This is a genomic window from Dellaglioa algida DSM 15638, from assembly GCF_001434695.1.
In the GTDB taxonomy this organism is placed as follows: Bacteria; Bacillota; Bacilli; order Lactobacillales; family Lactobacillaceae; genus Dellaglioa; species Dellaglioa algida.
On the sequence record NZ_AZDI01000003.1, the window covers coordinates 1 to 57,671 of the forward strand.

52 protein-coding genes and 1 pseudogene (1 of these 53 running past the window's edge) are annotated in these 57,671 nt (G+C 36.1%); 11 read left to right on the forward strand and 42 right to left on the reverse strand.

Translation table 11 applies throughout. The annotated features are described in order from the left end of the window. The 10 genes from FC66_RS03235 to FC66_RS03275 all read right to left on the reverse strand — a co-directional run. Nucleotides 1–2,131 (reverse strand): MucBP domain-containing protein (locus FC66_RS03235; protein ID WP_191978433.1); only part of this gene is annotated, 2,131 nt, incomplete at its 3' end. A 78-nt stretch (nt 2,132–2,209) separates the two neighbouring features. After that, nucleotides 2,210–2,335 (reverse strand): hypothetical protein, encoded by a 126-nt coding sequence (locus tag FC66_RS08155; protein ID WP_268904475.1) that lies wholly within the window; start codon nt 2,333–2,335, stop codon nt 2,210–2,212. A 184-nt stretch (nt 2,336–2,519) separates the two neighbouring features. Then, nucleotides 2,520–3,176 carry an amino acid ABC transporter permease gene (locus tag FC66_RS03240; RefSeq protein WP_057973952.1) on the reverse strand — a complete coding sequence of 219 codons (657 nt, stop codon included), beginning with the start codon at nt 3,174–3,176 and terminating at the stop codon, nt 2,520–2,522. Between the two features lie 17 nt (nt 3,177–3,193). Continuing rightward, nucleotides 3,194–3,832 carry an amino acid ABC transporter permease gene (locus FC66_RS03245; RefSeq protein WP_057973953.1) on the reverse strand — a complete coding sequence of 213 codons (639 nt, stop codon included), beginning with the start codon at nt 3,830–3,832 and terminating at the stop codon, nt 3,194–3,196. After that, a complete protein-coding gene (locus tag FC66_RS03250; RefSeq protein ID WP_057973954.1) occupies nt 3,829–4,656 on the reverse strand; it encodes a transporter substrate-binding domain-containing protein in 828 nt (275 codons plus the stop codon). The genes FC66_RS03245 and FC66_RS03250 overlap by 4 nt, the downstream gene beginning before the upstream one ends. A gap of 34 nt (nt 4,657–4,690) precedes the next feature. After that, nucleotides 4,691–5,428 carry an amino acid ABC transporter ATP-binding protein gene (locus FC66_RS03255; protein WP_057973955.1) on the reverse strand — a complete coding sequence of 246 codons (738 nt, stop codon included), beginning with the start codon at nt 5,426–5,428 and terminating at the stop codon, nt 4,691–4,693. A gap of 163 nt (nt 5,429–5,591) precedes the next feature. After that, a complete protein-coding gene (locus tag FC66_RS03260) occupies nt 5,592–6,404 on the reverse strand; it encodes a DUF6681 family protein (protein ID WP_083478949.1) in 813 nt (270 codons plus the stop codon). Between the two features lie 17 nt (nt 6,405–6,421). Beyond that, nucleotides 6,422–6,877, reverse strand: a complete 456-nt coding sequence (locus FC66_RS03265) for a hypothetical protein (protein ID WP_057973956.1) — start codon at nt 6,875–6,877, stop codon at nt 6,422–6,424. 69 nt (nt 6,878–6,946) lie between these two features. Further along, the gene (locus FC66_RS03270) at nt 6,947–7,387 is read right to left on the reverse strand and encodes a Fur family transcriptional regulator (RefSeq protein WP_404825492.1); all 441 of its coding nucleotides are present in this window, start codon (nt 7,385–7,387) and stop codon (nt 6,947–6,949) included. A 72-nt stretch (nt 7,388–7,459) separates the two neighbouring features. Continuing rightward, on the reverse strand, nt 7,460–8,020 hold the full coding sequence (locus FC66_RS03275) for a guanylate kinase (protein ID WP_057973957.1): 561 nt from the start codon (nt 8,018–8,020) through the stop codon (nt 7,460–7,462). A 144-nt stretch (nt 8,021–8,164) separates the two neighbouring features. Here FC66_RS03275 and FC66_RS03280 point away from each other — a divergent pair, with 144 nt between their 5' ends. Beyond that, nucleotides 8,165–8,344: a hypothetical protein gene (locus FC66_RS03280; protein ID WP_057973958.1), complete on the forward strand. Its 180-nt coding sequence runs from the start codon at nt 8,165–8,167 to the stop codon at nt 8,342–8,344. Between the two features lie 49 nt (nt 8,345–8,393). On the opposite strand, the gene FC66_RS03285 is transcribed toward FC66_RS03280, so the two are convergent. The 8 genes from FC66_RS03285 to FC66_RS03320 all read right to left on the reverse strand — a co-directional run bounded on the left by FC66_RS03285 (nt 8,394) and on the right by FC66_RS03320 (nt 16,822). Continuing rightward, the gene (locus FC66_RS03285) at nt 8,394–8,936 is read right to left on the reverse strand and encodes an ECF transporter S component (RefSeq protein WP_057973959.1); all 543 of its coding nucleotides are present in this window, start codon (nt 8,934–8,936) and stop codon (nt 8,394–8,396) included. Nucleotide 8,937: 1 nt separating this feature from the next. Further along, nucleotides 8,938–9,780 (reverse strand): bifunctional hydroxymethylpyrimidine kinase/phosphomethylpyrimidine kinase, encoded by an 843-nt coding sequence (locus tag FC66_RS03290; RefSeq protein ID WP_057973960.1) that lies wholly within the window; start codon nt 9,778–9,780, stop codon nt 8,938–8,940. Nucleotides 9,781–9,913: 133 nt separating this feature from the next. Then, nucleotides 9,914–11,080, reverse strand: coding sequence for a cation:proton antiporter (locus tag FC66_RS03295; RefSeq protein ID WP_057973961.1), 1,167 nt, complete (start codon nt 11,078–11,080; stop codon nt 9,914–9,916). A 109-nt stretch (nt 11,081–11,189) separates the two neighbouring features. Further along, a complete protein-coding gene (locus FC66_RS03300) occupies nt 11,190–11,861 on the reverse strand; it encodes an MIP/aquaporin family protein (protein WP_057973962.1) in 672 nt (223 codons plus the stop codon). Between the two features lie 60 nt (nt 11,862–11,921). Beyond that, complete coding sequence (locus FC66_RS03305) at nt 11,922–12,674, reverse strand: YibE/F family protein (protein WP_057973963.1); 753 nt, start codon at nt 12,672–12,674, stop codon at nt 11,922–11,924. Beyond that, nucleotides 12,671–13,774 (reverse strand): YibE/F family protein, encoded by a 1,104-nt coding sequence (locus FC66_RS03310; protein ID WP_057973964.1) that lies wholly within the window; start codon nt 13,772–13,774, stop codon nt 12,671–12,673. Before FC66_RS03310 ends, FC66_RS03305 begins: the two co-directional genes overlap by 4 nt. Before the next feature lie 236 nt (nt 13,775–14,010). Then, a complete protein-coding gene (locus tag FC66_RS03315; protein WP_057973965.1) occupies nt 14,011–14,967 on the reverse strand; it encodes a hypothetical protein in 957 nt (318 codons plus the stop codon). A gap of 253 nt (nt 14,968–15,220) precedes the next feature. Next, complete coding sequence (locus tag FC66_RS03320; RefSeq protein WP_235804040.1) at nt 15,221–16,822, reverse strand: peptide ABC transporter substrate-binding protein; 1,602 nt, start codon at nt 16,820–16,822, stop codon at nt 15,221–15,223. Between the two features lie 155 nt (nt 16,823–16,977). Between FC66_RS03320 and FC66_RS03325 the strand changes: the two genes are divergently transcribed. Both FC66_RS03325 and FC66_RS03330 read left to right on the forward strand, forming a co-directional pair. Then, a complete protein-coding gene (locus FC66_RS03325; RefSeq protein WP_057973966.1) occupies nt 16,978–19,395 on the forward strand; it encodes a Xaa-Pro dipeptidyl-peptidase in 2,418 nt (805 codons plus the stop codon). A gap of 54 nt (nt 19,396–19,449) precedes the next feature. Beyond that, nucleotides 19,450–20,898 carry an MFS transporter gene (locus tag FC66_RS03330; protein ID WP_057973967.1) on the forward strand — a complete coding sequence of 483 codons (1,449 nt, stop codon included), beginning with the start codon at nt 19,450–19,452 and terminating at the stop codon, nt 20,896–20,898. 135 nt (nt 20,899–21,033) lie between these two features. Here the strand turns inward: FC66_RS03330 and FC66_RS03335 are convergent, their stop codons facing one another. Further along, complete coding sequence (locus tag FC66_RS03335; protein ID WP_057973968.1) at nt 21,034–21,573, reverse strand: biotin transporter BioY; 540 nt, start codon at nt 21,571–21,573, stop codon at nt 21,034–21,036. Further along, complete coding sequence (locus tag FC66_RS03340; protein WP_057973969.1) at nt 21,560–22,552, reverse strand: biotin--[acetyl-CoA-carboxylase] ligase; 993 nt, start codon at nt 22,550–22,552, stop codon at nt 21,560–21,562. Before FC66_RS03340 ends, FC66_RS03335 begins: the two co-directional genes overlap by 14 nt. A gap of 154 nt (nt 22,553–22,706) precedes the next feature. Between FC66_RS03340 and FC66_RS03345 the strand changes: the two genes are divergently transcribed. Further along, nucleotides 22,707–23,612 (forward strand): proline-specific peptidase family protein, encoded by a 906-nt coding sequence (locus tag FC66_RS03345; RefSeq protein WP_057973970.1) that lies wholly within the window; start codon nt 22,707–22,709, stop codon nt 23,610–23,612. 84 nt (nt 23,613–23,696) lie between these two features. Here FC66_RS03345 and FC66_RS03350 read toward each other — a convergent pair whose 3' ends face one another. The 4 genes and pseudogenes from FC66_RS03350 to FC66_RS03365 all read right to left on the reverse strand — a co-directional run bounded on the left by FC66_RS03350 (nt 23,697) and on the right by FC66_RS03365 (nt 34,516). Next, nucleotides 23,697–29,705, reverse strand: a complete 6,009-nt coding sequence (locus FC66_RS03350) for an isopeptide-forming domain-containing fimbrial protein (protein WP_057973971.1) — start codon at nt 29,703–29,705, stop codon at nt 23,697–23,699. A 9-nt stretch (nt 29,706–29,714) separates the two neighbouring features. Then, the gene (locus tag FC66_RS03355; protein WP_057973972.1) at nt 29,715–29,912 is read right to left on the reverse strand and encodes a hypothetical protein; all 198 of its coding nucleotides are present in this window, start codon (nt 29,910–29,912) and stop codon (nt 29,715–29,717) included. A 406-nt stretch (nt 29,913–30,318) separates the two neighbouring features. Next, complete coding sequence (locus FC66_RS03360) at nt 30,319–32,388, reverse strand: copper-translocating P-type ATPase (RefSeq protein WP_420911471.1); 2,070 nt, start codon at nt 32,386–32,388, stop codon at nt 30,319–30,321. 134 nt (nt 32,389–32,522) lie between these two features. Further along, nucleotides 32,523–34,516: pseudogene (locus FC66_RS03365) on the reverse strand (PTS sugar transporter subunit IIABC). 220 nt (nt 34,517–34,736) lie between these two features. Between FC66_RS03365 and treR the strand changes: the two are divergent. Then, the gene (treR, locus tag FC66_RS03375) at nt 34,737–35,456 is read left to right on the forward strand and encodes a trehalose operon repressor (protein ID WP_057973975.1); all 720 of its coding nucleotides are present in this window, start codon (nt 34,737–34,739) and stop codon (nt 35,454–35,456) included. Nucleotides 35,457–35,477: 21 nt separating this feature from the next. Beyond that, complete coding sequence (gene treC, locus FC66_RS03380) at nt 35,478–37,124, forward strand: alpha,alpha-phosphotrehalase (RefSeq protein ID WP_057973976.1); 1,647 nt, start codon at nt 35,478–35,480, stop codon at nt 37,122–37,124. 76 nt (nt 37,125–37,200) lie between these two features. Here the strand turns inward: treC and FC66_RS03385 are convergent, their stop codons facing one another. Beyond that, a complete protein-coding gene (locus FC66_RS03385) occupies nt 37,201–38,508 on the reverse strand; it encodes a sialate O-acetylesterase (protein WP_057973977.1) in 1,308 nt (435 codons plus the stop codon). A 308-nt stretch (nt 38,509–38,816) separates the two neighbouring features. Between FC66_RS03385 and FC66_RS03390 the strand changes: the two genes are divergently transcribed. Beyond that, nucleotides 38,817–40,139: an MATE family efflux transporter gene (locus FC66_RS03390; protein ID WP_057973978.1), complete on the forward strand. Its 1,323-nt coding sequence runs from the start codon at nt 38,817–38,819 to the stop codon at nt 40,137–40,139. Nucleotides 40,140–40,159: 20 nt separating this feature from the next. After that, the gene (locus FC66_RS03395) at nt 40,160–40,507 is read left to right on the forward strand and encodes a VOC family protein (RefSeq protein ID WP_057973979.1); all 348 of its coding nucleotides are present in this window, start codon (nt 40,160–40,162) and stop codon (nt 40,505–40,507) included. Nucleotides 40,508–40,634: 127 nt separating this feature from the next. Here FC66_RS03395 and FC66_RS03400 read toward each other — a convergent pair whose 3' ends face one another. Further along, nucleotides 40,635–42,212, reverse strand: a complete 1,578-nt coding sequence (locus tag FC66_RS03400) for a DUF805 domain-containing protein (RefSeq protein WP_057973980.1) — start codon at nt 42,210–42,212, stop codon at nt 40,635–40,637. A gap of 289 nt (nt 42,213–42,501) precedes the next feature. On the opposite strand from FC66_RS03400, the gene FC66_RS03405 reads away from it, so the two are divergent. Both FC66_RS03405 and FC66_RS03410 read left to right on the forward strand, forming a co-directional pair. After that, a complete protein-coding gene (locus FC66_RS03405) occupies nt 42,502–43,158 on the forward strand; it encodes an ABC transporter ATP-binding protein (protein ID WP_057973981.1) in 657 nt (218 codons plus the stop codon). Beyond that, entirely contained in the window at nt 43,151–43,909 is a 759-nt protein-coding gene (locus FC66_RS03410; RefSeq protein WP_057973982.1) for an ABC transporter permease, read from the forward strand. Before FC66_RS03405 ends, FC66_RS03410 begins: the two co-directional genes overlap by 8 nt. Nucleotides 43,910–43,954: 45 nt before the next feature. On the opposite strand, the gene FC66_RS03415 is transcribed toward FC66_RS03410, so the two are convergent. The 6 genes from FC66_RS03415 to FC66_RS03440 all read right to left on the reverse strand — a co-directional run bounded on the left by FC66_RS03415 (nt 43,955) and on the right by FC66_RS03440 (nt 49,133). Further along, nucleotides 43,955–44,614 carry an ABC transporter ATP-binding protein gene (locus FC66_RS03415; protein WP_057973983.1) on the reverse strand — a complete coding sequence of 220 codons (660 nt, stop codon included), beginning with the start codon at nt 44,612–44,614 and terminating at the stop codon, nt 43,955–43,957. Nucleotides 44,615–44,635: 21 nt separating this feature from the next. Continuing rightward, the gene (locus FC66_RS03420) at nt 44,636–46,093 is read right to left on the reverse strand and encodes an ABC transporter permease (protein ID WP_057973984.1); all 1,458 of its coding nucleotides are present in this window, start codon (nt 46,091–46,093) and stop codon (nt 44,636–44,638) included. 152 nt (nt 46,094–46,245) lie between these two features. Further along, on the reverse strand, nt 46,246–47,115 hold the full coding sequence (locus FC66_RS03425; RefSeq protein ID WP_057973985.1) for a DegV family protein: 870 nt from the start codon (nt 47,113–47,115) through the stop codon (nt 46,246–46,248). Nucleotides 47,116–47,180: 65 nt separating this feature from the next. After that, nucleotides 47,181–47,543, reverse strand: a complete 363-nt coding sequence (locus tag FC66_RS03430; RefSeq protein ID WP_057973986.1) for a fluoride efflux transporter FluC — start codon at nt 47,541–47,543, stop codon at nt 47,181–47,183. Continuing rightward, the gene (gene crcB, locus FC66_RS03435) at nt 47,540–47,935 is read right to left on the reverse strand and encodes a fluoride efflux transporter CrcB (RefSeq protein WP_057973987.1); all 396 of its coding nucleotides are present in this window, start codon (nt 47,933–47,935) and stop codon (nt 47,540–47,542) included. The genes FC66_RS03430 and crcB overlap by 4 nt, the downstream gene beginning before the upstream one ends. Nucleotides 47,936–48,044: 109 nt before the next feature. Continuing rightward, complete coding sequence (locus FC66_RS03440) at nt 48,045–49,133, reverse strand: DUF871 domain-containing protein (RefSeq protein ID WP_057973988.1); 1,089 nt, start codon at nt 49,131–49,133, stop codon at nt 48,045–48,047. A gap of 338 nt (nt 49,134–49,471) precedes the next feature. Between FC66_RS03440 and FC66_RS03445 the strand changes: the two genes are divergently transcribed. Continuing rightward, nucleotides 49,472–50,212, forward strand: a complete 741-nt coding sequence (locus FC66_RS03445) for a hypothetical protein (protein ID WP_057973989.1) — start codon at nt 49,472–49,474, stop codon at nt 50,210–50,212. Between the two features lie 53 nt (nt 50,213–50,265). Here FC66_RS03445 and FC66_RS03450 read toward each other — a convergent pair whose 3' ends face one another. From FC66_RS03450 to larA, 10 genes are all read right to left on the reverse strand, one after another. Next, nucleotides 50,266–51,132, reverse strand: a complete 867-nt coding sequence (locus FC66_RS03450) for an NAD(P)-dependent oxidoreductase (RefSeq protein WP_057973990.1) — start codon at nt 51,130–51,132, stop codon at nt 50,266–50,268. Nucleotides 51,133–51,248: 116 nt separating this feature from the next. Continuing rightward, entirely contained in the window at nt 51,249–51,578 is a 330-nt protein-coding gene (gene trxA, locus FC66_RS03455) for a thioredoxin (RefSeq protein WP_057973991.1), read from the reverse strand. An 18-nt stretch (nt 51,579–51,596) separates the two neighbouring features. After that, nucleotides 51,597–52,334 carry a TerC family protein gene (locus tag FC66_RS03460; protein ID WP_057973992.1) on the reverse strand — a complete coding sequence of 246 codons (738 nt, stop codon included), beginning with the start codon at nt 52,332–52,334 and terminating at the stop codon, nt 51,597–51,599. 122 nt (nt 52,335–52,456) lie between these two features. Then, entirely contained in the window at nt 52,457–53,287 is an 831-nt protein-coding gene (larE, locus tag FC66_RS03465; protein ID WP_057973993.1) for an ATP-dependent sacrificial sulfur transferase LarE, read from the reverse strand. A 25-nt stretch (nt 53,288–53,312) separates the two neighbouring features. Continuing rightward, complete coding sequence (locus FC66_RS03470; RefSeq protein WP_057973994.1) at nt 53,313–53,648, reverse strand: hypothetical protein; 336 nt, start codon at nt 53,646–53,648, stop codon at nt 53,313–53,315. 17 nt (nt 53,649–53,665) lie between these two features. Continuing rightward, nucleotides 53,666–54,379: an MIP/aquaporin family protein gene (locus FC66_RS03475; protein WP_057973995.1), complete on the reverse strand. Its 714-nt coding sequence runs from the start codon at nt 54,377–54,379 to the stop codon at nt 53,666–53,668. A 2-nt stretch (nt 54,380–54,381) separates the two neighbouring features. After that, nucleotides 54,382–54,819, reverse strand: coding sequence for a nickel pincer cofactor biosynthesis protein LarC2 (gene larC2, locus FC66_RS08160; RefSeq protein WP_057973996.1), 438 nt, complete (start codon nt 54,817–54,819; stop codon nt 54,382–54,384). Between the two features lie 35 nt (nt 54,820–54,854). Next, the gene (gene larC, locus FC66_RS08165; RefSeq protein ID WP_057973997.1) at nt 54,855–55,631 is read right to left on the reverse strand and encodes a nickel pincer cofactor biosynthesis protein LarC; all 777 of its coding nucleotides are present in this window, start codon (nt 55,629–55,631) and stop codon (nt 54,855–54,857) included. A 14-nt stretch (nt 55,632–55,645) separates the two neighbouring features. Beyond that, complete coding sequence (larB, locus tag FC66_RS03490) at nt 55,646–56,392, reverse strand: nickel pincer cofactor biosynthesis protein LarB (protein WP_057973998.1); 747 nt, start codon at nt 56,390–56,392, stop codon at nt 55,646–55,648. Between the two features lie 12 nt (nt 56,393–56,404). Next, nucleotides 56,405–57,671, reverse strand: the 3' portion of a protein-coding gene (gene larA / locus FC66_RS03495; RefSeq protein ID WP_057974075.1) for a nickel-dependent lactate racemase. It continues 8 nt past the right edge of the window; the window shows 1,267 of its 1,275 coding nt (coding positions 9–1,275); the start codon falls outside the window, past its right edge; the stop codon is at nt 56,405–56,407.

The following is a 57,671-nucleotide window of genomic DNA, read 5'->3' on the forward strand; positions in this document are numbered from 1 at the left end:
GGTTGGTTTTATATGTTGTGCCTAAAGCACCCGTCATCGCAATATTAGGACTTATTTCTTTCTGATTTTCATCAACATATTTTACTGTTACGGAGCCTATTATAATTGGTTCCGTATTCTTACTATAAATATATGTTACAACTAAATTACCGTTAACATATTTCCCTGATTCTTTTGCACTATTCGCATGAATATTCTTAAAAGTATAACCAGAAATCATCTGTCTGCTTGTGGAATATTCTGTCCCTTCTTCGCCAATCAATATAATATCAGGGCTAATTGAATTACCAATTTCATCGTTATATTTCACCGTTACAGTGCCTTCTTTCAACGGTTCTACTTCTGGTTCTTTATCTTTCTTGTACACGTACGTAATTGTTTGTTCCTTTGTCCCATGAGTTCCATTCGCATTTTCTGGTGTTTCTTTTAGAACCCACCCAGCAATGTCTTTACCACTTGTTTCGTACTTATCCCCAACTTTGCCTGTTGGTAGGATATCTGAATCACTGATCTTGTTGCCTTTTTCGTCAACATAGTTGACTGTGATCTTTTCTGCTTCTGCTCTTTCATACACATAATTAACCGTTTGAGCCGTTTTGCTAAATTTGCCAGTTGCATTAGATGGAGTCGCTTTTAGCACCCATCCTTCAACATTTTTAGCAATTGTTGCATACTGATCATCAACTCTACCATTTAACGTATCAGATTCCGTGATTTTAGTCCCATTAATATCAACATAATTAACCGTAATAGGTGCTGCTTCTTCTTTTTGATACACATAAGATACTTCTTGTGATATTCCATTATAGGTTCCATTTGCTGTACCTTTTATTTCTTTAAACACCCATCCGGCAATGTCCTTTTGTTCAGTTGTATATGTTTCACCATACTTACCTTGTAAAATAATTTCTGGTTTCAACACATTTCCCTTTGTGTCAACATATTTTACCGTAACAGGCGCTGCTTTTTGACGTGCGTAATGAACAACAATTTCGCCCTGTTCTAAAGCATACGTCAAATCGCCATTATCCGTATATGCCGTATCAGCACTCTTAGTCACACTTGTTAGCGAGTATCCTTTATTCATTCCTAATATTTTTGCATTAGAAGCATCAATGTTATTTTTAATGTTTTCTGTCGTTCCAACTTGACCTTCAAAATTTTCTGCATCAATAATTTCATTTTCACCATCTGAGTCATCAACGTAACGTACCTTTGCGACACCTACCGCATCATATTTAAATTCTTTAAGTTTAAATTGTTGTAAGTTCGTAAAATTACCTGTTGACGCCGATAAAAAGAAAGCATAATTTTTATTTGTTTCCCAGTCCAAAATATTTCTTTCCCATATTTTCCCATCATATTTAACGGTCATAATGTGTGTCTGTCCATCATATTCCATTAAGAAATCTTTAAAAACATTCCCCGCTGGCTCCGTTATTTTTTGAGCGGCGGCATTACCGGTTCCATCATATGTTTCAACAATTCCGATTTCGTCAGCCCTCATAAAGGCACCAAAGGCATTACCTTGTCCACTTACGTTAATATTAGGAGATCCTTGAAACTGCCTCGGATCTGATAGGAATCTTTCCGCTTTTGCGTTAAAGAAAGTATCCGCCTTCCATCCAAACGATTTAGGCAATCCACCAAGTCCGATTGCCCCGCCATCGTCCCCAACTAGACCTGGATCACCGTCAAGAAACCCAACACCAATACCATCCGCTCCACCTTTTTTTTGAGTTTTATTCCCAATGTTAACTAATCCCGATAAAGAAAAACTTTGCTCAATGTTAATTTTTGACTTCAGCGTCATATTTCCAACTTCATGAGTTAAATCCTGGGTCAACGTCACGACGCCAGTTTGCTGATTGTAACTTGCATCACCTTGTAAATTAAAATAGTTCAAAAAATTTGCTGGTGTTACAATCGCACCACTTCTTACTGATTTTGATTCTAAAATTAAAGGACTAATTAAACTATTTTGAATTAATCCCTGATTAACATCGCTTCGTTCAACAAGCTGATCTAATCTGTTTGCCTTAACTGGGCTTACCATTGGACTCATAAGCATGCCACCACTTATCAAGCCTAAAATTAAGTATTTTTTATATTTTCCCGTATGAATTGTCATCCTGCTCTCCTCGTTTCTTTTATGAATGGGGGGATTAGTTAAACAGTTCTTTCTACATAATATTTTTTATATGAAACGTTATGTTGGGTCTCTTGCCGCTTTTACTTTTTCAACAATTGAAAGACTCAAATTTAAATGGTGATTAGAAATCCCTTCAATCCAATAAGAACTGTTCACGTTTAATTTTTTTATGTATAATTTCATAATTACACCAAGCCTTTCTTACATATTATTTAATTAATAAAAATATAGCTATTATTTTTTATCTATATTAATCATAACTAAATTATTATTAATTTGTCAAATAAAACGCTTTCTTTAGTTATACAAATAAAAAAATACAGCTAAAATATTAAATTTTAGCTGTATTTTCAATTCATTACTATTTTTATCTAGCTAATCGTCTTTCTAAGTATCTTGAAACCAATGATAGTGCATAACATACGACAAAATACATCACCGCTAGGGCGACGAACATAGGAATCACATAATTAGTATTTTGACCGTATACTAACTGAGCATGATACAACAACTCCGGTAAAACGATAATTGTTGCCAATGATGTATCTTTAATTAATGAAATAAATTGACTAACTAAAGGTGGAATCATTTTCTTCAAGGCCTGAGGTAAAACAATCACTCGTAACCCTTGCCAATAAGTTAACCCATTTGCACGAGCGCCCTCCATTTGACCGGGTTCAACTGCTTGAATTCCACTTCGAATAATTTCTGCCAACATTGCCGATTCAAACACTGTCATTGCCAGTGTTGCTGACCAAAATATTGATAGTCGAATACCGACATTAGCTAAACCAAAGTAGACGAAAAATAATATTAAAAGTAAAGGTAAATTACGAATTAAATCGATCACAAATCCAACGATTGCTGATAAACGTTTTACTTTAATATAACGTGTCAGGCCTAGAATAGCGCCAATAATAAAACTAAAAATAATTGAAATAACTGAAACTTCGATTGTAACTAACAACCCCTGTAGCAGGTAACGAATATTTTCCCAACTATATGCTGCAATAAAATCTGACATAATTTTCTAGACCCCCTTTAACTTAATTTCTTTTCTAAATGTCTCATGTAATAACTCAATGGCATTGTAATAATTAAATACAAAACCCCAATAATAATGTATGTATTAATAGTATCAAACGTCGTTGACGCAATAATATCACCCTGATACATCAAATCAAATCCAGCAACGAAAGCTAAAACTGATGAGTTTTTTACCAAGTTGATGAATTGATTTCCTAAAGGTGGAATAACGTATTTAAATGCTTGGGGTAAAATAATATGGAACATTGCCTGCATAAATGTTAATCCATTTGAGCGAGCGCCTTCCATTTGTCCTGGGTCTACGGCTTGAATTCCTGCCCGGACTGTCTCCGCAATAAAAGCAGACGTATAAATCGTTAATCCAATTGTCCCAGCTGTAAACCCATTTATATTTGTGACGTACATGGGTACGACAACGTAGAAGAACATCGCCACAACCAATAATGGAATATTTCTAAAGACTTCGATATAAATGCGCGCAATGATTTTTAAAATTCGGTAGGGCATTTCTTCTAAAATCGCGAAAAAAGAACCAATTATCAAACTAAAAAATAGCGCAAGGATACTTGAAAATAACGTATAACCGAGTCCTGTTAGTAGCGCTTGCCAGTTCTCCGTAAAAATTGTAATCATTGTTGACTCGCCTCCTTCACGCTAAAGCCTGGAATATCGCCAAACCATTTATTTAATAACTTTTCATAAGTACCATCGGCACGCATTTCAGCAAGTGCTTTATTGATTTGATTTTTGAATTTATCTTGACCCTTATCAATTGCGATTCCGTAAGGCTCATGCGTAAACGTACCACCAACAACGGAAAAATCAGGGTTTTCTTTAACCATCCCATATAAAATACCATTATCGGTTGTCAAAGCATCACCCTGTCCAGATTTCAGTGCTGTCAATGCTTGCGCATAGTCATCAAGTTCTAATACTTCTGCTTTTGGTGCATACTTCTTCATGTTAATCACTGAAGTCGACCCTTTAACACCTAACACAATCATACCGTCCTTATTTACATCTTTCACGGACTTAATCGAACTTTCTTTCTTAACTAAAATCGATTGTCCAGCAGCAAAATAAGGGTTTGAGAAATCAACTTGCTTCTCACGATCTTTAGAAATCGACATTGTTGCGATAATTGCATCAATATTACCATTTTTTAGGAGCGGTATTCTTGTTTTACTTGTTACTTGAACAAAATTAGCCGTTGCATCTTTACCAAGTATCTTCTTCGTAACGGCATCAGCGATGTCAATATCAAATCCTTGAGTTTTGCCCGTTTTAATATTCATTAAACCAAATAATTTTGTATCTGCCTTAACGCCCCAGTTAATTGTTTTTGTTTCTTTAGCCGTCGTTAAGATATCAGCTTTATTTTTTGAGCCACAGCCCGCAATAACTAATACCATAATTAAACTCATAAACAATAAACTGATCTTTTTAAATTGTTTCATTATTTAATCCCCACTCTCACAGTCTTGAGTTCCTCTAATGTTTAATAATTTTACTCAAGAATTTTTTTGCACGCTCTTCTTTTGGATTATCGAAAAATTCTGCCGTTGTATCATCTTCGAGAATTTGACCATCCGCCATGAAAACAACACGATCAGCGACTTCACGAGCAAATCCCATTTCATGAGTAACAACAATCATTGTGATTCCTTCATTTTTCGCGATATCTTTCATAACTTTTAAAACATCATCAATCGTTTCTGGATCCAATGCAGATGTTGGTTCATCAAATAATAGTGCCTTAGGTTTCATGGCTAAACTACGTGCAATGGCAATTCGTTGTGATTGTCCACCAGATAACATTCTAGGATATGATTGTGCTTTATCAGCAAGACCAACTGTTTCCAATAAGTCCAATGCAATTTTTTTATTTTCAGCTTCATCTCGTTTTAAAACTAAGCGTGGTGCAAGCATAATATTTTCAAGAACAGTCTTATTTTCGTATAAGTTGAAATGTTGGAAAACCATACCAACATTTTTTCTGATCTTATCGATATTTGTTTTTTTGTCTGCTAAATCAAAGTTTGTAACCAATAGCTGACCTTCGTTAACTTGTTCCAAGCCGTTAATCGTCCTGATTAACGTACTTTTCCCCGATCCAGATGGCCCAATAATAACAACTACTTCGCCCGCTTCAACTTTCAAGTTGATGTTCTTCAATGCGTGAAATTTGTCATAATATTTCTCCACATTTTTAAATTCGATCATTGCCATATGCTTAATCCCCTTCTCATAACTCTCTTATTCTTTTTTTGTGATACTTTAATTATACTACCAAATCAACTTTCAAATGAACTTTTAATTTCAGCATTTTTTAAATGTACCATATAACCGCAAAAAAAAGCGACAGCAAAGTATTTTTGCTACCGCTTTTCTACTAATTTTCTTTTTCTTTGTAGGCAATTTGAATTTTAACGTGGAATTTATGCATTTCTTCAATAACCGACGAACGTCCCGCAATTTTCCGATTACCACCGGATAAAGTTGCAGTCGCCAGATAAATATCATACTGGCCCTTAGCTGTCTCAATATCAGACAGGCCCACATGTGTCAGGTGCCCAATCACTTGTTGATCCATTTGGTTCATTCCGGCATAAACATTCATTTTTCCATTTTCTATTTTTAATTCAAAAAAAGGAAAGGCCACAGGTTGCGTTAATTCAGATATTGGCTTACCTGTACTTTGAATTTCTTTCATGATAGCATCATCCGATAACCCGTCATAATCGAAAGCAGAATAATCAACTTGCTTCATTTGGCTCGCAATTTGTTGAACAGCTAGTTTCTCATCCCTACTCGATTTTATCGTCGCTGGCATCATAATTTTTGAATCAAATAGCCCGTTCGTTTGGACGTAACCAGGTTGCATCCGACGACGTTCACCACCTTCAGTGGCTTGTTTAGGTGGCCCACCCAATAATTTTTCAATTTTTGGGGATGGATCAAATTTAGTGGTTTTGTTAGTAAAGTAGTAAAGCATATTTAATCCAACAAAATATAGTAATACCAGAAAAATCAGAATAAATAAACTGCCACGAAGGTAATACCCATTAATGAAATAACGTGATGCCACATACAATAGATACCAGTTACCAAGAAAACCTAAAATAGTATAGATTCTATTTTTTAATTTTAAATTAACGTTAAAAAAACCCAAGTAATGATTTGCTAAATCTAATAAACTAAACATCTCTTGACCTCCAATCTCTAATCAGTACCCGTCGCCGTTGTACTTGCTTGCGCAGGCGTTACATTTTTCTTATCCTTTACACTGCTGCTTGTTGCCGTGCTTGCCTTATCTGCGGTCACGGTATCGTCCGCGTTCGAAGAAGCGCTGCTCTCATTAGTCGTGTCATCTGCGCTTGTACTTTCCGCCTTTGACGACGATTCTTTGGCAACACTCGAGCTGCTTGATTCCGACTCCACGCTTTCCGCCGAAGATGAGGATACCTCCGAACTGGTTTCAGAAGAGGTTTCTACTTTTTTAGAGCTCGAATTGCCATCTACCTTCGGCATAGACGAAGATGATGACACTGTTGAAGAGACCGTTGCCCCTTCATTTGTATTCGTCGTTTTATTCACAACAACGTTCGTCGCACCTAATGCAAGTACTATAGAAACAATTGCAAAAGGCGTAATAAATGGTGGCGTTCTATAAGCCATTAACTCTCACTCCAATTTTATACTTCTTCCATTAAACCATATGCTGTTGAATTTTATTCGAAGATATTCTTAATTTTTCACTAATTTTTCTTGGCACTCATCGCAAATTCCATGCAATTCAAATTTATGTTCTTCAATTTTATAGCCGGGTAACTGATTTTCAAAATACCCCAGTGGACAACTATCTAGTTCAACAACTTTACTACAAGATGTACAAATAAAATGGTGATGATGTTTATGACTAAAATCACATTGATATTTTACGCAGGCACGTTCACCATTCATTCGTTGTTCAACTAGTCCCATTTCTTTAAATTCTTTAATGTTGCGATAGATAGTATTGTGACTCATCCCCGGGTATTGATTCCTCATATAGTCGTCTACAACGGTCACATCAACGTAAGATTCCTCATATTGACTTAGATACGTTAATAAACTCTTTCTTTGTTTCGTTATTTTATATTTATTTTCTTTTAAAATATGCAAAGCATCGTCAATTAATTCTGTCAAAAGTTTGATCTCCATTTCTAAACAATAATGATTACTCTTTAAAAAGAATACCATATCAGATAAAAAAAGCAATCAGCCCTTATCCAGTGATGCAATCAATCCATTAATCTGTTTCTTCGCATCATTTAAGTCATCATTAATAATAATGTGCGCGATTCCTTCGAGGTCTGTCGGTAACTCCATATCTCGTTTAGCTTCACCCGAATCCAGTCTTAAACTACGATTTTTAGCGGTGTCACCACGCTTAGTTAACCGATCTTTTAATATCTGTGTATCGGACACACATAAATATAAAATAACAGTCTCCTTTGGTAGTTCCGTTGAATACGTAATTGCGCCCGCCGTATCCAGCACAATTGTTGCATTTTCAGAGTCTGACCAAGCAACATCTATGGCTTCTCTTGAGGATCCATAGTAATGGCGATCATACTCGACATGTTCTAAATAGTGAAAATTAAAAAACGTTTCGTTTGATTCAAAATAATAATCACGACCATTTTTTTCATTATCTCTCGGTTGTCTCGTTGTATGTGTAATGACTTTTTTAGCACTGAAATGTTCCGTTAGATAGTCTCTAATTGTTGTTTTACCAGTCCCCGGAGCTCCCGTAATGACGAAGATTCTTTTTTGCATTAAATCATTCCTTTATTATTTTTAATTAATCTAAAACAAATGTCTTGCATTCATTTTCTATACGTACTATACTAACCTTCTACCAGAGAAAAAAGAATGCGCTTTCAAGGTAGTAGTATATAGAAACATGGAGGATACAAACTTATGAAATTTGGAACATTTAGTAAGAACTGGTACACGGTTTCTTTAGACACTGAGAAACAAATCTTTATCGCTAGTTCAAAAAATAATCCAGCCATTTCAGGTTCTGGGGTAACAATCGAAACAGCCGTTTCCAACTTATCATCAGAAATGAAATACGTTCAATCTGGACAACTTGTATAGAGGGTAAATGTGAGCTCACGCACATCAACCCTTTTTTATTTGGTCTTTTTTAGCGGTTAAATCGCGTCATTAACTTTTTAATGGGCACGTATAATAAACTAACAATAACGATTGTCGAAATTGAATTAATCACCGTAGCTGGCAAGCTCAAAAATGCTTGAACAATCGCAACGTTAAAACTCACTCCTTTAATCATTGCCTCGCCAATCGAAACCAGATATGAGGTCCCAATTTTACCAATTCCGGCAGTCGCAGCAATGATTACAATCCAATATTGACCATGATAATTTTTTAATAACTTCATCACACCTGTCATCAATAAGGCAATGACAATGACTTCCAGAATTGTAAAGTACGATGTATCTGCGTATCCGTTCAGGATATCAAATAAGCCCAGGCCAATTGCGCCCGCAATGGTCCCATAACTAAACCCTAAAAAAATGACGGCTAGTGCTGCCAATGAATTCCCAAAATGAATGAATGGTTTCCCAACCATGGCAGGAATCGGAATTCTAAACACTGAAATACCAATATAAATAATTGCCGCAAACAGACCTGCTAAAATAATTTTTCTTAATCGCTCATTTCTCATTTTAATTCCCCATCCTTTGATTAATATCAGGTAAAATACTCATAAAATTAACGCCTAATCTTCCATCAAGTACTTCTTTATCAGAAACACTCATTGCCTTCCATGTGACCTCAACCGCGAATCTCAAGGCCTCTTCTAATGCCTTACCCGTCATTAACTCACCCACCACACAACTGGCCAATAAATCTCCTGTACCAAAATAATGTTGCTCCCGCTTTTCTTTCAATACCCAACCAGATTCATTACCTGCTGTCCTAAATGCAACACCAATTTTATTTTGCTGATTAGTAACGCCCGTAATAACAACTGCTTTTAAATTTAATTTTTTTAATAATTGTTTTAATAACTGATCTACCTCTAGTTCACTAGGGTTTTCTTGATAATCTAGTTCAGCCAACAAGTAGGCCTCCGTTAGATTAGGTAAGATTAAATCTGCTTGTGCTAAACATAACATTCGTAATTCATTTACATAGTCGGTGGTCATTCCCGAATACAAATGGCCATGATCAGCCATGACTGGATCAATAGTCGTCATCTTTTCAACATCAGATAACTCGGCCAACAAACTTCCCATAGCTTTAATACTTTCTACCGTACCTAAATAACCAAGATAGGCACCAGTAAATTGGATAGGAATTGTTGCCCACTGCTCTTTAAAGGATTGGATCAAAGGTGAGGTATCTGACTTCACTGGTACACCAAAACCGCCCGTATGACTACTTAACAACATTGTTGGTAAGATTGTCGTTCGCTGATGGTAGCTGGCCAGTACAGGCACGGCAATGCCCAATGAGACACCACCAACGCTGGATAAATCCTGCGCAATTAATAATTGTTTCACCATTTTATCCTCCCCTTTCAAGTATCCATTCCATTATAAAATGAATAGACCAGAATAGCGATATTTATTGGTTATTTTAAAAATAAAAAACTATTGATGAATCGGCACATGGCCTGTTCATCAATAGTTTCATTTACTAATCACCCATTTGTTGTCGCCCAATAGCATGTTTCAACATAAATGGTGCTAAAATTGTCGAGATAATAATTACCATAATAACCGCAGAATAATATTCTGTCGATAACAGGTGAGCGGTGTACCCAATTTGCACAATAATCAACGCCATTTCACCACGAGAAATCATTCCCGCACCAATGACATAGGCACTATTAAAATCAAATCCGAGTAATCTCGCACCCAATCCTCCACCGAGTAATTTTGTAAGAACGGCTAAGATTGTTAAGATAACGATGAACCAAATATTTTCAATAAATCCGTCAAATGACATATTTAAACCAATACTTGTGAAAAACATGGGAATAAATACGGCATAGCCAATTGGTTCAATATTGGCATCAATTTCTTTTTTATATGGTGTTTGTGCGACTGCAATTCCGGCGAAGAAAGCACCAACAACTGCACTTAACCCAACTAAATCTGCTAAGTAAGCCATCCCTAAACAGATAACCAATGACATAATGGTAACTGACGATCCAACCAATAATCGTTCACTTATCTTCATTAAGAAAGGTGCTACCCATTTGAACAAAATTAAAATACCAATAAAGTAAATAAATTCTAACAAGAAACCGACCCAGATATTAGACTGTGCACTTTCTCCGGTACTTGTAATATTGCCGAAAACACTAACCAGAACACTCAAAATAACGACCGCCAAAATATCATCAACAACCGCGGCACCTAAAATCGTTGCACCTTCTTTTGAATCTAACCGTTTCAGTTCCTTCAATACTTCAACTGAAATACTAACTGATGTTGCCGCAAATATGACACCTAAAAATAAGGCAGATTCAAATCCAAAATGATAAATCCGACCGAAATAGTAAACAGCAACAATAGGGAAAACGACACCTAAAGTTGCGACTGATAAAGCCGGTTTTAAATATTTTTTTAATAAATCTAAATCACTCTCTAATCCTGCCATGAACATCAAGATAATCACACCAATTTCCGCAAACATCGCAAATAAATGATCTGAATGAACCCAGTTTAACATTGCTGGTCCAAGTAAAACCCCAACCAATAACTGTCCAATTACGCTAGGCACACCAATCCGCGTGCTCAAATGTCCCGCAACTGATGTTGCTACTAATACCAAACAAATTGTTCCTAAAAATGCCATTATTTCCCCTCTCACTTATCATTATCTATCTTAACCATAACATACATTAAAAATAAAAAGCAGCAAATCCCTTAATGGAATTCACTGCCTATAATTCACTTAGTTAAAATTAAGCTTCTTCACTGTTGAAAATGTATTTTGCTGCGAATGCAGCAAGTGCACCACCAACTAATGGTGCAAGAATAAATACCCAAAGTTGTGAAAGTGCATCGCCAGCTGCGTAAAGTGCAGGTCCGATACTACGAGCAGGGTTAACTGAAACCCCTGTAAGTGGTAGACCAACAAAGATAAGTACTGTCAATGTTAACCCAATGACAAACCCAGCAATATTACTGTTACCAAATTTTTCACTCGTAACCATCAAGATAACTAAGATGAATAAGAATGAGAATAAGGCTTCAACGAAAAATGCCATACCACCAGAAATGGTTGCGTAACTATTTGAACCAAAACCATCAGGAACCTTTGATGTATCTGTCATTGATGCAATAATCATTTTAACCACGCTAGATGCAACGATTGCACCTAAAACTTGGCTAAACCAGTAACCGAACATATCTGTTAATGACATCCGTTTATTGATGTACATTGCCAATGAAACGGCAGGATTCATATGTCCACCTGAAACAGGTCCGATAGCATAAGCCATCAAAACAATAGCTAATCCAAATGCAAGTGCGATGGCAACCGGGCTACCGTTACCTATTGTAACTGCCCCTGTACCAATTAATACCAAGAAAAATGTGCCGATAAATTCAGCAATATAATTTTTATAATTCAATTTTGACTCCCCCTTTATTAGTATTCTTTAATTATACACATAATCTTAAAGCCATTTCAATTATTTTCTTTGTTTTAATTTTTGAATTAAAACCCATGCTGTGATTGGAACCGCTAGAATAACGCCTATGATAGAAAATAAAATCATAATTAATTCTGCAACAAAAATTTTATCATTAATAATATCGGCAAATGTTGCATGCGTTTGTACCAATAAAATAAATAAAGCTAAAAATCCACCAAAAAAACCAAAAAACAACGTATTAAAGGTTGTTCCAATAATATGTTTACCGATACTAATACCAGCAGCATATAATTTTTTCAAGTCAATTGTTGGCGTTTGTTCGACGATTTCATTAAGTCCCGCAGAGATAGCAATCGCACCTTCAGCAATGGCCCCTAACGTACTAAAAATTGCCGTTGAAATCGCAATTTGCATGAAATTAGCCCCTACTAATAGGGAGAAGGCTTCTATTTCTTCACTATCTTCTGCCCCAAATCCCTGAACTGCCGCTAAATGTTCAACTGGGATAATTAACAACACTAAGATAATAAGCACAATTAATGACGCATAAAAAGCTGTCTCCGTCACTTGCGTATTATCATCCCCCAGAAAAATTGTAATTGCCAAAATGATTATGCCATTGATCAAGGTCACCACAACCGGTGGAAATCCACCCGTAATTAAGATAATCGTGAAAAATAACATTAAAAAATTAAGGAATAAACTTAAGAATGAACGCACACCATTCATCCCACCAATGATAACCATTAACCCAAATAAAATAGCACTTAACCATCCAATTGTAATCATGAGGCGTCACCCCCTTTGATTAAGCGACTAGCGAAGAAACTTGCCACCGGAATGGCAATCACAATACCAATTCCACTGATGAGCGTCTGGACAACACCTAAGGCCATTGTCCATGAGAAAGTATATCCAATCGTATTTGTCGTTCTAAAGTAGAGAACTGCCAGTGGGAAAATGTCAGCGATAAAAATTAAGAATAAAACGTTAATTAATGGTCCCATAATTGATTGTCCTACTTCACGACCAGATTTAAATAATTCCTTCGGTGAAATCATTGGCTGTTCCTCTTTCAATTGAAAGAGTGTCGCCACAATATCCGTTGATTCATCCATAACAGCTCCCAGAGACCCAAGTAATGTTGCTGCCAAAAAGAGTTCCTTCGGCGCTTGGGTAGCGTACGATAAAGCCTCGTAGTGCATCCCTTGATCATTCGTTAACCTTAAAACAATTACACTGATAATAACTGACAAACTAGTCCCCGTTAACGTCGCTAGCAGCGTAACCAACATCTGCCGGTTTAATCCAATCACCAAACTTAATGTAAGCACCGCAAAAACAAGTGCAATTCCAGCAAAAATCCAAAAGAAATTCGTAATATTAACAAAAATTTCAAATTTAATAGCTAAAAAGAAGATGACCATATTCAAAGCAATACTTAAAACAGCAATCATCCCACTAATCTGCATAAATCCTACCAACATACTGACGGCAACCCAAATTAAGACGGCCACGACAACATCTCGCTTAAACCCATCTATGGTACCCGTCAATCCGCTTTTATGTGGATTAACCGTGACAAATACTTGATCATTCTTTTGATATTTTTGATCATTTGCTCGAGATGAAGAATATGTATTTGGTAAGACAATTTTTTGGCCCTGATACTTGCCATTCATCACAATTCCCGATATTTTTTGTTTGGTTTGCGTATCTTTATTTTCAAATTCATCGGTGACCTTCTCAGTTTTATCATCCGTAACCTGCGTTATTTTAACGATAGTATCCGAGTATAATGCCTGATCAAACTTAACACCTAGAACAAATAAGCCACCAATCACAATCGTTAAAATTAAGATAAGATTTTTATAAAATAGCTGTTTCATTGGTTTACACCTCATTTATTTAGTAAATATTAACTTTACCAGTTTAACATTTTATTACAGATAAAGTTCGACATAGGGTTAGCCTTATTCATATTAATTCCATTTAAAATAACTAGTTTGTTTAAAAATTGACCGTTGCAGTCAAAAAAAACTAAGATTTACGAAATGAACTTCTCCATAAATCTTAGTTTTTTATCACTTAATATTTATATATAATGTTACCCATTCATAATTTATTAACGCGTTACTGTAAAGTTTTCTGTCTTTTCTGGATCAAAACCACTTTTAGACCATCTTTTAACAGAGATGGTAGAATCGCCCGCATCAGGAACCATATAAATTCTAAAGTTAAAATTCCCCTCCCATTTCAAAGGAAGTATCTTCCATCCACCATTTCCGTATGGTTCATATTGTAATGTTCCCATAACGACACCGCCACTCCTTGAAACAAATTCTCCATAATCATCTGAGAGCGTTAAAGAATCCCCAAAAAATTTATCATTAACAACAGATAACGCTTCATTTACAGTTATTTTCTGTCCATTTTTTTGTGTTTTTTTCTCGGATGAGTTCGATTTCTTATTGTCAGTTCCTTCACCAATAGTCACATTATTTACTATTTTGTTTCTAGCATCATCAGATAATTTTCGATTAACGTACGTGACTATTTCGGACATTCCTACTTTTTGAAGCTCATTATCTGAATTATTGTAATAATCAACAGTATTATGTTCGTCACCTAACAATCTATAATAAGGATTATCACCTTTTTGGATATAGTATTTAACTATACTGGAATCAGGCGATTCAATTGAAACATTGAATCCGTTCGTTATTTCGCCAGATAAGTTACTCCAAACATGATCTGCACCATAATAAGCAATTGCTATGGCTGATTGTTCAGGGGTATCTTTCATTTGTTGAACCGTAAGTGTCCCATCACTAGTATTTCTCCTAGAATTTCTTTTTTCATTTTTTATTGATTCTGACTTAATTTTCATTTTTTTAATTGATTCCGCTCGACTACTTTCAAGCTTACTTGATTCCTTTTTACTTATTGAATCAGATTTTTTTGTTGATTTCGAATTGACAGCTGAACTACTAATACTCGTATCTTCTGAATTTCCATTTGAACACCCCACCAAAACTAACAACAATGCTAATCCCCAAATACCTAACTTTATTTTTTTCATTATTATCCATACCCTCCAAGTATTTTTTGCCTCCATAAGTTTCTCATATTAACTTATTATTCACAAATTTATCTCAACCAACTTAACCAATATAACCAAAGAAAACTTTAATTATTCTCACTGCGATAATAAGTACTAGAGGTCGTGACATGACAATACTAAAGCCAAATAATATCGTTAGTTATTCTACAAAAAAAGAACTTAAGCTATTGAACTAAAAATTCAATAGCTTAAGTTCTCAATTTAATTAGTCCTACTTAATCGTCATATCACGATAGAACAATGTTGTTCCGTATGGGTTAATATGGATTCCAGCGATATCTGGGTTTAACAAGTAAGCCATTGCTCCTTGGAAAACAGGTACCATATAAGCATCTTCGCCAACAATTTGTTTTTCGGCATCAATCAAACTGTCCCAACGTTTTGTGGGATTCGTTGCAAAGTCATTCTTAGCTTGATCAAGGTCCTTTAAATATTGTGCATTTTTGTAATCTGTACTCAAGTGATAAGCACCACCATCACTAATAAAGTTAATTGGATCAGCGTAATCTGGCGTCCACGTCCCATAAACGACATCAAATTGGTAGGCGGTTGTTGCTGCTAAACGTGATTTGATTGGTATGTTACGGGCATTGATTGTTAACCCTGGAAGGTTACTTTCTAATTGTGCCTGCAAGTATTCAATCACCTGTTTGGCTTCTGGCGTGTCAGATCCTAAAATTTCAATAGTTAGGTCTTTTTTACCAATCTCTTTAAGTCCCTTTTCCCATTCAGCTTTAGCTTCTTTTTTATTGAAAGCGAGCAGGTCACCAGCTTCTTTACGGTAATCTTTTCCGTTAACCGGGTTCGAGACAAAGTTAGCTGGCACAATCCCATTCAACTCTGATGAACCATCATTGAGAATTTTACTTGCTAAGGAGCTCTTGTTAAACCCGATTGCAAGAGCCTTACGAATGTGTTTGTTACCAGTTGCTTCGCGTTTCGTATTAAAACCTAAATAACCAATTAATGGTGTTTTACGAGTTGCAAATCCTTTTTCATTTTTATATTGTTTAACGTAATCATTAGCTAACATTGAAAAATCAATTTTACCCGTCTGATATAGTTTACCGGCTGTTGCGCCGTCTTTTACAACTTGTACATCAACTTGAGTTAATTTAACTGACTTAGCATTCCAGTAATTTGTATTTTTAACATATGACCATTTATTATTAGTTCCCGTCCAGTCCGTTAATTTATAAGGACCATTCACAATCATATGTTTTGAATCTGTTCCATATTTATCCCCTTGTTTTTTAACGTAGGCTTCATTTTGAGGTACAAATGGCGCTCCCGTTAAAACTTCTGGCAAATAACTGATTGGTTGTGCTAACGTAACTTCTAATGTTGTTTTATCAATTGCTTTAACACCTAATTTATTAACAGCCATTTTTCCATTGCGAATGTCATAACCATTTTTTAGGATATCGATTCGTTGTGAATTAGGTGATGCTGTTTTAGGATTGGCCAATTTCTGCCATGCGTACACAAAATCATTAGCCGTCACAGCCGTTCCGCTTGACCATTTTTCATCTCGTAATTTGTACGTGTACACTGTTTTTGCGTCATTTGTCGTGACACTTTTAGCCGCTGCCAAAACTGGTTTATTTTTTTGATTATAAGTATACAAACCTTCATAAACGTTTTGAATAGCTTCAACACTAAACGTATCGCTGTATTTAGTTGAATCTAAAGTGCCTAACTGATCAGTTACAGCCACGTTTAAACTACTATCAACTTTTGTTGTTGTTTTCCCACAAGCAGCCAACACCCCTAGAACCATAATACTCAAAATTAATGCGACTTTCCTTCTCACTATTAGACACTCTCCTTTTTTAATTACCTTAATATCTTTGACTTTACTCAGTTACTTATTTTTTGTCAATAGAAACGTATCATTTCAACCTTATTTAAATTTAAGTTATACTTAAATTAATAGTTCAATCAATTTTGAAAGGGAGTTTCTGACTAATGAAAAATAATCAATTCGCTAACTATACACCTACCTTTGAGACACAAATCAAAGAACTCAAAGCCATGAAATTTTACATAGATGCTGAAACTAATCTGACATTTTTACTTGAGCAATCACTCGATAAAGTTTTCCTTGATTATCAAACTGCCAGATCAAAACACCAAAAATATCATTCATTACTCGCGACTGACTCGACTTCAGTTGATGATTTTTTTACAATGAAAAATGAATTAACGCCCACTATCTTCTATAATATTGCATTGCAGTTATTAGAATTTGAAGTCGGCATTGATTTCAAAATTGACGACCCATTCACGGCAATGACTAAGATTCAATTACCTTCTATTGAAATCATTAACTCAGTTGATGATTTTTGGTCAGCTTGGTATCTATTATTAACAACGCATACAAAAAATGGTCAGGTTTTCACTGATCTATTAGCCAATAAAGGCTACTTCGTTTCTTTCTATGAAGACGCCAAACCGCTCTTTTTCAATGGCAAGGCGCAACCTGTTTTCGATACCACAAAACTAATTCGTGAAGTCGTTTATGTTGAGGCACCACTAGATACCGATCATGATGGTCAACGTGATTTATTAAAAACTGAAATTTTAAGACCAACTGTTACTTCAGGTTTTAAAGTGCCTGTTTTATACACGGCAAGCCCTTATAACCAAGGTACGAATGATGAAGCAGAAGTCATGCATAACGTCGATATTCCACTCGCAGAAAAACCTGTCACAGACTTATCCGAAGCAGATATCACTTCTACTTATCAAGAACCTGAATTACCCAATCCGCGACCAGTTCTTTCAGAAACAACTGAAACTGAACAAACTTTTAGTCGCGAATTTTCATATACGTTAAACGATTATATGCTTGCCAGAGGATTCGCAATTGTCTACGCGGCCGGAATTGGTACTCGCGAATCAGATGGCATTCGAACTTGTGGCAGCGTTGAGGAGACAGTTTCAACCGTGGCAATCATCGAATGGTTAACGGGTCAACGCCAAGCTTTCACAAATAAATTAAATAATCGCGCAATTAAAGCAACTTGGAGTAACGGAAACGTTGCAATGACTGGTAAGTCTTACCTCGGAACGCTCGCTACTGCTGCAGCAACTACTGGTGTCTCCGGTTTAAAAACCATTATTTCTGAGGCAGCAATCTCTAGTTGGTACGACTATTATCGTGAAAATGGACTAGTTGTCGCGCCGGCCGCCTGCCAAGGAGAAGACGCAGATGTTCTGGCTGAACTTTGTTTGAGCCGTAAAAAAGATGCCGCAGACTATACAACTATTCAAAATTATTTTAGCGAAGTTATGGACAAGCTGGCAATAGGGCAAGATCGTGAATCAGGTAATTATAATCAATTCTGGGATGAGCGTAACTACTTAAATCAAGTTCAAAATATTAAAGCCAATATTATTATGGTTCATGGTTTAAATGATTGGAACGTCAAACCACGCCAAGTGGAACAACTCTGGCAGGCATTACGGCCTTCTCCGGTCGTAAAAAAATTGTTTTTACATCAAGGAAAACATATTTATATTAATAATTTCCGCTCATTAGATTTTACAGATATGATGAACCTTTGGCTGTCTAATCAACTTTATGCCGTTGAAAATGGTGCAGAGACACTTATTCCCAATGTCACAATGCAAGATAACTTAAATGCCGAAACGTGGCATACATTTGACGATTGGGCGGATCCAGATTCACCTGTACAGTCTTATCATTTCCACCAAGATAAGCTAACTCAATCAGTCACTTCGGATGAACATCAATCAGTGACTTTTAAAGATGACCTACCAGATGACATCTTTAACGCTTACGTGACAAACAATAATCTTTGGGAACACGACTTAATTTCAACTAAAGAAACAAATATGGCTGAAAATCGTGTTCAACTAGTGACAGATTCATTTACCGAACGTCTTTTCCTTTCTGGTTCAGCCCATGTTAAATTATCCGTCTCTGCCGGACAGACAAAGGGCTTGATCAGCTGTATGTTAATTGACTATGGCGAAGCAAACCGACTCAATGAAATGCCAACTGTTTTAGGTCGTAAAGCCCTAGACACCGGATTTCATTGGCGTGAGGATGATTTAGTTGAGTTTACTAAGAGTGCAACGTCTACACCTTGGAAAATGATTTCAAAAGGTCATATTAATCTCCAAAATAGAACTAATCGTTATCAAAATGATTCCGTGCTTCCAGGCACTTTTAATACGATAGAATTTGACCTACAGCCAACAGCTTACCAAGTTGAAAAAGGGCATCGACTTGGACTTGTTATTTATGCAACTGACTTTGGTATGACTTTACGTAACAATGATTCAGATATCTATACGATTAACTTAGCCAATTCTCGTCTTAAAGTTCCTTACCAACCTGTAACAACATTATTCTAAACGTCTAACCTAAAAAATGATGATGTAATATCACCAAGATAATGGAGAACACACATGGCTACTCAAAACGCATTTGTTACAGATCCAGAGATTCAAAAAAGAAAATGGTGGATTCTAACGTCAATTGGGCTATTTACCTTCATGTCCACACTTGACGGTTCAATCGTTAATATTGCGCTGCCTAGTATGAGCCGTGAATTAAATGTACCAATGAACCAATCCGAATGGGTCGTTTCAATTTACCTTGTTGTCATCTGTTGTTTGTTGCCCCTATTCGGTAAATTAGGCGATACCTATGGTAAAATCGGTGTCTTCCGAATTGGTACCATTCTATTTGTTTGTGGCTCAATACTAGCTGGATTCAATACTGGGCTACCCTTTTTACTCTTTGCCCGTGTCGTTCAAGCAACGGGTGCCAGTATGACATTAAGCGCAAACGCAGGGATTATTACTGAGGTTTTCCCTCACAATGAACGCGGTAAAGCATTAGGTTACATTGGCTCCTTCGTTTCATTAGGTAGTATTGCTGGTCCCGGATTAGGCGGGCTTTTACTTGCTCATCTATCGTGGAGTTATATTTTCTGGATCAACATCCCGGTTGGCGTAATTGCTATTCTTGTCGGTAAAGCTATTTTGCCAAAAGATATCACTAAAACGCGAACAAAAATCGATTACCTAGGATTTACTTTTTACGCGTTAACGATTGCGACTTTTTTTATTGGTATCTTCATTGGCCAAGAAATTGGCTTTAATCAACCTGCCATCATTGGCTTATTCGTAACCGCTCTAATTTCCCTAATCGTTTTTATTACGATTGAAAATAAAATTGAGATGCCCTTAATTCAGTTTACAATTTTTAAAAATATTAAATTCTCAATTGGTCTAATTGGTGCGTTATTGATCTTTATTTCTAATTTTTTCTTCAACGTTATCTCGCCCTTCTATCTTCAAAATACGTTGGGTTTAACGCCTAATATTGCTGGTTACATCTTGATGCTTTGGCCATTAGTTATGGTTGTGATGTCACCGGTCGCTGGTTCATTAAGTGATCGTTTCAATCCACAGTTAGTCACTTTAATCGGGCTTATTATTCTCTCAATTTCTCAATTTGGTTTCTTCATGATTAATGCGGATACACCACTTTATGTCTTTGCTATTTTCGTAGCCATTGCTGGATTAGGAAATCCCTTATTCCAATCACCAAATAATATGACTATCATGGGTGCCGTTGACCAGAAACAACTTGGCGTCGCTGGTAGTATGAATTCTCTGTCTCGTAGCTTAGGGATGGTCATTGGGGTTTCCGTTGCGACAACCTCTTTGTTTACCGCAATGAGTCATAAATACGGTCAAACAACAACGACATATATTAAAAATCGTCCAGACGTTTTTCTTTACGGGATGCACGTCACCTTTTTAATTTCATTCATCATTTGTTTAATTGTCACAGCCTTAACGGCCATATTACTAGTTCGTAGTTATCAAGAAAAAAAGGCAAACTGAAACTGCTTCTGACTGTATAAAAAGAGAGAAACACGTAATTATTAACGTGTTTCTCTCTTTTTATTTTATTAAGTTATTAAAGTCCATCACTTATAGAATCGGTGTTAGTTGATTTATCTAGCTAAAATTAACTTTCTACAAGGCTTTTATTTCATACCTACGTATTAAATAGCAAGCTAACTCGCAAACAAAAACAACTTTAAGAATACCAACAAATATAAATGGTAAAACACCAATCAAAAATGCTTGTTGAATGGTTGTTTGTTGGTAAATCATTAAACATGCGGCACCAAGTAATAATTGAACGCTAGCACCCAATAAGTTTGCGACGTACAGTTGCCAACGACCATTTCCACACCATTTTAAAAATAAACCGGTCACGATAACATAAATCAAGAAACCAAATAAATAGCCACCGGTTGGCCCGATTAATGACAGTAGTCCTGAGTGGAAACCAGCAAATACGGGTATGCCAATTAACCCCAGCAAAAGATAAATACCAACTGTTTTGATTCCTTCTCCGACCGGTCTTAAACTTGCCAACAACCCAATAAAAATCGTTTGTAAGGTCAACGGAATTGGTCCTAGTGGAATAATAAGTTGCGATAAAACACCCATGACAGCCGCTAATTCCGCCGCAATAATTAATTGCTTCAACCGATTATTCTTGCCCATGTGTCATCCCCTCCACGTTCACTTTTATAATTTCTCCTGCCATATACTTTGTAACCTGTCCGTCATCATTTCGAAAAACCAGTTGTCCACTATCACTAATCGTTTCAACAACGCCCGTTATTTCTTGATGACCACTTTTTAAAGTTACCGTCTTACCAATTACAAGTGACCGCTTTCGATAATCATCCATAAAACCGCCTGATTGATAATCTTGATAAATAGTCATAAATTGATTCGTTATTTCAGCTATTAATTCGTTTCGTGTAACGTCCCCCGATTCAGTTACCAACGATCCTACTTTGTCTCGCAAATGAGTCGATAATTTTGTGATATCCGTTTTAAAATCTAGTCCGATACCAATAACGAGACTTGTCACTTGTTGCGTCTCAATATCTGTAACAGCCTCGGTTAAAATGCCACAAATTTTTTTATTTTGATAATAAATGTCATTAACCCACTTTATTTGCGGTTGAATAGTTAATTTATTTTCCAATGCATAACTCACGGCCATGGCCGTGGCCGTTGTCAGCTGTCCAACATCTTTAATTGGCTGATCAATTCGTAATAGATAACTCATATAAATACCGGTATCTTCCGGTGATTCAAAATCTCGACCAAATCGTCCATATCCACCCGTTTGACCGTTTGCCACAATTAGTAGCGGTTCATTATTACCTTGTTGGCTAGCACGTTCTTTAGCCAATTGATTAGTTGATTCTAGCTCATTGAATGTTTCCACCTGTATCTCTTGATTATCTAAATAAGAATAAATAAGTTGTGGATTCAAACGGTTACCATCGTTCAATATGTATCCTTTTTGCGCAACCGTCTGAATTTCAAAGCCATTTTCTTGTAGCCCTTTAATTGCCTTCCAAATGGCCGTTCTTGAAACACCAATCGATTCGGCCAAAGCCTCTCCCGAAACAATGCTGTCTTGTCGTTCAGACAAAATTTTAAGAATCTGATCTTTTGTTTTCATTATTCACCGTTAACCTTTTTATTTTTTAAGTTAACATAACTTTAAACTAAATGACTATAAATTGCAAATTGTGACTTTTTAATTGCTTTCATTCTGGTAAATAACCTCAAAAGTGCTATGCTTAATCTATTCTTAAGAAATTAGGTGGATTAATATGGCATATGGAACGAAAATTATTACGTTAGATAATGGGTATCATCTCTGGACACACACAGAAGGACAAGGCGACATTCAATTACTTTGTCTCCATGGTGGCCCCGGTGGCACACATGAATATTACGAAAATTTTGCTGAAAAATTAGCTCCTCTTGGCGTTCAAGTTTCAATGTATGACCAACTTGGTTCATGGTATTCTGATCAACCAGATTTTACTAAACAAGAGAATATCGACAAATTCCTTAATATTGATTACTTTATTGATGAAGTTGAAGAAGTCCGCGTTAAATTAGGCTTAGATAGCTTCTACTTAATTGGTCAATCATGGGGTGGCGCTCTTGTTCAAGAATACGCATTGAAATATGGTGACCATTTAAAAGGCGCTATTATCTCAAGTATGACTGACGATATTAATGAATACTTAGCTAACGTTAACGCTATTCGTGCTAAAGAATTAGATGCTGATGCGCTTGCTTACATGCAAGAATGCGAAAAAACAGGCGACCTTGATAACGCACGTTACCAAGGCTACGTTGACATTTTAAATGACGGTTATGTTGATCGTAAAAAACCAGCTCAAATTGCTCATTTGGTTAGCACAATGGCCGAACCTGTCTACAACTACTTCCAAGGTAATAACGAATTCGTCGTTACCGGTAAATTAAAAGATTGGTCAACTCGCGACCGTATCAAAAATATTACCGTTCCAACCTTAATTACATTTGGTGAACACGAAACAATGCCTCTAGCAACCGCTAAAAGAATGTCAGAAACAATTCCACACGCTCGTCTTGTAACGACTCCTGAAGGTGGTCATCATCATATGATTGATAACGCACCTGTTTACTTTGATCATTTAAGTACTTTCCTAGCAGATGTTGAAAACGATAACTTTAAAGACTAATAAATAAAAAAATAAGCACCCTCAAAATCAATGATTTCGAGGGTGCTTATTTTTTATGGAAACTTATTTAAAAATTGTAGCTGATTAGTTTTTAGCTTTTTTGCGACGTGCAATAACGAAGCCGGCTAAACCTACTAATCCGATTCCCGCAAGACTTAATAATGTACCATCTGCATCATTAGTTTGTGGCAATTCTTTTTGTGTTGTTGGTGATGTGACGCCCGGTTGTGATGGTGCCGGTGTTACTGTTCCTGGTGCTGTTACTCCAGGTTTTACGGGCGGTGTTACTTCTCCCGGTTTTACAGGTGGTGTCACTACTTCGCCTGGTTTTGTTGGTGGTGTTACAGGTTTCGTTGGTGGCGTTACTTCACCTGGTTTTACAGGTGGTACAGGATTTTTAACTGCTGGAATTTCTACAGTTGCGTCAGGTGGCACAATCTTGTCACCATCTTTATCCGTACCCTCACCCTTAGCCGTATTCGCAATTTTTCCATTTTCTGGAATTAAAATGACCTTGGCTTTGAAAGTGATTACCTTAGATTCATCAGAGCGTAAATCTCCAATTGAAGCCGTTAAGATATTGTTTTTCCAAACGTCTTTATCAGAAACTGATTTACCATTTACAATGGTTGAACCTGCAACTAATTCCAAATGTTTTGTATCCAACGTATCGCTAATTACTGCATTGTACCAAGTACTTGCGTCAGCCGCATTTCGTGCCGTAATTGTGTACGTGAATGTGTCGCCTAATTTTAATTCTGATTGACTTGCCGTTTTTTCCAATGATGGGTTTGGTTTGATTGGATTTTTTGTTCCTGGCGTTGGTGTTTCTGGTACTTCTCCACCTGGTGTTGTCCCTGAACCCAAGGCAACGTTATCCAATTTACCATCTGCATCTTTAGTAACTGTAACGTCAAATCCGATAACGACTTTTTCTTTACCTTTTAAATCGCCGATATTAATTTTTAAGTTCTGACCGTTAAAGTTTTTGTCATCGGCCGCTTTTCCGTTAACTGTTAAAGTACCTGTTTTAAATTCTAGTCCTTTAACCAAATCATCTTTAACAATAACATTGTAAAGCATCCCAAATTCATTGACATTTTCAGCCGTAATATCGTAATGGAGGGTATCACCAATTTTTACTTCGTGATTATTCAAATCGTTTCCTTTAGCATCTGAAACAGCTTTATCCATTTTCAGTTTACCATCTTGGAAATCTGTTGGAACATCTACGGAAGCATCTGGTGGTGTGACGACATTACCCTTACTATCTGTACCCGTAGCTTGTGTCGTATTATGAACAATGCCATTTTCTGGAACAGCAATTACTTTTACCTTAAATGTAATTGAAACTGATTTTCCTGTTCCTAAATCGCCGATCTTAACATTTAACTTGTTGTCTGACCAAGCCTCTGTATCTGAAACGGCTTTGCCGTCAACTTTTGTTGTATCTGAAACATATGTTAAGTAACGTGCATCCAAGTTATCTTTAACAACTGCATCTTGCCATTTAGCAGCGTCTTTAGCATTACTTGCCTTAATCGTATATTCGAAAGTTTCACCTAAATGCGTTTTTTCTACATTAGCTGTCTTTTCTAATTTAGGTTCAGGATTTGCGCCGTTATTTGTTTCAGGCGTCGTTGTTGGTGGAATTTCTCCTTCTGGAGTTGTACCGCCAACTAAGGCCACGTTTTTCATTTCTGAACTAGCTTGATCGTTAACAATAACATCAAAACTTAGAACAGATTCTTCATTGTACTTCAGATCACCTACATTAACGCTGATATCTTGCCCCTTAACGTTGTTATCACTAACTGTATTAGCGTTAACCTTAAGTGAACCTGCCTTATAAGTGAATCCTTTTTCTAGAGAATCTTTAATGAAGACATTTGTGACAATACTATCTTTAACAACGTTTTTCACGTTGATCTCAAAGTGTAACGTATCGCCAACTTTAACTTCTTTTCCGTTTAAACTATTACCATCAGCATCAGAAACTGTTTTTAAACTCTTCAGTGCCCCGGGTGCATAGTCAATTGGAATGTTCACACTTGAATCCGGTGGCGCTACTTTGTTTCCTTCACTATCTTCCCCAGTTGCACTTGCTGTATTTTTAACAACTTTACTATCTGGGATAGCCTTAACTTTAACCTTAAATGTTACAATATTTTCCTTACCACTAGCAACGTCGCCTAATGCAACATTTAAAACGTTGTCTTTCCAAACATCTTTATCTGAAACTTTTTTACCATTAACCATTGTGCTATTTGGTATTAATTCCAAGTAAGCAGTATCTAATTTATCAGTAATACTTGCTTTATGCCAAGTACCAGCTTCAACAGCATTTTTAGCAGAAATTTTATATTCAATTTCCCCACCTAATGTTGTTTCACTAACATCACTTGTTTTCAGTAATGAAGGTTTTGGATTAACATAATTTGTTGTTGGTGGTGTTGGTGTTTCTGGTATTTCAGGATCTGTTCCTGAAACCAAGGCCACATTTTCTAATTCTCCAGTAGCATCTGGTGTTACCGTAACATCAAATCCAACCGTAAGAGATTCCTGACCTTTTAAATTACCTGCATCAAGATCTAATTTTTGACCATTAAAATTACTATCGTCTGCACTAACGACTGTACCATCTGGCTTAGTAATTGTTAACGTTCCTGTCGTGTATTTAAAGGCATTAATTAATTCATCTTTAACCTTAATACCCTTAACAATTGTCCCGACTTCGCTAATGTTATTTACGGTAACCTCGAAATGAAGTGTATCGCCAATTTTAACGATATCCCCATTTAGATTATTTCCTTTACTATCACTAACTGTTTTAACAATTGATAATTCCCCGACTCTATAATCTACTGGAACCAAGACTTTAGAATCTGGTGGATTAACAGCATTCCCTTTACTATCCTCACCTGTTGCTTTGGCAACATTAGGAATAACTGTTTGTGTTGCTGGAATTTCTTTAACTTTTACTTCAAATGTAATTGTTTTCGTCTCTCCAGCCTTTAAATCGCCGAGTTTCATTGTAAGACGATCTTTATTCCAAACTGTTGCATCTGAAACTGATTTACCATCTAATTTAGTTGAACCTGGAACATATTCCAAATATTTAGTTTCTAGACTATCAGTTACTTGTGCGTTATGCCAAATACCGGCACCTTTTTCATTACCAACTTTAATTCTGTATCCATATTTATCGCCCATTCCTAGAATGTGCTTTACATTTGATTCTTTCTTAAGCGTTGGTTTAGGTTGTGCGTTATTTTCTGTTTCTGGCGTTGTTGTTGGTGGCACTTCACCGCCTGGTGTTGTCCCTGAAACAAGTCCAACGTTTTTCAAATCGCCGTCCGCATCTTCTGTGATTGTAACGTCAAATCCAACAGTTACATCTTCTTGACCCTTTATACTTCCAACGTTAATTGATAAGTCTTGGCCCTTGAAGTTCGTATCTGAAACTGTCTTTTTAACGCCGTTAACGTCTGTCACTGTTAATGTTCCTGTTTTAAAGGCGAATGCTTTAATTAAAGAATCCTTAACGATAACGTTCGTTACAATACTATTATCGACCGTATTTTTCACTTTAATATCAAAATGAATTGTATCGCCGACTTTTACTTCTTTACCATTAATATTGTTACCATTTTCATCTGTTACAGTTTTGGTTGAGATTAACTCACCGTCTTTGTAATCAACAGGAGTGCTAACCTTGGCATCTTTTGGTGCAACTTCTTTACCAGCCGCATCTTTACCTGTTGCGCTAACGGTATTATCAATAATCTTCTTAGCTGGAATATTAATGACTTTTACTTTGAACGTAACTGTCTTAGATTCTCCAGCTTTTAAGTTACCTACTTTATAAGTAAATGTCTTATTGTTGTTCCAAACGGTTGCATCAGATAGTGCACTACCGTCTGATGTTGTACTGTTTGCAACTAATTCTAAGTTAGTTGTATCTAAATTATCTGTCATAACAACATCATTCCAAGTCCCGTTAGAGCTTGGATTTGTTACTTTTAATGTGTACGTAAATGTGTCACCTAATTTTGCTGATTTCACGCTCACACTCTTTGTTAATTCAGGTTTAACAACTTCTTTATAATTTTTAAGATCTAATGTAGCTGGTGTTTTTTGATCTTTAGTAATCACAAGACTATGGCTCTTTGTATCTTTAATGTAACCAGGAAGTGCTGAAGATTCTTCAACAGTATATTTACCTGGTTCTAAATAATGTAAGTCAAATTGACCTTTATCATTTGTTGTTAAGTTACTTTTAATGACTTTACCATTAGCATCTTTTAAAACATACTTAACGCCTTTTAAAGGTACGCCCGTATCACCATCTGTTTTAGTAATAACGGCATCGCCATTGTAAATCGTTGTCTTGTTAGATTCTACTGGATTAGCGTATTTAGAAGAGAACATCGCTTGATTCAAGATATCCCCGGTTCCATTAACCTTAACTTGGAAAACGATATCTCGTTTTGTTCCCGGTTTGACGTCACCCAATTTAATTGTTCCGTTATTCCATACTGCGTCAGTTTGTTTATTACCATCAATTGTTAATGATCCTGGTACATAAGTATGACGACCATCAAGAACATCTTTAAGTTCAGCAGCAAGTAAGTCTTGCGTGTTTTTCTTGTCAGATTCATAAGCTAAACGGTATTCAACAATATCGCCTTTTTTCTCAATAGTTGTTGTTTTGTAATCAGCATCTTTGTTAGTGATATTTTTAACATCTTTTTTCAATGTTGATTTTGTTTGATCAGGCAATTTATCAATTGCTACGGCTTGATTATTTGTGTAAGTTCCTGTTGATCCTGTGAATCCCCAGTAAACTTGTTCGCCACCGAATAAAGCGTTTGGATTAGCAATTTTGTAAGTCTTGCTACCAAATCCTTCAATCGTGTACGACAATGTTTTACTTTGAGAAGACCATGACATGTCTACTTTACGCCATTTGTTGTTAGCCAATTGGTTTGTAGCTGTACCTAACATTGCATTTTCATGGTTACGTGCGACAGATTGTGTCTTTTGGATTGCGATATGTCCGTAATCCTTAGCACTCATATTGATATCATCATCATTTGTTCCAACCGTTGCAGCGTTGTTTCGGTAAGTATCAAATTCCAGAGCTAAACCATTTTTAATATATTTATCTTCATCTCCAGATTTACCGTAGGCACCAATACCGGCACCACTTGCACCAACAGCAGCTAAGCCCTTGGGATCATTTTGCATTACAAAGGTAATCCCATCGGCACCCTTATTAGGTTGGTTCTTATCACCTAAGAAGACATACATGCCCATATCAAAATCTTTGGCCAAGTCAATTTTATTTTTGTACCAAAGTCCACCTCTCATGTACGTTTTATCATCAGTAACGACAACTTCATTTTTATTAGTTGGATGAATATATGAATCATATCCATTTATTACTTGGAAAGTATCTGCTAAAACGATATTTGATTTTGGTGGATCTGGCACTTCACTTGGTAATTGACGTGTCGTTTGTTTGATATCTTTAACGTTGCTACTTTCGCCTCGAGCCATTTTAGCTTCGGCTGAGTCATCTTTTGTTGTTTTATCTTCTTTAACCGCTTCTTTTGTTGCTTTTTCAGAGATCAGTTTAGCGTTAATTACTTTTTTACTTGTTTTACCATTTTTATCGAAATCTTTTAAGACAATGTCACCCTTTTGACTTTGGCCTTTGTTAGCAACCAACGTTAATAGGATTGTTTTGCTGACTTTATAATCATCTAAATTAAATGTCAGTTTATTTGTATCTTTTGCGTAATCTACTTTATTTTGTGTTAACCCATCTGCAGATTTATACGTTAAGAAATCAGGTAGTTCAATTTCCATTTTTTCTAGGTTAACGCGACTATCACTAATTTTAAGCTGGTACTCGCCCTTTTCTGTTACGTCTAATTTTTCCATTGTCTTATCTTTACTATCTAAGACATTAATTCCTTCAACTGCTTTTGCTGATACGCTTCTCATTTGATTCATAACTGATAATGGTGACGAAATAACTTGCATTACAATATATAATATTGTAATTGCCTTATATAATATACCCATCTATATCCCCTACTTTCCTTTTACGTGAACTGTAACGGCATTTGATTTCTCAGATATTTTCTTTGCCGTTTGTTTTTTCGAATGACTGCTACTTGTTGTACTTTCGCTCGACGTTTTTTTAGTTGTATTACCACATCCCGAAGTGATACCCCCTACAAACATGAATAGTACAATTAAAAATAATATTTTTTTTACTTTGCTTACCACATGTATACCCCCTTATGTCGTTCAAGATTTATACCTTATTGTATTACTATGTTTGTAGGATATCATTATTATTATGCGCTTTCTATTTTATATCGCACACGATTTAATTATAGAACTCGGTCTTTTAAGTTATAGATTGCATTACATGGGGCTACATGTCGTGTGCAACACTAAAACGCTTTATAAAAACTTTATTTATAAATTTAGCTAGTTCATATTCATAGTTTAAAATATCGTATTATATCTATCATTATTGATGTAATTTCACATTTCATTAACGTTTTTTTATTCAATTAGACAAAAAAAGAACCTCCCATCATTTGAGTCTAAAAACGACCCAAAAAGGAGATTCATAATAGTTAATCATCTAAATAAGGTTAATATTATACCAATATATTCTGACGTTCTAATCATGTAGCGTCATTGCATTTACAGCAACAACAATTGTGCTCAATGACATCACAACTGCACCAACTAATGGGCTCAAAATAAAGCCAACTGGTGCTAATATACCGGCAGCTAATGGTAACGCAATAATATTATATCCTGCACCCCACCAAAGATTTTGAATCATTTTCAATCTAGTGTTGCGACTTAACGTCAAGAATTTTAATATATCCGTAGGATTACTTTTAACTAATATCACATCGGCAGAATCAATAGCAACGTCAGTTCCCGATCCAATTGCCATACCGATTGTCGCTCCAGCCAAACTTGGGGCGTCATTAATTCCGTCACCAACCATAATGACATTATGTCCTTCGCTCTCCAATTGCCCGACAATTTTCGCTTTGTCTTCCGGCATTAAATTAGCGCGAACGTCTTCAATTCCCAATTTGACACCGACCTTTTCAGCGGCGTGTTGGTTATCACCCGTCAACATGATCGTTTTAATACCCATCTTTGTTAATTGTTCAACTAATCCATATGATTCCTGTTTAATTTGATCACCTTGAGCGGCGTACCCGATCACTTTATCATTTTGAATTAAGTAACTGATAGAATCACCTTCATTATCTGAAACCATCTCATCGGTTAATAACTGATTCTTTTTAACGTATGCCTCAGAAACAATTTTATATAAATTGGCTTTAATATGACCCTCTAAACCAATACCGTTAATTTGTTGTGTATCACTTGCGGTTGGAATTTCAAGATTTAAATCTTCTGCTTTTTGAATAATCCCCTTGCCCAAAGGATGCGTTGATCCGCGTTCTAATGAAGCCATTAAGCCAATAATTTCTGATTCAGAAAAATATTTTGAATACGTTTTATAGTTCGTTACCACAAAATGACCTTCTGTTAAAGTTCCCGTTTTATCCACAAGTAATGTATCAATTGTGTGTGCAACTTCTAAGGCATTTCGATTTTTAATCAATAAACCATTTTTGGCCGAGAGAGATGTACTTCTCGCAACAACTAGCGGAATTGCTAATCCCAATGCATGGGGACAGGCAATAACCAGAACGGTCACAAGAATTGATAGCGCCTGACTAAATGTTCCTGTGAACAACCAAACAACAAATGCTAAAATTCCGACAGATAAGGCAGCATAAAATAAATATCCCGCAACTTTATCAGCTAATGTTTCAGTATTTGATTTTTCTGATTGCGCTTTTGAAACTAATTTAACAACTTGAGCCAAGTATCCCGTTTCACCAGTCCCAGTAACAGTCAATGTAATCTCACCGTTGCCATTCACCGATCCACCAACGACTTTATCATCAATTGTTTTCTCAACTTGTTTTGACTCACCGGTAATCATCGCTTCATCAACATTCGTTTTACCAGAAATAATTAAGCCATCTGCCGGAATTGTTTCGTTGCCTTTAACTAATAGTACGTTTCCTACTTGTACTTGAGTTAAATCAACTTCTTTAATGTCATTATTTCCATCTATTACATGCGCTTGCTTAGGCAAAAGTTCTGCTAGTTTTTGTACGGCATCGCCCGCTGCCATGATGGCATTCATTTCAATCCAATGTCCCAACAACATAATCACAATTAAGGTTGCCAGTTCCCAGAAAAAATCCATTACATGCTGACTTGGGTCGACAATATTATTCATGATTACCGCGTACAAACTATATATGTAAGCAACGCTAATACCCATCGCAATCAAAGTCATCATTGCTGGCTTTCTATCCGCCAGCTCCATTTTTGCACTGTCTAGAAACGTTTTACCACCATAAAAGAACAGGGCGGTCCCAATCGCCGTTACGACCCAATCAGATCCAGTAAATGTGAATTGAAATGGTAATTTAAGCCCCATCATGGGAGTCATTAAAATAATTGGGATTGCCATCACCAATGATACCCAAAATTTTAATTTCAAGTTTCCCATATGTATCATATGTCCGCCAGGCATATCATCCATATTCATTTCATCGTGGCCCATCCCTTGCATATCCATATGTTGATGGTCCATATTTTTCATATTATCATGATCCATGTTACTCATATTCTGATGATCCATCATTATCGCCTCCATAATTTATATAATTAGTTTACAATTGTAAACTTTAAAAGTCAACTATTTCGATTCAATAATCTAAAAGAACTCGCAAAAATGCCCTCAAAGTTTTTTCAACTTTAAGGGCATTTTGTTTATTAATCTTTACCGATAGTTTTACGACGAGTGACGTTTTTTGCAGCAGTCACATCTGAATCTTTAAATCCGAAGAACCATGTGCAAGCAAATGCGACGATAATTGTCACAATTGATGCGATCCAGAAGTTAATTTGATTACTCATACCACCACCAAATTTTAAAGGTGTAAAGAATGAAGGAAATCCAATTAACGATCCTGTAAATCCGTACATATTAACATTTAATAACCCGGCGACTAATCCACCAACGGCACCACCGATATTTGCCGCTAAGAAAACACGACCATATTTCAATGTAATCCCGTAGATAGCGGGCTCAGTAATACCACTGAATGCGGCAATCACGGCGCCACCTGATAATTCTTTAATGTTAGCAATTTTTGATTTAATCATAACTGCCATTACAGCAGCACCTTGAGCAACCATCGTAATTGACACAATAGCGTTCAAGTAGCTATAACCTTTTGATGCGATATCATTCGCAATTAAAGGAACAACTGCCCAATGTAATCCAAAGATAACTAAACATTGGTATAATCCCCCAATGACAAAACCTGCGATAGGGTAGTTTGCTGTTAAAATTGCGTTTAAAATAATAGAAATACCTGTACTAATTAAGGTAATAATAGGTCCAACAATAACAATAATAGCAGCTGATACAATCATAACTTCTAATAATGGTACAAAAATCATTCGTAATACTTGTGGAATGACTTTTTTAAGCCCTTTTTCAACGTAATGCGCCAACCATGCACCAGCAATAATTGGGAAGATACTGTATGTGTAATTAACCATGTGAATTGGTATACCAAACAGATTAGTGTTCAATGACATTCCCAACACCTGGCCGAAAACTTTCGTTCCTGTTGCAATTCCGAAAAGTGATGGATAGACCAAGACACCCCCGACAATAGCCATAATAATTGGATCAGATTTTAATTTCTGCGCAGCCGTAAATCCGACGATGATAGGCAGAAAATAAAATGCTGAATCTCCCATTGCCGATATAAATATATAAGTTTGTGATGTGGCTTCTGTCCAATGAAAATCGACAGCCATTTGTAGTAATCCTTTTAAAATACCACTAGCAGCCAATAGTCCGATCACGGGCATCATTGATCCCGTGATAACACCAATTAATCCATTGAACCCGGCATTTAATTTACCCCGGAATGTCGTTGGTTGTTCATCTGCTTGTTGGTTGTCGTCGTTAGCATCAACCTCGCCACCCGCATACTCTGTCCCTAATTGCGCAATAACTGCATCATAGACCTCAGTAACGGCTGGACCAATCACAACTTGATATTGACCAATGGCATGGCGAACATCAATAACGCCCGTTAAGTTTTTAACAACCTCATCATCAGCTTTACTTTCGTCTACTAGATAAAAACGTAACCGCGTAATACAGTGAATTAGGCTCTTAATATTTTCTTTGCCACCAATTTCTCTAATAATGTCAGTCGCTAATTGCGTATAGTCTTTTGCCATAACTAGTTCTCCCCTTTCGCAGTACCGGAACCTAATTCTGTACCACCATCAAACACTTGTGGTTCTGGTAATGTTAACTGGTCTAGCTGGTCACTTGTATTCGTTATGACAACTATTAAAACATCATCTAATTTTGCTTCAGAAACCTGTGCTAAATTCATGGTACCGAGTAATTCTCCCCCACGAACACGCGCGCCCTTTTTAATATTAATATCAAATGGCGCACCATTTAACTCAACCGTATCAACGCCCATATGCAATAAAACTTCTAACCCATTGTCCATCGTAAACCCAAGCGCATGTTTCGTAGAAGCAACTAATGTAACTGTTCCAGATACAGGACTGTAAATATTCCCTGTTGTTGGTTTAAACCCAAATCCATCGCCCATTAATTTTTGAGCAAAAACTGAATCACTAACGTCTTCCAATGAAATTAATGACCCTGTAGCTGGTGCATACAATTTATCATCGTTGATTTTTTGTTTTCTTCTAAAAATTGACATTACTTTTCCTTCTTTCTTTCGTTAATCCCATTTCCAACATAATAGTTCATGGCATATTTACTTAAGAACTATTAATTAAACGCTTTCAAGTTACACTTATAATAAACCTGTATATACAACATGTCAACGCTTTCTTTTTATTTATATAAAAGGTTTATTGTCTCTTGTATAGACTTGATTATTTGTGTTAAAATGGCTTTATCATTTGGAGGTAATTATCATGACTAACCAAAATAAATATCTAGGTATCTATCAAGACCTTGTCACTAAAATCACGCACAATATTTACGAAACGGGATCATACCTGCCTAGTGAAACGCAACTTAGCGAATTATATGGCAGTTCCCGCGAAACAATTAGAAAAGCTTTACAAAATTTACTAACCAATGGTTATATACAAAAAATTCGTGGTAAAGGGTCATTAGTTTTGGACGTTAAGCGTTTCGTTTTTCCCGTCTCAGGAATCACCTCTTACAAGGAGCTTGACGAGTCTCTCCAGATGGAGTCAGAAACTAGGGTTCTTCAATTAGTTGACATGACGATTCCAACAGGAAGTTTTGCTCCCGAATCTGTTGTTGGTGACCAAGCTACTTTCATTGAACGATTACGTCTTGTGAAAAATGAACCTAGCGTTATTGACCGCGATTACATACTTTCAAATATCGTACCTACTGTACCAATGGCGGTTGCTCAAGACTCCATCTATGATTATTTTGAAAATAAATTAGGTTTAGAGATTAGTTACGCCGTTAAGAAAATTACAGTTGAACCGGCAGACCCAACTGTTCAAAAGCTATTGGATATTCCAGAAACTGAATCCGTTGTAGTGGTTCGAAGTGAAACCTACTTGCAAGACAGTCGACTCTTCCAAATAACCGAAGCAATCCATCGCGCAGATCGCTTTAGTTTTGTTGAGTTCGCTCGTCGAATTAAAAAATAAATAAATCATGGGAGAGTAACTATGAAATTTGAAGATAAAATCATTTACCAAATATATCCCAAATCATTTAATGACAGTAATAGTGATGGCGTGGGTGATTTACAAGGAATTATCGATAAGATTCCTTACTTAAAACAACTCAATATAGATATGATTTGGTTTAACCCATTTTTTATTTCGCCACAAAATGATAATGGTTATGATATTTCAGATTATTATCATATTGATTCTCGTTTTGGAACTATGGTTGATTTTGAAGAACTTGTTTCCAGGCTTAAAGCCATTGGAATTGAAGTCATGTTGGATATGGTTTTCAACCACACTTCAACTGAACATGACTGGTTTCAAAAAGCGCTTAATGGCGATCCAAAATATTTGGACTACTATTATGTTCGTGACCCCAAGCCTGACGGTTCTCCACCAACTAATTGGCAGTCAAAATTTGGTGGCTCCGCGTGGGAACCTTTTGGCGAAACCGGTAAATACTACCTCCACTTATATGACCCAACGCAAGCTGATTTAGATTGGCATAATCCAGCGGTCAGGGAAGAGATGTCTAAAGTTGTTAATTTTTGGCGTGGAAAAGGTGTTAAAGGATTTCGATTTGACGTCATTAACGTCATCGGAAAAGATGTTCAACTAATTGATGCGCCTGAAAACAGCGATGGTAAATTTCTGTATACGGACAAAAAAATAGTTCATCAGTATCTACGAGAATTAAATCAAACCAGCTTTGGTCAAGATCCTGATGCCGTAACAGTTGGTGAAATGTCTTCTACCTCGATTGAAAATTGCGTTGAGTACACTCTGGCAGAAAGAAACGAATTATCGATGGTCTTTACTTTTCATCATCTGAAGGTTGATTATAAACATGGAAATAAATGGTCAACAACGCCTTTTAATTTTATGAATTTAAAGACTATCTTAAATGATTGGCAATTAGGGATGACTGCTGGCCATGGTTGGAACGCTCTTTTCTGGAATAACCATGACCAACCTCGCGCACTTAACCGTTTTGGTGACCCGATTCATTACCGTGAAAAATCATCAGAGATGTTGGCAACAACCATTCATTTATTACGCGGAACGCCATTCATTTATATGGGTGAAGAAATCGGTATGAGTAATCCGCAATATGAAAAATTATCTGATTATAATGACGTTGAAACGAAAAATGCTTATGCAGAGTTGTTAGAAAACGGAAATAGCCCCGCTGAAGCATTGACAATCATTCAAGCGAAATCTCGTGATAATAGTCGAACACCTATGCAATGGAACCAGTCTAAGTATGCAGGATTTTCAACGCAGACACCGTGGTTAATGCCCACAAACCAAGCAATAGTGAATGTTGAAAACGAATTAGCAAATGGCGAGATTTTTAACTATTATCAGGGACTCATTCGGTTGCGCAAAACACATCCAATTATTTCGATGGGCGATTATGCACCACTTCTCTTGAACAATACGCGTGTATTCGCCTATCAACGAATACTAAAAAATCAACGATTAATTGTTTTGAATAATTTCTACGGCAAAGAAACAATCGTTTCTTTGCCCGAATTTAATGGTACGGTTTCGACAATTATTAACAATTACCCAATAAATACTGCTCTAACAACAAGTGTGACATTAGCACCTTACCAATCAGTTGCTTTCTTAGTTAACTAGCAAAAAAGAGCGTCCTTATCATTTGAAGTGACATTCACTTCGATGATAAGGACGCTCTTTTTATAGCTTACTAGACTTAATCAAAATATATTCTAAAGGGACTTACAGGTGTATGATTTTCATTCCATAAGCCTGCTGTAGTCACATTAGCATATGCATACTGTAATCCTAATGAGTCTTCTTCTAATTGAATCTTGATATCATTTGTGCCTAAATCGATCACTGCAGGTTTTAAGACATCCCCTGGCATGATCCATTTCAAATCAATTGGGTAAACAGTTTCGAGTTGTTCACAATTTGAAAAATTAAGGCGCATTTGTTTAACATCAGCAGAAATTTCAGATAATTGAGGACTCGTTTGCATTTCATCAAACTTACCGAAGTTAGAATATAATTCAATAATACGATATCCCAATTGTCTCTTACTACTTGGATGTATTTCATCAGCAGAAGGTTCGTCCATCGTCGTTACTAAGTAAACACGATTTTCCGTTGCGGCAAACTGTTGCTGCGCTTCACGAATTTCTGCCCATGAGTTAACAATATTTTTGTTATATTGTGGTAATTGAATAATATAGGTTGGTAATTTATTTTGTTTGAGCGTTTTACGCCATTCACGGATTAGTTTCTTTAAAAGTAATCCATAATGTTTCGTATCTATTCCGGCATCTCGTTCACCTTGGTACCAAGCTAACATCTTAAAGCGATAAGGTCCCACTTGTGACAACATTGTGTCATAAAGATTTTCAGATTCTTCTAAACTAGGAATCTTAGTATCAACATAAGCTGCCTTTAAAGTGGCATCATTCATTAGCGTTTTTTCTGAGACCCAGCTTGCAGCCGAAGTTCCATTTTTTGCGCATAAAACAATACCAACCGGTGTATATTCATCGTATTGACGAATTTTTTTAGCCATATAATAACCCATTGCAGTAACATCACCGATATTTTCTCCGTCAACAATTTGCCAAGGATTATCTTCTGTTGATTGCGTTTCTGGTATATTAATAAAACGGAGATTCATCATTGGCATCGATTTATTATGTTCATATTCATCATCTTGGGCCATTTTAAAATTAGCATTTGATTGACCGGCAACTAAGAAAACATCGCCAAATTGGACATCGCGTAAAATAATTTTATCTGTACCAGATGTTACTAAAATAGTCACAATTGTAGGTGCCAAAAATGAAATACTTTCAATCAGGAAATACCCTGTTTCGTCAGCAATTCCAGTTTCAACTGTATCTTCGCTACCGCCCATTGAAATGGTTACGGTCACTTCTTGATTAGGTTCTGCGTAGCCAAAAAAACGCGTCGTTTGGTCTTGTTGCAAGACCATATGGTTAGTAAATAGTGGTGCTAATCGTAATGTAGTTGCCACTGTTAAACCTTCTTTCTAGTCGTTGTCCATTAAGTATCCTTTACGATTATAACATAAGATAAGCCCTGACTACCTTTTAATCAAAGCGATTAACCATCATTTTTTCACGATTTCTTAATTGTTAGTCCTAGCTATTTTTAGTGATAGTTGCTAGAATAAAGAAAGTTCAAGCAGAGTAAAATCGCCGGGTTTTACAAAAATAATAGTTATCACATCCAAGAGGCCATTTTTTCAATGAAGGATGTTGGTACCTATTTTTTATTACTCTTTATTGCGTGATAAAAAATAGGTGTTAATAGGAGAGCAAAATGACCAACCAACCTGTATCAATCCGTCGCGAACTTTCAGGATACGTGACGCGAAACGTTTTAAGTACTTTAGGCTTATCTGTTTACCTTCTGGCGGATACATATTTTATCGCCAATGCAGTCGGCACCACTGGACTAGCCGCCTTAAATATTGTCTTACCACTTTTTAATTTATTAAACGGTGTTGGACTAATGCTCGGAATTGGTGGCGCTACCTTGTTCTCTATTTTAAAAATTAAGGATCAAGCGGCCAGCAAAAAGATTTTCTCGCAGGTTTTAGCCGTTGGCATTATTTTTGGTCTAGCATTCTCGGTTTTTGGCTTTTTATTCATGAGCCCACTACTTCATTTTCTAGGTGCAAACGCAGGAACCTATGGATTAGCCTCTGAATACCTTACTTATATTCTATTAGCTGCACCATTTTTTGCATGTAACTATCTAGTTTTAAGTTTCATTCGAAATGATAATAATCCGCAATTATCAATGATTGCAATGCTAGTCTCTAGTCTATTCAATATCGTTTTCGATTATATTTTCATGTACCCCTTACATCTTGGTATGGGCGGGGCCGCAATGGCAACTGCCGTTTCTCCAATTGTTGCCTTATCTATCCTAACGCTTCATCGTAAAAAAGAAGATCGACTTTTAACGCTTCAAAAACCAACTATTCATTTTAAAATAATCAAAAGGGTTGTCCAACTTGGATTTCCTGTCTTTTTAACTGAAATGAGCACGGGCGTCAGCATCTTTGCTTTCAACCTTGTCATCTTAAGTCTAGCCGGAAATACTGCTGTAGCAGCATATGGCATTATTGCGAATATTATTTTAGTTGCCTTATCGCTTTTCAACGGTGTTGCCCAAGGAATTCAACCTTTATTGAGTCGAGAATTTGGGATTCAAAATTGGCCCGAAGTTAAACAGATTCTACGTTTTGGCTTAACCGTCAGTTTCGCCATTGGAACTATTTTGTACCTCGCATTAACATTTGCAAAAGGACCTATTATTGCGCTATTTAATAACAGTAATAATCAAGAACTCATCCATTACGCGGAAATAGGGATCCCAATCTACTTCTTAAGTTTATTCGGTTCATCCCTCAATATTATCTTTAGTATGTTCTTCTCAGCAATCGAAGAACCTAAACACGCGTTAGTTCTAGCAGTTCTTCGCGGTTACATTTTATTATTAAGTTTACTGTTTATATTCGCCCACTTCTTCGCTTTAACGGGTGTTTGGGTAGCATTACCTGTTACCGAATTAATCGTCGTTGTGGTAAGTACTTTGTTCTTATTCAGTTTTTTCAACAAACAACTTAAAAAATAACAGAAGAAGGTCCCGTATTCATGAAAGTTAAACGTTTTGAAGCAATTACAATACCTGTTTCCAATATCCAAAGAAGTTTACGCTTTTATCATGAAGTCTTTGATATGACCGTTATTGAAAATAGCGATCAACCAACTGTTCATTTTGGCCATCAAAAAATCATCTTTGAATTATCAAATACATTTAAGCCAATGACACTTAGTTTCGTTGTCAGCGACCCAATGCCAGCTATGGAGAACCACTTAAAGAATTATTTTGTGACGATTCTTAATGGCCCAATTGATAAATCAGATGTTAAAAATGCTCAATCAATCACAATCTCAGATCCAGATAACCACATAATTGAATTAATTAGCTATCAAAAATAGCTTTAAGAGGTCAACATCTAGATTGGATGTTGACCTCTTTTTGTTGCACATAAAAAGGCTAGTTAGTTGCTATGGCACGCACTAACTAGCCTAAAGAATAATCTATTTAATTCAGCATATTTATTTCTTATTTATTAAGTCCGTAATTAAATATAACTAGTCGATCAATAAATGGTGCTCGGAATAGCCCAAATCTGAAGCCACTATACTCTGCCGCTGCACCCTCAAATAATAGACTTATTTGTTTTTCGCTTGGGTCAACACTCACTTGTTCAATTGATGGTGGTAAATATAAGCTTGCTATTAATGTTGATTTATCATTTTTTGAATTAACATTATTAAATTTAAACTGACCATCAAAAGCCTCGCTCTGTATCATTAATTTACTTGCACTGTCGCCGTTACTCTGCGTGTATACAGCCATTACCGTTTTAGAATCAGGAGAAGGTATTACTGAAAATCCTTGCATTCGATTATATCCCGGAGTGTACGACTTAATAACATTATTTTTTTCCAATACTTGTGCGGCACCGCCTAAGGTCGTCACATTATCAGGAATTGGCGTTCCCTGCATTGTTTTCTTGGTAACTAGCCCCGTTTTATGGTCGACTTCGATATCAGTTACACTGCGGTCGATCTCACTTTTTCCGTATTTAACAATTAATAAATTATTTTTATAATATGACAGTCCTGATACTTTGCTTGCCCAAGGTAGTTTAGCATTTTGTGTTGCTTTAATTGGCTTTTTCATTTTGGTAGCATCGTATTCGGCAATCTTTTTAAGTGAAATACCTTCTATTCTAGCTGCCGTCTTAGTATCATTCGAGACCCAGAGGAGGCCATGGTCTTGATCAATGGCAAGTCCCCCAACATGGGATTTACTACCCAAAATAATTGTTTTTTCATATTTCCCATTACTTTTATTTACCACATAAATAACGGAGTTCAATCTATGATTACCATCGTATGCACTAATTAAATATTGATCACTTGTCTCCGCTAATCCTTGCGGTACCCAGTTAGTCCCAAATGATGCTTCTTTTGTATCATGATTAATTGACCAACCACCACGTAATCCCGGAATAATCACTGTTCGATTTTTTCCTTTAGTCATACCCGTAATTTTCTTATCAGAATACTTTGAAACCATTTGATCAAATTGATCATCCGTTAATAACGCATGTTGTTCCGCCGTCCACTTCTTAACCTGTGATGCTTCATAAGTTTCATCACCGTAAGTTCCTAGGTTCTTCCACATAACACTTCCTAATGATAAAACAATAACAATTACTGACATAACAGCGAGTCTAGGCTTGCTGACATAATAATCTAGTTGCTCGTTTGCATCGCCCTTTGTTGGTAACACCATTAGAACAAAGAACCAAATTGAACCAATACCAGGAATTAATTGTATTAATAGCCACCAACCCGATCTTTTCGTATCATGCAGTCGACGAACTTTAATCGATAACGTTGCCAGCCAAGTCAAAATGACAATAAATTCAGATAACATATTCATCATCAATATATTAATACTATCAACATCACTAAATGCAATCGATTTAGAAAGAACGTTATCTAAAATGGTAATCACGATTCCACTTAATATATAATTAATAACTATTGCCCACCAATAGTTTTTACGCCTAGTGCGTCCAGAAAAATCTAAAATATGTACCCAGAAATCTTTATATGCTTTTATCATTGTAAGGCCCCTAATCCTATTTTTTTACTGAGATAGTTGGAAATTAATCCATCCGTATTCAGTATTTTATCTCACCACTTATGCTTGTCCAGTGTCCCCCGATACTTTCCATCCAAATATATTTTTCTCGTGCAATATTTATCTATCAAATATTTTAACTAACTATTGCACTATTTGTCAATTAATAAGCGCTGAATAGGGCGTAGTAGCCCGCTTTTATAAAAATTTCCATCTATGGACTATCCGTCACGAACGTGATAATCTGGAGTCGTAGAAAGGTGGGGGCAACATGAAAAATATTATCGATTTACAAGGTGTTTCATTAAAAATTAATGATCAATCAATTTTGAAACACATCTCTTTTAAAGTGAACTCGGGAGATTTCCTAACAATCACAGGACCATCCGGAAGTGGTAAAAGTACCGTCCTAAAATTAATTGCGGGGTTAATTTCAAGAACTTCCGGCGATATCAAATTTGAGAATCAATCAATCGACGGTTATGATCCAATAGACTATCGTCGAGACGTTTCTTATTGTTTTCAAACGCCTGTTTTATTCGGCGAAACAGTTAAGGATAATCTGGAATTTCCTTATGTGATTCGCAAAAAAACTTTTGACGAGGCACATGCGATTGCTGAACTTGAATCAGTGGGGCTACCTAGTCATTATTTAAGCAAGTCTATCAACGAATTATCTGGTGGCGAAAAACAACGAGTCGCTTTAATTCGTAATCTCATTTTTTTACCTAAAGTTCTTTTACTCGACGAGATCACGAGCGCTTTAGATTCCGAAAGTAAAAAAATTATCCATACACTAATTAATCACCTAAATGACTCAAATAAAATCACAATTCTTGCTGTCACGCATGATGACAACGAGATACAAATGGCTGATCAATTGATTAACATTGAAAACGGCCAGATGATGGAGGTCACTCATGAATAATTTAGCCGTTAATAATCTTTCTCTCGTTTTCGCTTTTTCATTAGTTGTGGTTTCGCTTGGAATTGTATACAAGGAGAAGCTAGGCCTAGAAAAAGATATCATTTATAGTGTTATCCGTGCGATTATTCAATTAGTTATCGTCGGTTATATTTTGAAATATGTCTTTAACATTAACAATATCATTCTAACGTTAGTTATGATGTTCATTGTTTTCTTTAACGCCTCGTATAGCGCCTATAAAAAAAGTGCGGGAATTCCGCACAGTTTCCAAATTTCATTTATTGCCATTTTTTGCAGTACCTCGGTTACACTTGGCCTTTTACTTTTGGCCGGAACGTTAAAATTTATTCCTTCGCAAATCATCCCTATCACTGGGATGATTGCCAGTAACTCAATGGTCGCGATTGGTCTTTGTTACCGAAATCTTAATAGTAACTTCCGTGACCAACGACAACAGATTTTAGAAAAATTAGCTTTAGGGGCAGATTTAAAACAAGCATCATACCCAATCATCCGTGAAAGTATCAAGACGGGGATGTCACCAACAATTGACTCTGCTAAAACAGTTGGAATTGTGAGTCTACCTGGGATGATGTCCGGATTAATTTTTGCCGGCGTTGATCCAGTTTTTGCAATTAAATACCAGATTATGGTTACTTTTATGCTACTTTCAGCAACAAGTATCTCATCAATCACTGTCTGTTACCTTTCATATAAACAATTTTTTAACGATAAAAAGCAATTACGCTAAATTAAAAATCCGTAATCAGTTAAATTCTACTGATTACGGATTTTTTTAATCTATCATTTGAAACTGACGATCTTTTAGAACATATTGTACATCACACATTTGAGCGACATCTGGTTCGTGAGTAACGATAATAACACATTTACCTTGAGATTTAGCTAAATCTTGTAGTAGTTCAATAATTTCCTTTGTGTTAGCTTCATCCAAATTACCAGTTGGTTCATCTGCAACGACAAGTAGCGCGTCACAACACATCGTTCTGACAACAGCGACTCGCTGTTGTTGCCCACCAGAAAGATGTTGGACGTTCTTCTTTGCCGTCTCTTCGTCAATACCCACTTTCTTCAACATTTCAATCGCATATTCTCTATCACCCGAGTGTGATGCTCCAGTGATGGCCATTGCCGTCATTAAGTTTTCCAATGCCGACATATAAGTGAAAAGGTTATACGATTGAAAGACAATTGAAACATCTTTATTTCGATAACGTGTTAACCCAATTCTATTAATCGCCTCACCTTCATATAATATTTCTCCAGACTTAGGCTTATCTAACCCCGCAATTAACGAGAGAAAAGTTGTTTTTCCTGATCCACTTCTTCCGACAATAGCATATGATTTACCTTTTTCAAAAACTAAGTTAACATTTTCAAATAATGGGTTATCCTTATTTTCATACCAATAAGCAATATCTTTAATTTCAATCATGTAATCAGTCCTTTCCGTTATTTATGAAATCAATATTTTTTTAGGTTCAAGCCGTAAAATACCGAATGACGCCAGCATAATTGAGATGAAGATAATTACGAGTCCCATTCCACCTAACTCTACTAAATCTTTAACACTAACTGTTGTACTTAAGTTTTTTAATTTTTCAGATTTAGTCGCTTGTCCCATCGTACCGCTCGGAACCGAACCACCCGGTCCTCCTTTAGTTCCACTTAGTGCTCCTCCTTCAGCATTTCCGCCAGGACCGCCTTGCATATCACTTGAAGTCGACGAGATTGTAGCCGTTGTTGTTTGTTGACTGATTAACTGATCACCGATGACATTACCGACAAACTTACCCCCAACGCCCGCAACAACCAATGACACAATTAATACCATAAACATTTCAACAAAAAATTGTGCAATCACTTTCCAACGTTTTTCACCTAATGATAATAAAACCCCAATTTCGTAACGACGTTCCCTAATCATTAATATAACAATCAAGGCAAGGATAATCGTTCCCGCAACTGCCACCAATATAACAATCTTTTGCGCAAAACTTTTAATATTATTTAAGGGTGTCAGCATTGATTGGTACGTACTATCATTCGTTGACATTGAAAATTTAGATGTATTAATTAGTTTTTTAGCAGCCTTAGTAAAGTCTGCTGATTTCGCTGGGTTACTTAATGTATACACAACAGAGTCAACAGTTCCTTTATATTTACTACCTTTTAACGTATTCGCAAATGTATATGCCGTGTAAATTGTATTTGATGGATCATTAGCACCTGGTCCACCTCCATTTGCAGAACTAGTCGAACTTGCTTTGTAAATTCCGACAACTTTTACTTTATATTTTGTGCCACTCGTAGATTTCATCGTGATTGTATCACCCGTTGAAATCTTATTCGTAGAAGCAAGTTCTGTCTCAATCACAACATTTTTTGTATTTAGATCACTTGCAGTTAACCCACGACCTTTAGTTATTTTTGCACCGTTAGAACTCAAGGCACTCGCAGTTGAGCTGACACCTGAAATCGTTAAATCTCCGGTTGATGCCGCTGATTTCATTTCTTTTCCACCCATGCCACCCTGACTTGAATCTGACGTTGTAATGGCGTCGAATGAAGAAGCGTTCGCAGTCGTTGACGTTGTCAGACTGTAGCTTTTTACATTGCTTAACACACCAATCTTTTTAGCCGTTGAAACTTCCACTCCAGCCAAATTTAACGACGGTTTTGATTTCGTTGAACTTGATGCTTTCATGTCACTAAAAGCCTTGTCACGATTAGCCGCTAGCGTGACCGTTGCGCCCGCACTTTTTTTCGCATCATTTGCCGCAGTTGTTGCTGCATTTTGAATGATTAAGCCTGCTAGTACGAATAACATAATTGCCGACATAACTAAAATAAGTAAAAAAGTCCGTCCTTTTTTTGCCTTAATATTTAATAAAGCGCGTTTAAAAAAATTCATATTTATTTCCTCCATATCCTCATGGGCTATTTGATAAAAACAAGCATAACTAATAAATATGAATTATTTTTGACCATTATCGGAATATTTTTACTTTATATACAAAAATAGGTTTATTCTGAATTATTATCCAGAATAAACCTATTTACTTTTTAATCTATTAAACTTTCCCAATTTCTAGACCAGATTAATCCTAAACATTTTTCACCGGTATGAACGCCAACAAGAGGTCCAATATATCCCGATTCAAAACGCATATCAGGAAAACTAGTTCTTAAATCTTGTCCCCATTCAGCCTGAAGATCTGGATTATTTGCATCAATTAAATCAATACGAACTGGATAATCAAGTGCACGCGTTGCTTCCGCGAATTGAGCCTTAATTTCCGAGTAAGCATTCTTCATTTTACGTTCCTTACCAATTGCAATGATTTTACCTTCTTTGTCAAAAGTTAAAATTGGTTTAATTTTTAAAATATTACCCACAAATCCAGAGCGATTTGATAATCGTCCGGTCCTCATCAAATGATTTAGATCGTCAACAACAAAAAGAACGTGCGTTGTTTCTCTTAATTCAGTTAATTTAGCCATGATTTCGGTAACATTCTTATCTTTTCCGGCCATCGTTGCGGCTAGTTGAACCATGTTTCCCATTCCCGCACAGTCAATTTTAGAATCGAAGACATGGACATTAATTGAAGTAACTGATGGCGCAAATGCCTCAAGGTTACCAACTAGTCCACTAATCCCTGATGATAAGTGTATACAAATGACATCGGTGTATCCTTCGGCAGCAAGTGCCTCAAACTTTTCCTCCATCTCACCCATTGACACTTGTGAAGTCGTTGGTAGAACATCTTCTGTTTTTAGCAATTGATAAAATTGAGTTGCCGTTAAGTCGGCATTTTCATGATAGACACGATTTCCAAATAATACTGGGTTATTGACTACTTTAATATCTAATTGTTCAACAATCTCGTCTGCAAGATATGCCGAACTATCTGTTAATACAGCAATTTTCATTATTTCACATCCCTATTTTTACTATCCTATCACATATTACGGTTGAATACCTTGAATATCATCATTTACGCGCCTAATTGGCGACCAATAACTAATCCTAACAAAGCCATTAATCCACCAATAAGATAACTCGCTAATAAATAAATCATAAATAATGATATCTTTTGATTCTTAATCAACTTAATTAATTCAAAATTATAAGTTGAGAATGTTGTAAATCCACCCATTGTTCCCGTACCGAGTAGGACAAGCATTGGACTTGTTAGATTCAGACCCGTTAGAATTCCCAAAACAAGGCTACCCACAAGATTAATTATCAATGTTCCCGCTGGAAATCGGTTAGTTAAAAATTGATTACTTAAATTAGTTATTCCATATCTGAGCATTGCGCCAATTGATGCACCAACACCCACTAATAATACCATCATAAGTTATCACCTTGCTTTCGCCAATCGCCCACATGGTTTCCGAATGAATAACCAACTAGCGTTAACAACAAGCCGCCAACAATCGTTGTTAACCCATAAATCAGAGCGTACCACCATTGTTGCGTTTCAATTAACGTTACAGCTTCTAAGCTATAAGTAGAAAAAGTGGTGAATGCTCCAATAAATCCTGTTTTCATGCCTAAGTTTAACCATTCAGGAACTTTCTCAGTTACCTCAACGTATTGAACTAAAAACGCTAAGATAAAACAACCAACTAAGTTAATTATCAAGGTCCCGAGAGGAAATCCATCAGGTTTTATAACCGCTAACCCAAGTAAGTATCGACTTATCCCACCAAAGAAAGCAAATATTGCAACAATTATATAATTCAATTTTAATACCTTCTTATTCAATTTACATTTAATCTCTTTATTTTACCGAAATTTTCAATTAATACCAAATTAAAATGGGCCGCTAGAAATTATCTAGCGGTCCATCTGGTTAATCTTGGCTTAATTTAAACTGACTCCAAGGTTTCAAGAAATCAAGTAAAAATAGCTCATCGTCTGTGATATGACCGACGACATTTACTCGCCCATCATTTTTCATTTCTTTCAGTGCAATTTGCGTTTCACCTTTATACTGTCCATATCCTTCATTATCAATTAATACGTCACCGCGTTTAATTTGGACTGTGTTGTGTGCCGGAAAGTCTTTATCTTTATAAACAACTCGTGTCATTGTTGAACGTAGGATATAAGCAGACCGATCTCCACGATAACTATGTACATTATCTAATAAAACAGTCCGTTCAACTTCAGTAATATCCGGAACAGTTTCAATCTTAATTGTTGGATAGTTGGCATTAAATGCGTCCGCGGCTGCCTTTAATTCTGTTTCTGAGGCATACGCGTTTGCGATAATCACATCGTCAATTAGATCAGTCATCACCATGTGTTTAACTTCTGTTGCAATATCTAAATGACGGTGATCTTCTAACGTACATAACCCATCTGCAGTTGGCCATGGTCCAAAAGTTGCTGAATTGGCATTCACGAAAGCCGCTGTATTTAAATTGTATTTTTTAAACTTCTCGCTGCAAGCAACGAAAAAGTTATACTCTAATCCTGTGTATTCATGTGGATAAAAATTATGTGAACCTAATAAGTTTTCCCTTTTTGGTGAGTAACTCATAATGTTATCCACATAGTTAGTCCCAGAACTCATATTAATCTCAATTTTTAGATCATATGGGTTGCGGGTCATTGCAGCTTCTTCTGCTCCAGTGAATCCTAAATCTAAGCGAACACCGTAAGCACCCATATCATCAAAGAATTTTAAATCTTCATAGCTAATATTTAATTGTTCAAATAAATCAGGGTTAATATCAACCATCACTTCCATACCAAGTTGATTTGCGTAAGCAACTGTCTTTTTAAATTCTGCTAACACCTTGTCTTTTCCGTCGGTAACTTGTAATAAGCTTGTAAATACCCGTTTATACCCGTATTTACTTGCTAAGTCTAGGTATGCTGCATCATCATCAAAGTTTGATCGTTCTGGATAAATCGAAACGCCTAATTTTCCCATCATTATTCCTCCTAAATAGTATTAAGGTCTATACCAATAGTATAAAGGTTATTATATGCGATTGAAAGCGTATTCTAAAAATAATCTCAATTAAATCTAAAGAATTCATTAATGTTAAGGTTATTTTAAGCTTCATGTTGTATATTGAACTTATCCCAAAACAACATAAATAACTAACCTTTATACTTTTTCATTTCTCCTCCAAAGTAATGAAAGAGAGAGCTAATTTATTAGCTCTACAACTTACTCCCTAGAGACTGCCTTCCCAGCAGTCTCTTTTTTTGTTTCTAAATATTAAGGTCCATGTTAAAATTTTAGTCATAAAGGAGAAATCAATAATGACACCTATTTATACAATTATTCAACTCATTCTCCTCAGCGTGGGACCGCTTCTCATAGCCGCATACTCATTAACCGCCGTAAATAATAATACTAAAAAACAATTATCAATAAATCAACAACTGTACTTAGGTTCAATCGGCATCATCATTCATGAATCAAGTCATGCAATCATGGCGTTTATCTTTGGTTTTCGAATCGATGAAGTTAAACTAATTAAACGACCTCATCCAGAAATTGGTGATAACTCGCTTGGCTTTGTTCGTTACTATTCTCCATCAAATCTACGAGGCAAGATTGGCGGTGCAATGACCGGAATCGCACCAATTATTGGATGTTCCATTGCCATCATTGGTCTTTTTTCATTATTATTGCCGCAATCATTTAATTTACTAGTAGAGATGGTCACTAATCAACAGTTTACCGCTTCATTGTTTTCAAAATTGTTAACCTCATTATTCCAAAATTGGTCATCGCATCTTATCTTGTGGCTAGCCATCACAATATCTATCACCGTTGGCGGTTTTGATCTTAGCTCGGCCGATAGAACAGGATTTGGTCTAGGATTCAGTTTATTAGCCTTTTTAAACGTTATTCTTTACTACGTATTTTCCCTGTTCAATCAACAAGCGTTGATTATGACTTTACTATTAACTATCGCAGGTCCAATTATTTTCGTAACTATTTTAATGTTATTTTTACTACTCGTAACTAATTTAATTGTCAAATCACTTAAATAGTTATAATAAAGACGGCATCCCCTATATGGAGATGCCGTCTTTATTATTATCACTTATTTCCACCATAATTTAATTAATGCTTGCGTTCCATCATTACCTAAATTAGCTTCGTCCACCAATTTTTCGTACAATCTTTTAGCTTCTTTCGTCGATGGTAAATCGATATCCATCTTTTCCGCTTCATCCAATGCGATTCGTAAATCTTTAAGAAAATGTTTTGCGAAGAATCCTGGCGTATAATCGTCTTTTAAGATTCGTGGTGCGTAATTTGCCAAACTCCAGTTCGCAGCACTACCGCCACCAACGGTCTTGATAACACTTTCTAAGTCCAAGTTTGCAGCTTTTGCATAAACTAATAACTCAGTCATCCCGGTCATTGTTCCAGCTATCATAATTTGGTTAGCCATTTTAGCGTGTTGCCCTGAACCATACCCGCCAAACAACGCAATTGTTGTTCCCATTTTTTCAAAAATAGGTTTCACTTGTTCATAGATATCTTCATGTCCACCAACCATAATTGTCAATTTTGCATTTTTGGCACCAATATCACCACCGGAAACAGGTGCATCTAACGCAAATATATCATGGCCTTCTGCATAATCACCAATTTTTTTTGCCAATGTTGGCGTACTTGTCGTCATATCAACCACGATTGATCCTTTTTTAGCACCCGCAAAGATACCGTTCTCTTCAAAATAGATAGTATCCACATCCGTAGGAAACCCGACCATTGAAAATGTAATATCACTTTGTGCCGCAACCAATTGCGGTGAATCAGCCCAAATAGCACCTTGGCTAACTAACGCATCCGTTTTTGATTTCGTTCGATTAAATACCCTTACTTCATAATCTGCTTTTAATAAGTTACTGACGATTGCCGCACCCATTACGCCAGTTCCCACAAACCCAATTTTTTTCATAATAGTTCCCCTTTTCAACAATTTCTTTTAGTATGCGCCTTAAAGATTTCAACCGCCATTAATAACACATGAGATTAACAAAAAACCACCACAAATTAAATTGTGGTGGCACTCGCTTAGACTGTTTTATTTTGTGTTATCTTCTCACTTAAATACGCCGAAAATTCACTTTTGTCATGGTATCCGACAACCTTTTCAATTGCTTTGCCATCTTTAAAAAGTAAAAAGCTAGGTATGCTCATAACATCGTATTCTAATGCCGTTTCTTTATTTTCATCAATATTCAATTTTACAAATTGGATATCGGATTTAAATTCTTGTTCTAATTCATCAACAACTGGTGCCATCATTAAACAAGGACCACACCATGGTGCCCATAAATCAACAATCGTTAACCCCGACTTTGTGTATTCAGTCATCGTTTGATCCGTTACTTTTGTTACCATTTCGTCGTCCTCATTTCGTTATTTTTTATTTTGAATATTGTACATATGCACTAAAGTTGTCAGTATAACGGCCCCGAAAACAATTCCAGCAAACAGAATTGACGAAATCTCGATCCCAATTTGTGGGATTGAGACAAATAATTTCACCGCAATCAAAGCAATCAACATATAAGCCATTGATTCTAATTCTGGCACAACCTTCATTAATTTCATGATTAATGTTGCAATTCCCCGCATCGCTAATATTCCAAACATTCCACCAATTAAAACAACTACTGGATTAGTTGAGATGGCAAGGGATGCTAAAACGGAATCAATCGAAAAGACAATATCCATCATCTCAATTGAGATAACAACGGACCAAAATAATGAAAAAGGTCCTTTACGTCCGTTACCCTTTTTTTCCACTTTAGGTTTTGGCGTTTTAATTTTTGAGAAGAAGTAATGCCCTGACAGGTAGATAAGATACCCCGCACCAATAACTTTAATTTCCCAAAAATCAATTAAAAATGTACCAATTCCAATAATGATGAATCGGAATATGTAAGCACCCCATAATCCATAAAATAACGCTTTTTCTTGTTCCTTTTTGTTAGGTAATTTTTGCGTTTGAGCGGCTAATACAATGGCATTATCCACCGATAACAGACACTCAATTACTGCTAGTGATAGGATAATCATCCAATCACTACTCGATTCAACAACTGTTTTCCAATTGTTGATGTCAAAAAATGGTCCATATAAGTTTGCTAGCATTTATGTCTCAGACTTTCTTTTAATAATTTTTGTGAATAAGTGTAGAAGGCTATTATACAACAATTTAGACATTATGCAAAAAGGGCAATAGACGTTTGTCTATCACCCTTTTCACTTAAAAATTAAGCGTACATTTTTAATTGCTTGTCAGAAAGTACTTGGTTCATACGGCCACTTTTAAAACCTTTAAGATCCATCGTAACGTACTTAAAGCCTAAATCAATTAGTTTAGCATTCACGTCTTCATTCAAAGCAAGTAACCCATTTAGTTGTTCAGCGGGAACTTCAACGCGAGCAACATCTCCATGGAATCGAACACGAACGGTTGTAAAACCTAAACCGCGAAGATAATGTTCCGCATCCATTACCAACTTAATATTATCTAACGTTAGTTTTGTATCATATGGAAATCGTGATGATACCGAACATGAGGCTACTTTGTTCCAGTTATTTAAATTTAGCTTTTGTGCTAACTCACGTACATCAGTTTTATAAAAATCTGCATCCTGTAAAATGCTCTTAGCGTTAGCTTCATCTCTGGCTCTCAAACCGGGTCTAAAGTCACTATTATCATCCATAATCATACCATCCAAAACGGCATCATACCCTTTTTCTAAAGCAATTTTATTCAATGCATCATAAAACATTTTTTTAGAATAGTACCAGCTATCAGGGGTGTTGTTACTGATATGAATATCTGATAAATAATTTAATTCAGTGCCGTAAACAGTTGCGCCCATTTCTTCAGCGAGCGTAATTGCTTTATTATATTCTTCATCTGTAAACAATTCAGAATTAGCAATAACAGCTAAAACATTTTCTTTACCAAGCGTTTTTAGAGCCATTTTTAAAACCAAAGTACTATCAATTCCACCTGAGAAGGCAACAATTACCTTATTCATTTTTTTAAGATTAGCTACAATTGCTTGTTCTTTTTCATCAATAGTTGTCATTATAATTTCTTCTTTCAGTGTTTTATTATTTTATTTGTGTTGATAACTCTGTTAATTGATTATACTGTTCTTTTAATACGTCATCCGTTGTCCACTGGATACTGTCAATATTACTAATAAAATCATCATTTAATTTATTCGTACACTGACAAATAGTTTCATTGATTGACTCATAATTACTTTTTAATTCATCAGATAATGAGGCATAAATATTTTGAATTAACGTAAATTCTGAATAACTCTCTTCCAGTAATGCTAGTTTAGTAGCTGTTAAAGATGTCGAAAATATTGCTCGATTATATAGATTTAATAATCTTTCGAATGAGTCTTTATATAAGCTCAATTGCATATCAGTTTTCATATTTTACTCATCCCCTATTAAATATTAAAGTATGAATGCATAAATAATGCCGCAACCACACCACCACAAATTGATCCAAGACCGGGAGCAACAAGCGCATATTTCCAGTCACTAGTTGCTTTATTTTTAAATGGAATAATAGAATGTGCTAATCTTGGACCCCAATCACGAGCAATGTTCATTGCGAAACCTGTTGTACCACCAAGTCCCATACCAACGGCCCAAGTTAAGATACCAACGGCAATTGGCACAACGCCAGCAGTTTTTATTTCTGAGATTGCTAAAATTGAACCGATAAAAATAAATGTTGCCACAAATTCGGCAAAGAAGTTACGTGGTAAATTTCTGATTTCTGGTGCTGTGCTAAAAATATTACGAATAGCAGTTGGGCTGACTTCACCCTCAGATGCCTTGAATTGATCTTTATACATTACGTAAACGAGTAATGAACCACACATACCACCAAAAACTTCTGCTAATGATAGTGGGATAAGTTGAATCCATGGTGTATTTCCTAAAATACATTGTGCCAAAACCATTGCTGGATTTAATGACACGCCACCGAATACAAATAATGCTACAGTAATACCAAATCCCCATGTTGTAACAACAAAAATATCACCTGAACCACGATATTTTGACCCTTTTAAAACGTTATTACAGAAAACCCCTGTCCCAAATACACACATTAAGCCTGTTGCTAAAAACTCTGAAATCATTTGATGCATCATTATTAAATTACCTCTTCTTTATTTTTTTGCCACTCATTTGAAACTAATTGATAGACCTCTGCTAAAGACAATTGATTTTCTTTAGCAATTTTTTCACAATCATCATACTCAGGACTATATTTTTTAATTTCTTCATAAGTCGCTATTTTTATGCCCACAACACCATATTCTGTTTCAACAGAATCAAAATGCCTTTTCATAATTGTCCGATTGAGCGTTTGGTAGCGAACACCCAATGTACTTGTATATTTTAAAAATAATTTTGTTATTTTTTCTTGATCCAATGGATTGCATAATGCAGTCACCTTATAAGCCGGACGATTTTTTTTCATTTGAATTGGCGTGAAGAAAGCATCATAACTTCCTTCACTCATCAATTTTTTCATTAAATAACCTAATTCTTCACCCGTTTGGTCATCAATATTCGCCTCAATACTCATCACAGAATCGTCGTTTTGGTCAATGACTTGTGAACTTAGTTTTTTTTTTCGAGTAGTAGGACACGCAGTGCGTTAAAGCCACCCGTTTCTCTCTTACCAAATCCATAGCCAATTTTTTCTACGGTTAATTCACTTGGTATCTCACTAAATTCTGACACGATATTTTTTACAATACCCATTCCAGTTGGCGTAATTAATTCCGTATGAATTGACGCATCTTGCTTAATTGGTATTTGACTACCAACCCGCATCTGCATAACAGCCGGAACTGGCACTGGCATTCTACCGTGCGCAACATCAATAAATCCGCTACCGTCCGTCAAAGTAGAAGAAATAACTTTGTCTACATTTAATAAATCTAATGCCACAAAACAACCGACAATATCAACAATTGAATCTAATGCGCCAACTTCATGGAAATGAATTTCAGAGATTTCAACATGATGAACGACTGCTTCTGCCTTAGCAATTTCAGTGAAAACATCGCTTGCTTGTTCTTTAATTGCATCTTTCAAATCACTATCATCAATGATTTTTAATATATCAGCTAGATGTCTCACGTCATGGTTATGATGATGCACGTGATTTTCAACAAATCCATGATCTTTTTCACCATGATGCATATGAACATCGAAACTAGTACCAAATATGCTACTTTTTAAAATTTTTTCATTTTCTAAGTCGTAGCCGGATACGTTTATTTTGGCTAATTCTCTTTTAAACTCTTCAAAGTCGATTCCTAAATCAAGTAAAGCTCCAATGAACATATCGCCGCTAATGCCTGAAAAAGCATCTAAATATAATGTATGCATATTTTTGTTCCCTTCTATAAATGATTCATCATACTTGCCGAATATCCCGCGCCAAATCCGTTATCGATATTAACGACGGTAATTCCAGATGCACAGCTATTTAACATCGTTAAAAGTGGCGTAACGCCTCCAAAACTAGTACCATAGCCCACACTTGTTGGTACCGCTATTAGCGGTGAATCAATTAATCCACCTACAACGCTTGCTAGCGCACCCTCCATTCCAGCAATCACAATAACAACCTTCGCACCTTGAATGACATCAAGACGGTTAAAAAGTCGACTAATTCCTGCAACGCCAACGTCATACACGCGTTCTACTTTGTTACCATAAGTTTCAGCCGTAATCGCTGCCTCTTCTGCAACGTCCATGTCTGACGTACCAGCTGTTACAATCGCCACATAACTTTCAGTTGTTGGTATTTCATGATTTGTAACGGTCACGCATCTTGCTTTTTCAAAATATATAGCATTTTTATTAGACTCTTTAATAATTTCAAATTTTTCTTTTGAAATACGAGTACCTAAAATGTTCAATTTATTTTGAGTCATAACCTGCATGATGCCAACGATTTGTTCCGCTGTTTTACCTTCTCCGTAAATAACCTCGGGGTACCCATTCCGTTTTTCTCGAGCTAAATCAACTTTAGCAAAGTCGAGCTCTGCAAATCCAGAATTGTTAATTTTATCCATAGCATCTGTGACATCAGCTCGGCCAGCTGCAACTTCCATTAATAAATCTTTCAAATTTTTTTGTTCCATTTTTATTTTCCTTTATTTAACGATAACGCCTAATCCATCAGGGATAACTGCAACTTTAGCATCTGCGCCTTCAATTGCGTATGCCATATCTAGTGCTTCATCAATCGTCTTAGCTAATTTCATATGCATATCCGCAATCAACTTAGGATCAACCAAATCTGAGACAAAGATGACATCATGATTAACTAAAATTCTTGCTAATATTTGTGACGTCCATTGATCAGGAACCGTTTCTGTCTTCGGCGTATTAATCGCTTTATCCAAAAATTCTTGAGGGTCATCACAATCGGCAATATTATGGTAGAAACCTTCTCCACCATGCCCGTCGCGAGAACCGGCAACCATAATGATAATACCGTGTTCCTTATTCGTAGCCTCGGCGGATGTCATCCCCTTAACTGCTTGGTAAATATTTTGATCTAGAGGGTAGCCACCATTTGTTGAAATCGTGATATCACTTTGTACTTTTGGCACTTCTGATAAGCGTTTAACAAACGCGCAGCCTTCAGCATGAGCTTCTTCTAAATCGCCTGCAAAAGAACCTATAATTTTTTTATTTTCATCTAAAACAACGTTAATAATAAATTGTAAATTGGCCGTTTTAGCAGCATAAACCATATCTTTATGAATAGGATTATGGCTGATATTCCCCGTTCTTGCCTTAGGCGAGTTAATAAATGGTCCTGAATGGTTAGCTAAAATTGTTTTATATGAAGCAACACCAGGTAAAACAGATTTACGACCACCTGAAAATCCGGCAAAGAAATGAGATTCAATAAACCCTTCTGATAAAAGTAAATCAGCTTCTACTGCCACTTTGTTAACGATACATTCACCACCTGAGGGTAATGTACCGATTTTTGCCATTGAAGAATCATCCTCAGAGTTATGAATCACGATTTCTTCATTTGCGACAATATCTTCACCATACTTATCTACAAGTTCTTCATGTGTTGATGCCCTATGGAATCCTGTAGCAACCAAAATCCGAATTCTGGCGTCTGGTGCAACTGATCGAATTCTTCTTAATAGGATAGGTGTAATAATTTTTGAAGGTACTGGGCGAGTATGATCTGAACTAATGATGACAATATTTTTTTTATCTTTTGCTAACTCTTCTAGCTTAGAACCGCCAATTGGGTTGTCTAATGACCGCTCAACTGTTTCTTTCTCAGTTAGTTCGTTATGATATGTTGCAGCTTCTGAAACTAATTTTCCGGCAAAATTCTTATCTGCGATGTTCACCGTAATCATCTTTTTATCATATGGTAATTTTATT

What these genes read in the sequence shown, in the direction of transcription:
- FC66_RS03340 (WP_057973969.1), bottom strand. Translation starts at nt 22,552, where the DNA reads ATGAAAACAAAAGATCAGATTCTTAAAATTTTGTCTGAACGACAAGAC.
- FC66_RS03440 (WP_057973988.1), bottom strand. Translation starts at nt 49,133, where the DNA reads ATGGGAAAATTAGGCGTTTCGATTTATCCAGAACGATCAAACTTTGAT.
- FC66_RS03345 (WP_057973970.1), top strand. Translation starts at nt 22,707, where the DNA reads ATGGCATATGGAACGAAAATTATTACGTTAGATAATGGGTATCATCTC.
- FC66_RS03330 (WP_057973967.1), top strand. Translation starts at nt 19,450, where the DNA reads ATGGCTACTCAAAACGCATTTGTTACAGATCCAGAGATTCAAAAAAGA.
- FC66_RS03430 (WP_057973986.1), bottom strand. Translation starts at nt 47,543, where the DNA reads ATGATGGTATTATTAGTGGGTGTTGGTGCATCAATTGGCGCAATGCTC.
- FC66_RS03275 (WP_057973957.1), bottom strand. Translation starts at nt 8,020, where the DNA reads ATGCAAAAAAGAATCTTCGTCATTACGGGAGCTCCGGGGACTGGTAAA.
- FC66_RS03335 (WP_057973968.1), bottom strand. Translation starts at nt 21,573, where the DNA reads ATGGGCAAGAATAATCGGTTGAAGCAATTAATTATTGCGGCGGAATTA.
- FC66_RS03255 (WP_057973955.1), bottom strand. Translation starts at nt 5,428, where the DNA reads ATGGCAATGATCGAATTTAAAAATGTGGAGAAATATTATGACAAATTT.
- FC66_RS03405 (WP_057973981.1), top strand. Translation starts at nt 42,502, where the DNA reads ATGAAAAATATTATCGATTTACAAGGTGTTTCATTAAAAATTAATGAT.
- larC2 (WP_057973996.1), bottom strand. Translation starts at nt 54,819, where the DNA reads ATGAGTATTGAGGCGAATATTGATGACCAAACGGGTGAAGAATTAGGT.
- FC66_RS03305 (WP_057973963.1), bottom strand. Translation starts at nt 12,674, where the DNA reads ATGATTACAATTGGATGGTTAAGTGCTATTTTATTTGGGTTAATGGTT.
- treC (WP_057973976.1), top strand. Translation starts at nt 35,478, where the DNA reads ATGAAATTTGAAGATAAAATCATTTACCAAATATATCCCAAATCATTT.
- FC66_RS03360 (WP_420911471.1), bottom strand. Translation starts at nt 32,388, where the DNA reads ATGGATCATCAGAATATGAGTAACATGGATCATGATAATATGAAAAAT.
- FC66_RS08155 (WP_268904475.1), bottom strand. Translation starts at nt 2,335, where the DNA reads ATGAAATTATACATAAAAAAATTAAACGTGAACAGTTCTTATTGGATT.
- FC66_RS03390 (WP_057973978.1), top strand. Translation starts at nt 38,817, where the DNA reads ATGACCAACCAACCTGTATCAATCCGTCGCGAACTTTCAGGATACGTG.
- larE (WP_057973993.1), bottom strand. Translation starts at nt 53,287, where the DNA reads ATGACAACTATTGATGAAAAAGAACAAGCAATTGTAGCTAATCTTAAA.
- FC66_RS03265 (WP_057973956.1), bottom strand. Translation starts at nt 6,877, where the DNA reads ATGGCTTATAGAACGCCACCATTTATTACGCCTTTTGCAATTGTTTCT.
- treR (WP_057973975.1), top strand. Translation starts at nt 34,737, where the DNA reads ATGACTAACCAAAATAAATATCTAGGTATCTATCAAGACCTTGTCACT.
- FC66_RS03325 (WP_057973966.1), top strand. Translation starts at nt 16,978, where the DNA reads ATGAAAAATAATCAATTCGCTAACTATACACCTACCTTTGAGACACAA.
- FC66_RS03400 (WP_057973980.1), bottom strand. Translation starts at nt 42,212, where the DNA reads ATGATAAAAGCATATAAAGATTTCTGGGTACATATTTTAGATTTTTCT.
- trxA (WP_057973991.1), bottom strand. Translation starts at nt 51,578, where the DNA reads ATGGTAACAAAAGTAACGGATCAAACGATGACTGAATACACAAAGTCG.
- FC66_RS03240 (WP_057973952.1), bottom strand. Translation starts at nt 3,176, where the DNA reads ATGTCAGATTTTATTGCAGCATATAGTTGGGAAAATATTCGTTACCTG.
- FC66_RS03290 (WP_057973960.1), bottom strand. Translation starts at nt 9,780, where the DNA reads ATGGTGAAACAATTATTAATTGCGCAGGATTTATCCAGCGTTGGTGGT.
- FC66_RS03250 (WP_057973954.1), bottom strand. Translation starts at nt 4,656, where the DNA reads ATGAAACAATTTAAAAAGATCAGTTTATTGTTTATGAGTTTAATTATG.
- FC66_RS03315 (WP_057973965.1), bottom strand. Translation starts at nt 14,967, where the DNA reads ATGAAAAAAATAAAGTTAGGTATTTGGGGATTAGCATTGTTGTTAGTT.
- FC66_RS03415 (WP_057973983.1), bottom strand. Translation starts at nt 44,614, where the DNA reads ATGATTGAAATTAAAGATATTGCTTATTGGTATGAAAATAAGGATAAC.
- larB (WP_057973998.1), bottom strand. Translation starts at nt 56,392, where the DNA reads ATGGAACAAAAAAATTTGAAAGATTTATTAATGGAAGTTGCAGCTGGC.
- larC (WP_057973997.1), bottom strand. Translation starts at nt 55,631, where the DNA reads ATGCATACATTATATTTAGATGCTTTTTCAGGCATTAGCGGCGATATG.
- FC66_RS03410 (WP_057973982.1), top strand. Translation starts at nt 43,151, where the DNA reads ATGAATAATTTAGCCGTTAATAATCTTTCTCTCGTTTTCGCTTTTTCA.
- FC66_RS03260 (WP_083478949.1), bottom strand. Translation starts at nt 6,404, where the DNA reads ATGTTTAGTTTATTAGATTTAGCAAATCATTACTTGGGTTTTTTTAAC.
- FC66_RS03280 (WP_057973958.1), top strand. Translation starts at nt 8,165, where the DNA reads ATGAAATTTGGAACATTTAGTAAGAACTGGTACACGGTTTCTTTAGAC.
- FC66_RS03245 (WP_057973953.1), bottom strand. Translation starts at nt 3,832, where the DNA reads ATGATTACAATTTTTACGGAGAACTGGCAAGCGCTACTAACAGGACTC.
- FC66_RS03395 (WP_057973979.1), top strand. Translation starts at nt 40,160, where the DNA reads ATGAAAGTTAAACGTTTTGAAGCAATTACAATACCTGTTTCCAATATC.
- FC66_RS03420 (WP_057973984.1), bottom strand. Translation starts at nt 46,093, where the DNA reads ATGAATTTTTTTAAACGCGCTTTATTAAATATTAAGGCAAAAAAAGGA.
- FC66_RS03425 (WP_057973985.1), bottom strand. Translation starts at nt 47,115, where the DNA reads ATGAAAATTGCTGTATTAACAGATAGTTCGGCATATCTTGCAGACGAG.
- FC66_RS03460 (WP_057973992.1), bottom strand. Translation starts at nt 52,334, where the DNA reads ATGCTAGCAAACTTATATGGACCATTTTTTGACATCAACAATTGGAAA.
- FC66_RS03470 (WP_057973994.1), bottom strand. Translation starts at nt 53,648, where the DNA reads ATGAAAACTGATATGCAATTGAGCTTATATAAAGACTCATTCGAAAGA.
- FC66_RS03450 (WP_057973990.1), bottom strand. Translation starts at nt 51,132, where the DNA reads ATGAAAAAAATTGGGTTTGTGGGAACTGGCGTAATGGGTGCGGCAATC.
- FC66_RS03350 (WP_057973971.1), bottom strand. Translation starts at nt 29,705, where the DNA reads ATGGGTATATTATATAAGGCAATTACAATATTATATATTGTAATGCAA.
- FC66_RS03475 (WP_057973995.1), bottom strand. Translation starts at nt 54,379, where the DNA reads ATGATGCATCAAATGATTTCAGAGTTTTTAGCAACAGGCTTAATGTGT.
- FC66_RS03310 (WP_057973964.1), bottom strand. Translation starts at nt 13,774, where the DNA reads ATGAAACAGCTATTTTATAAAAATCTTATCTTAATTTTAACGATTGTG.
- FC66_RS03285 (WP_057973959.1), bottom strand. Translation starts at nt 8,936, where the DNA reads ATGAGAAATGAGCGATTAAGAAAAATTATTTTAGCAGGTCTGTTTGCG.
- FC66_RS03295 (WP_057973961.1), bottom strand. Translation starts at nt 11,080, where the DNA reads ATGGCATTTTTAGGAACAATTTGTTTGGTATTAGTAGCAACATCAGTT.
- FC66_RS03445 (WP_057973989.1), top strand. Translation starts at nt 49,472, where the DNA reads ATGACACCTATTTATACAATTATTCAACTCATTCTCCTCAGCGTGGGA.